This is a genomic window from Amycolatopsis sp. NPDC059235 (assembly GCF_042754125.1).
Lineage (GTDB): Bacteria > Actinomycetota > Actinomycetes > Mycobacteriales > Pseudonocardiaceae > Amycolatopsis > Amycolatopsis albidoflava.
Genome location: NZ_JBHZAG010000081.1, coordinates 1 through 43,685 on the forward strand (window position 1 = coordinate 1; position 43,685 = coordinate 43,685).

General features: G+C 68.8%; 45 protein-coding genes. 27 read left to right on the top strand and 18 right to left on the bottom strand.

The window, feature by feature from the left end; genetic code table 11:
• The first annotated feature begins 564 nt into the window (after positions 1-564).
• The 3 genes from ACFXI3_RS36690 to ACFXI3_RS36700 all read left to right on the top strand — a co-directional run bounded on the left by ACFXI3_RS36690 (position 565) and on the right by ACFXI3_RS36700 (position 3,410).
• Complete coding sequence (locus tag ACFXI3_RS36690) at positions 565-2,097, top strand: trypsin-like peptidase domain-containing protein (RefSeq protein WP_344288618.1); 1,533 nt, start codon at positions 565-567, stop codon at positions 2,095-2,097.
• A gap of 200 nt (positions 2,098-2,297) precedes the next feature.
• On the top strand, positions 2,298-2,726 hold the full coding sequence (tatB, locus tag ACFXI3_RS36695; protein WP_344288616.1) for a Sec-independent protein translocase protein TatB: 429 nt from the start codon (positions 2,298-2,300) through the stop codon (positions 2,724-2,726).
• A gap of 180 nt (positions 2,727-2,906) precedes the next feature.
• The gene (locus ACFXI3_RS36700) at positions 2,907-3,410 is read left to right on the top strand and encodes a hypothetical protein (protein WP_378405890.1); all 504 of its coding nucleotides are present in this window, start codon (positions 2,907-2,909) and stop codon (positions 3,408-3,410) included.
• A gap of 58 nt (positions 3,411-3,468) precedes the next feature.
• On the opposite strand, the gene ACFXI3_RS36705 is transcribed toward ACFXI3_RS36700, so the two are convergent.
• The 4 genes from ACFXI3_RS36705 to ACFXI3_RS36720 are packed head-to-tail and all read right to left on the bottom strand — an operon-like array spanning position 3,469 to position 7,403.
• Positions 3,469-4,614: an Mrp/NBP35 family ATP-binding protein gene (locus tag ACFXI3_RS36705; protein WP_378405892.1), complete on the bottom strand. Its 1,146-nt coding sequence runs from the start codon at positions 4,612-4,614 to the stop codon at positions 3,469-3,471.
• Between the two features lie 25 nt (positions 4,615-4,639).
• The gene (locus ACFXI3_RS36710; RefSeq protein ID WP_344288610.1) at positions 4,640-5,137 is read right to left on the bottom strand and encodes a DUF1003 domain-containing protein; all 498 of its coding nucleotides are present in this window, start codon (positions 5,135-5,137) and stop codon (positions 4,640-4,642) included.
• On the bottom strand, positions 5,130-6,440 hold the full coding sequence (locus ACFXI3_RS36715) for a magnesium transporter MgtE N-terminal domain-containing protein (protein ID WP_344288608.1): 1,311 nt from the start codon (positions 6,438-6,440) through the stop codon (positions 5,130-5,132). The genes ACFXI3_RS36710 and ACFXI3_RS36715 overlap by 8 nt, the downstream gene beginning before the upstream one ends.
• Positions 6,441-6,497: 57 nt before the next feature.
• Complete coding sequence (locus ACFXI3_RS36720) at positions 6,498-7,403, bottom strand: aminoglycoside phosphotransferase family protein (RefSeq protein ID WP_378405894.1); 906 nt, start codon at positions 7,401-7,403, stop codon at positions 6,498-6,500.
• 95 nt (positions 7,404-7,498) lie between these two features.
• Between ACFXI3_RS36720 and ACFXI3_RS36725 the strand changes: the two genes are divergently transcribed.
• Positions 7,499-8,395 carry a slipin family protein gene (locus ACFXI3_RS36725; RefSeq protein ID WP_378405896.1) on the top strand — a complete coding sequence of 299 codons (897 nt, stop codon included), beginning with the start codon at positions 7,499-7,501 and terminating at the stop codon, positions 8,393-8,395.
• Here ACFXI3_RS36725 and ACFXI3_RS36730 read toward each other — a convergent pair.
• Both ACFXI3_RS36730 and ACFXI3_RS36735 read right to left on the bottom strand, forming a co-directional pair.
• Positions 8,380-8,973: a DUF4190 domain-containing protein gene (locus tag ACFXI3_RS36730; RefSeq protein WP_378405898.1), complete on the bottom strand. Its 594-nt coding sequence runs from the start codon at positions 8,971-8,973 to the stop codon at positions 8,380-8,382. The genes ACFXI3_RS36725 and ACFXI3_RS36730 overlap by 16 nt on opposite strands.
• 58 nt (positions 8,974-9,031) lie before the next feature.
• On the bottom strand, positions 9,032-9,376 hold the full coding sequence (locus tag ACFXI3_RS36735; RefSeq protein ID WP_378405900.1) for a DUF4190 domain-containing protein: 345 nt from the start codon (positions 9,374-9,376) through the stop codon (positions 9,032-9,034).
• Between the two features lie 169 nt (positions 9,377-9,545).
• On the opposite strand from ACFXI3_RS36735, the gene ACFXI3_RS36740 reads away from it, so the two are divergent.
• The 6 genes from ACFXI3_RS36740 (at position 9,546) to ACFXI3_RS36765 (ending at position 15,875) form a co-directional block, all read left to right on the top strand.
• Entirely contained in the window at positions 9,546-10,736 is a 1,191-nt protein-coding gene (locus ACFXI3_RS36740) for an acyl-CoA dehydrogenase family protein (RefSeq protein WP_378405902.1), read from the top strand.
• A gap of 78 nt (positions 10,737-10,814) precedes the next feature.
• Positions 10,815-11,342, top strand: coding sequence for a general stress protein (locus ACFXI3_RS36745; RefSeq protein ID WP_344288909.1), 528 nt, complete (start codon positions 10,815-10,817; stop codon positions 11,340-11,342).
• Positions 11,343-11,590: 248 nt separating this feature from the next.
• Entirely contained in the window at positions 11,591-12,910 is a 1,320-nt protein-coding gene (locus ACFXI3_RS36750) for an ABC transporter substrate-binding protein (RefSeq protein WP_344288598.1), read from the top strand.
• On the top strand, positions 12,907-13,854 hold the full coding sequence (locus ACFXI3_RS36755; RefSeq protein ID WP_370940263.1) for a carbohydrate ABC transporter permease: 948 nt from the start codon (positions 12,907-12,909) through the stop codon (positions 13,852-13,854). The genes ACFXI3_RS36750 and ACFXI3_RS36755 overlap by 4 nt, the downstream gene beginning before the upstream one ends.
• The gene (locus ACFXI3_RS36760) at positions 13,854-14,696 is read left to right on the top strand and encodes a carbohydrate ABC transporter permease (protein WP_344288595.1); all 843 of its coding nucleotides are present in this window, start codon (positions 13,854-13,856) and stop codon (positions 14,694-14,696) included. Before ACFXI3_RS36755 ends, ACFXI3_RS36760 begins: the two co-directional genes overlap by 1 nt.
• Positions 14,697-14,699: 3 nt before the next feature.
• Complete coding sequence (locus ACFXI3_RS36765; RefSeq protein WP_344288593.1) at positions 14,700-15,875, top strand: sn-glycerol-3-phosphate ABC transporter ATP-binding protein UgpC; 1,176 nt, start codon at positions 14,700-14,702, stop codon at positions 15,873-15,875.
• Between the two features lie 65 nt (positions 15,876-15,940).
• On the opposite strand, the gene ACFXI3_RS36770 is transcribed toward ACFXI3_RS36765, so the two are convergent.
• Entirely contained in the window at positions 15,941-16,852 is a 912-nt protein-coding gene (locus ACFXI3_RS36770) for a hypothetical protein (RefSeq protein ID WP_378405905.1), read from the bottom strand.
• Between the two features lie 701 nt (positions 16,853-17,553).
• Here ACFXI3_RS36770 and ACFXI3_RS36775 point away from each other — a divergent pair.
• Positions 17,554-17,748: a PspC domain-containing protein gene (locus ACFXI3_RS36775; protein ID WP_344288589.1), complete on the top strand. Its 195-nt coding sequence runs from the start codon at positions 17,554-17,556 to the stop codon at positions 17,746-17,748.
• A 133-nt stretch (positions 17,749-17,881) separates the two neighbouring features.
• On the opposite strand, the gene ACFXI3_RS36780 is transcribed toward ACFXI3_RS36775, so the two are convergent.
• From ACFXI3_RS36780 to corA, 4 genes are all read right to left on the bottom strand, one after another.
• Positions 17,882-18,229, bottom strand: coding sequence for a ClpX C4-type zinc finger protein (locus ACFXI3_RS36780; RefSeq protein WP_378405907.1), 348 nt, complete (start codon positions 18,227-18,229; stop codon positions 17,882-17,884).
• A 53-nt stretch (positions 18,230-18,282) separates the two neighbouring features.
• A complete protein-coding gene (locus tag ACFXI3_RS36785) occupies positions 18,283-19,122 on the bottom strand; it encodes a chromosome partitioning protein ParB (RefSeq protein WP_344288587.1) in 840 nt (279 codons plus the stop codon).
• Positions 19,119-19,772 (bottom strand): metallophosphoesterase, encoded by a 654-nt coding sequence (locus tag ACFXI3_RS36790; protein ID WP_378405909.1) that lies wholly within the window; start codon positions 19,770-19,772, stop codon positions 19,119-19,121. The genes ACFXI3_RS36785 and ACFXI3_RS36790 overlap by 4 nt, the downstream gene beginning before the upstream one ends.
• Positions 19,773-19,967: 195 nt before the next feature.
• Positions 19,968-21,056, bottom strand: coding sequence for a magnesium/cobalt transporter CorA (corA, locus tag ACFXI3_RS36795; protein ID WP_378405911.1), 1,089 nt, complete (start codon positions 21,054-21,056; stop codon positions 19,968-19,970).
• Between the two features lie 327 nt (positions 21,057-21,383).
• Here corA and ACFXI3_RS36800 point away from each other — a divergent pair, with 327 nt between their 5' ends.
• Both ACFXI3_RS36800 and ACFXI3_RS36805 read left to right on the top strand, forming a co-directional pair.
• Positions 21,384-21,887 carry a MaoC family dehydratase gene (locus ACFXI3_RS36800; protein WP_037815874.1) on the top strand — a complete coding sequence of 168 codons (504 nt, stop codon included), beginning with the start codon at positions 21,384-21,386 and terminating at the stop codon, positions 21,885-21,887.
• 32 nt (positions 21,888-21,919) lie between these two features.
• On the top strand, positions 21,920-23,032 hold the full coding sequence (locus ACFXI3_RS36805; RefSeq protein WP_378405931.1) for a DUF2332 domain-containing protein: 1,113 nt from the start codon (positions 21,920-21,922) through the stop codon (positions 23,030-23,032).
• A 281-nt stretch (positions 23,033-23,313) separates the two neighbouring features.
• Here ACFXI3_RS36805 and ACFXI3_RS36810 read toward each other — a convergent pair whose 3' ends face one another.
• Positions 23,314-23,715: an NUDIX hydrolase gene (locus tag ACFXI3_RS36810; RefSeq protein WP_344288579.1), complete on the bottom strand. Its 402-nt coding sequence runs from the start codon at positions 23,713-23,715 to the stop codon at positions 23,314-23,316.
• A 167-nt stretch (positions 23,716-23,882) separates the two neighbouring features.
• On the opposite strand from ACFXI3_RS36810, the gene ACFXI3_RS36815 reads away from it, so the two are divergent.
• The 6 genes from ACFXI3_RS36815 to ACFXI3_RS36840 all read left to right on the top strand — a co-directional run bounded on the left by ACFXI3_RS36815 (position 23,883) and on the right by ACFXI3_RS36840 (position 28,372).
• Entirely contained in the window at positions 23,883-24,068 is a 186-nt protein-coding gene (locus ACFXI3_RS36815; protein WP_037815868.1) for a hypothetical protein, read from the top strand.
• 22 nt (positions 24,069-24,090) lie between these two features.
• Positions 24,091-24,651, top strand: coding sequence for a PH domain-containing protein (locus ACFXI3_RS36820; protein WP_009072960.1), 561 nt, complete (start codon positions 24,091-24,093; stop codon positions 24,649-24,651).
• Positions 24,652-24,716: 65 nt separating this feature from the next.
• Positions 24,717-25,580, top strand: a complete 864-nt coding sequence (locus tag ACFXI3_RS36825) for a PHP domain-containing protein (protein ID WP_378405914.1) — start codon at positions 24,717-24,719, stop codon at positions 25,578-25,580.
• Position 25,581: 1 nt separating this feature from the next.
• A complete protein-coding gene (locus ACFXI3_RS36830) occupies positions 25,582-26,211 on the top strand; it encodes a MarC family protein (RefSeq protein WP_344288575.1) in 630 nt (209 codons plus the stop codon).
• Positions 26,212-26,282: 71 nt separating this feature from the next.
• The gene (locus tag ACFXI3_RS36835) at positions 26,283-27,131 is read left to right on the top strand and encodes a RecB family exonuclease (protein ID WP_378405933.1); all 849 of its coding nucleotides are present in this window, start codon (positions 26,283-26,285) and stop codon (positions 27,129-27,131) included.
• Positions 27,132-28,147: 1,016 nt separating this feature from the next.
• Positions 28,148-28,372, top strand: a complete 225-nt coding sequence (locus ACFXI3_RS36840) for a hypothetical protein (RefSeq protein ID WP_378405916.1) — start codon at positions 28,148-28,150, stop codon at positions 28,370-28,372.
• Positions 28,373-28,377: 5 nt separating this feature from the next.
• On the opposite strand, the gene ACFXI3_RS36845 is transcribed toward ACFXI3_RS36840, so the two are convergent.
• Both ACFXI3_RS36845 and ACFXI3_RS36850 read right to left on the bottom strand, forming a co-directional pair.
• Positions 28,378-29,697: a hypothetical protein gene (locus ACFXI3_RS36845; RefSeq protein WP_378405935.1), complete on the bottom strand. Its 1,320-nt coding sequence runs from the start codon at positions 29,695-29,697 to the stop codon at positions 28,378-28,380.
• Between the two features lie 753 nt (positions 29,698-30,450).
• Positions 30,451-32,082, bottom strand: coding sequence for a DEAD/DEAH box helicase (locus ACFXI3_RS36850; RefSeq protein WP_378405936.1), 1,632 nt, complete (start codon positions 32,080-32,082; stop codon positions 30,451-30,453).
• 566 nt (positions 32,083-32,648) lie between these two features.
• Here ACFXI3_RS36850 and ACFXI3_RS36855 point away from each other — a divergent pair.
• Positions 32,649-33,284 (top strand): ferritin-like fold-containing protein, encoded by a 636-nt coding sequence (locus ACFXI3_RS36855; protein ID WP_344288901.1) that lies wholly within the window; start codon positions 32,649-32,651, stop codon positions 33,282-33,284.
• Positions 33,285-33,387: 103 nt separating this feature from the next.
• Positions 33,388-33,618 carry a DUF3107 domain-containing protein gene (locus tag ACFXI3_RS36860; RefSeq protein WP_009072973.1) on the top strand — a complete coding sequence of 77 codons (231 nt, stop codon included), beginning with the start codon at positions 33,388-33,390 and terminating at the stop codon, positions 33,616-33,618.
• A gap of 86 nt (positions 33,619-33,704) precedes the next feature.
• Here the strand turns inward: ACFXI3_RS36860 and ACFXI3_RS36865 are convergent, their stop codons facing one another.
• Together ACFXI3_RS36865 and ACFXI3_RS36870 are read right to left on the bottom strand one after the other, a co-directional pair.
• Positions 33,705-34,025, bottom strand: coding sequence for a DUF4873 domain-containing protein (locus ACFXI3_RS36865; protein ID WP_344288573.1), 321 nt, complete (start codon positions 34,023-34,025; stop codon positions 33,705-33,707).
• A 14-nt stretch (positions 34,026-34,039) separates the two neighbouring features.
• On the bottom strand, positions 34,040-34,840 hold the full coding sequence (locus ACFXI3_RS36870; protein ID WP_378405918.1) for a TetR/AcrR family transcriptional regulator: 801 nt from the start codon (positions 34,838-34,840) through the stop codon (positions 34,040-34,042).
• 102 nt (positions 34,841-34,942) lie between these two features.
• On the opposite strand from ACFXI3_RS36870, the gene ACFXI3_RS36875 reads away from it, so the two are divergent.
• The 3 genes from ACFXI3_RS36875 to ACFXI3_RS36885 all read left to right on the top strand — a co-directional run bounded on the left by ACFXI3_RS36875 (position 34,943) and on the right by ACFXI3_RS36885 (position 38,494).
• On the top strand, positions 34,943-35,851 hold the full coding sequence (locus ACFXI3_RS36875; protein WP_067586114.1) for a diiron oxygenase: 909 nt from the start codon (positions 34,943-34,945) through the stop codon (positions 35,849-35,851).
• Positions 35,848-36,750, top strand: a complete 903-nt coding sequence (locus ACFXI3_RS36880) for an alpha/beta fold hydrolase (RefSeq protein ID WP_378405920.1) — start codon at positions 35,848-35,850, stop codon at positions 36,748-36,750. The genes ACFXI3_RS36875 and ACFXI3_RS36880 overlap by 4 nt, the downstream gene beginning before the upstream one ends.
• A gap of 163 nt (positions 36,751-36,913) precedes the next feature.
• Complete coding sequence (locus ACFXI3_RS36885; RefSeq protein ID WP_378405922.1) at positions 36,914-38,494, top strand: ATP-binding protein; 1,581 nt, start codon at positions 36,914-36,916, stop codon at positions 38,492-38,494.
• Position 38,495: 1 nt separating this feature from the next.
• Here ACFXI3_RS36885 and ACFXI3_RS36890 read toward each other — a convergent pair whose 3' ends face one another.
• Together ACFXI3_RS36890 and ACFXI3_RS36895 are read right to left on the bottom strand one after the other, a co-directional pair.
• A complete protein-coding gene (locus ACFXI3_RS36890) occupies positions 38,496-39,173 on the bottom strand; it encodes an alpha/beta fold hydrolase (RefSeq protein WP_378405924.1) in 678 nt (225 codons plus the stop codon).
• Positions 39,174-39,177: 4 nt separating this feature from the next.
• The gene (locus tag ACFXI3_RS36895; RefSeq protein ID WP_067585865.1) at positions 39,178-39,801 is read right to left on the bottom strand and encodes a TetR/AcrR family transcriptional regulator; all 624 of its coding nucleotides are present in this window, start codon (positions 39,799-39,801) and stop codon (positions 39,178-39,180) included.
• Between the two features lie 108 nt (positions 39,802-39,909).
• Between ACFXI3_RS36895 and ACFXI3_RS36900 the strand changes: the two genes are divergently transcribed.
• The 3 genes from ACFXI3_RS36900 to moeZ all read left to right on the top strand — a co-directional run bounded on the left by ACFXI3_RS36900 (position 39,910) and on the right by moeZ (position 43,438).
• Positions 39,910-40,896, top strand: a complete 987-nt coding sequence (locus ACFXI3_RS36900) for an alpha/beta hydrolase (protein ID WP_378405926.1) — start codon at positions 39,910-39,912, stop codon at positions 40,894-40,896.
• Between the two features lie 80 nt (positions 40,897-40,976).
• Positions 40,977-42,158 carry a DUF3152 domain-containing protein gene (locus ACFXI3_RS36905; protein WP_378405928.1) on the top strand — a complete coding sequence of 394 codons (1,182 nt, stop codon included), beginning with the start codon at positions 40,977-40,979 and terminating at the stop codon, positions 42,156-42,158.
• Between the two features lie 98 nt (positions 42,159-42,256).
• Positions 42,257-43,438, top strand: coding sequence for an adenylyltransferase/sulfurtransferase MoeZ (gene moeZ / locus ACFXI3_RS36910; protein WP_378405930.1), 1,182 nt, complete (start codon positions 42,257-42,259; stop codon positions 43,436-43,438).
• The last annotated feature ends 247 nt before the right edge of the window (positions 43,439-43,685 follow it).

The following is a 43,685-nucleotide window of genomic DNA, read 5'->3' on the forward strand; positions in this document are numbered from 1 at the left end:
GGTGTCTTTTCCTCGGCTTAAATTACCATTTCACTCCCACCCCCGCGCCGTGTTTTTGGCTTCGTATCGGGGTGCGGGGGGTGTGGCTGCCTTGACGGGTGGGTGCATCGGCTGCGGTTGGTGAGTGGCCGGGGCTTGCGCCCCCAATGTGGCATTGGGTGCATGTGGCGCACCGAACGTGGCGTTGGGTGCATGCGACGCACCGAATGCCGCATTGGGTGCGTGGGGCGAGCCGAGTGTGGCATTGGGTGCGTGGGGCGAGCCGAATGTGGCGTTGGGTGCGTGGGATGCACCCAATGTGGCATTGGGGCGCATGGCGGCGGCGGGTGAGCGAGCGGGTGGGCTGTGAAGAAGGGGTCTCTCGCGGACTGCGGCGGGCGTGAGGGGAACCCTGAGGGACTCTGAGTCCGTGAGGGTTCCCCTCACGGAAGTTCGGCAGGGTGGGGGGCGGGAGTGCGTGCGCGAGGAGGAGCAGGCAACAGCCATTTCACTGCGGTCTGGGCAGACTCTCCCTAGGCTTGGGTATCGTCCACCAAGCCTTACTGAACCGCTTCCCGGGGAATGATGACCGACCAGCCGAACGCTCATTCTGACCAGTCTGGTGCCGTGGGAACGGACCGGCTGGGTCCTCGGCCGCTTGAGCGGCCTGCGGTGGATCAGCAGCAGGCGGCTGTCTTCGGGCGTCCGCACGGGGTTGAGGGGGCCTTCGACAAGCTTTACACCCCGCCGCCCAACGGGAATGGGCAGCAGAAGCTCAGTCTCGCGCCGCCGACGCCCGAGTCTCTCGCGGAGGCGTTCAGCAGGCCTGCGGGGGCTGAGGGTGTGCGGTTGCAGCGGCCGCTTGAGGCTTCCGGGGAGAACGGCGCCGCGGAAGATCCGTTGTGGACTGATACCAGCGATCCTTGGCGGGATCCGGCGGCTGGGGCCGTGCTGGCCGGGCCCGCGGTGGTCCCGGAGGAGGACGAGGGCGAGAAGCCGAAGCTGCCCAGCGGTGCGCAGTTGAGCTTGCCTGAGGTGTTGTTCGGGCGGCGGGTGCAGCCGAAGGCGTTGGCGTTGCTCGGCGTGGTCGCGTTGGTGATCGGCGCGGTGGGCGGGCTGGTCGGCTGGTGGGTCGCGGACACCGGGTCCTCGCTGACCGGCAGTGCCACGATTTCCGAGGCGGAGGCGGCCAAGGAGCGGCCTCCGGGGTCGCTCGCGGACATCGCGCGGCGGGTGGCGCCTGCGGTGGTTTCGCTTGAGGTGGTCAAGCCCGGGGCGGACAGCGGCGAGCAGGGTTCCGGCGTGGTGATCGACCCGCAGGGATACATCCTCACCAACGAGCACGTGGTCGCGACCGCGGTCGGCGACGCGGCCACGAAGGTCACCGCGGTGTTCAACGACGGGACTCGCACCGAGGCCAAGGTCGTGGGCGCGGATCAGAAAACCGACCTCGCCGTGGTGAAGGTCAACGTGTCGAACCCGGTCGTGATGCAGGTCGGCAAGTCCTCCGATCTGCAGGTCGGGGACGCGGTGATCGCGGTCGGGTCGCCGCTGGCGCTGCAGAACTCGATCACCTCCGGCATCGTCAGCGCGCTCGACCGGCCGGTCACCGCGGGCGGCGACAACGGGGCGGCTCCGGTCACCTACTCCGCCATCCAGACCGACGCCGCGATCAACCACGGCAACTCGGGCGGGGCGCTCGTCGACTCGAGGGGCGCGCTGGTCGGGATCAACTCCGCGATCCGCTCGTCCAGCTCCGACGGCGGCAGCATCGGCATCGGGTTCGCCATTCCCAGCGACTACGCCATCAAGATCGCCAAGGCGCTGATCAAGGACGGCAAGGTCAAGCACGCCGACATCGGGATCAACTCGGCGTCGACGGTCGCCGGTTCGTCGACGATGGGCGCGCAGGTGCGCAACGTCGCCCCGGGCGGGCCGGCCGCGGGCGCGGGGATCAAGGAAGGCGACGTGATCACCAAGATCGGCGACCACGTCGTGCGCGACTCCGCCGAGATGACCGTCGCGGTGCGCAGCCACGACCCCGGCCAGGTCGTTCCGGTGCAGCTGGCCCGCGACGGCGCGCTGCTCGTGGTGGACGTCACGCTCGGGTCGGACTGACACCCGTTCTTACTAATCCGGCCAAAAGTAGGCCGACCCCCCGCGCGGCACGTGACCGTCGCCGCGAAGCCATTCGGCCGTGGCTGTGGTCGGGTTAGTAACGATCGGCACAGTAGCTGCCGTGCGACGTTCGGGCCTGCCGGGACGCGAAACGGCCCGGGTAGTCTTGGGCGGGGCAGCACCGAGCGGAGGTTTCACGGGTGTTCGACAGTGTCGGCTGGGGCGAGATCCTCGTGCTCATCATCGCGGGGCTTTTCATCCTCGGACCCGAACGGCTGCCCGAAGCGGCGGCCTGGATGGCGAAGAGCGTCCGCAAGGCCCGCGACTTCGCGACCGGCGCGCGCGAGCAGCTGCGCGAGGAGATGGGCCCGGAGTTCGACCAGCTGCGCAAACCCCTCGAAGATCTGCGCGGCCTGCGCAATCTCGACCCGAAGCGGGTTGTCACGCAGCATTTGTTCGACGGGGACTCGGATCCGCTGGGGTTGAACGGGTTCAAGAACGAGCTGAACGGCAACGGGAACGGGAACGGGTCGAGCGGGGCTCCGACGATCAAGCCGCAGACCGCGTTGCCGCAGCCGGAGCCGTTGAAGCCCGGCGAGCGTCCGCCGGTGGATCCGGACGCCACCTGATCCTCGTGCGCGGCGATCCCGGTGAGAGAACCGTGCTCGCCACTCACGACCGGCGCGCTGGAGGCCGCTCGGTACGCGGCAATCCCGGTGCGAAACCGACTGGCCAAGCCGACGCGCGACGCGCTGATCAGGCTGGGTAGCCTCAGGGCATCAGCTCAACCGACCCTGGAGGTTCCCGATATGTCACGCCGTGCGGCTGCGCTGGCCGGAACGATCGCTGCGGCCGCCTTCGCCGTCGCCGGGTGCAGTGCCGACGACGAGCCCAGCACCAAAGCGCCCGCCACCTACACCTCGGTGCCCGCCCCGGCGATGCCGTCCGGATCGGTGGCTCCGTCGAGTGCCCCGGCGAGCGAGAACGGCAGTGCCACCGGTGAGCAGCCGAACGTCAAGCGCGGCGCGCAGACCGGCGAGGCGGGCGTCGACGTGCTGGTCACCGTCGCCTACCAGGGCGGGAAGGTCACGCCGCCGGCCGGGGTCGTCGACGTCAAGGTCGGCAACAAGGTGAAGATCAAGGTGACGTCCGACCAGTCGCAGAACATCGACGTCCAGGACCTGCCGGACAAGTCGGCCGACGTGTCCGCGAAGAAGCCCGAGGACATCGACTGGACGGTGACGAAGCCGGGCGACACCAAGGTGACGCTCCGCGAGTCCGGTGCCCTCCTGGTGACGGTGCACGCCTCCTAAGCACAACAAAAGAGGCGTGCACCCGAGAAAGGGTGCACGCCTCTTTCGCTGTCCAAAATCAGCGACCGGCAGGGCTCACGTTCAGCATCATCCCGGCCAAACCACGCGCCCGGACCGACAGCTGCTTCGCCGCGTCCTTCAGCACCAGCGACGCCGGGGAATCCGGATCGGACAGCACGATGGGGGTGCCCTCGTCGCCCTGTTCGCGCAGGCGCGGGTCCAGCGGGACCTGGCCCAGCAGCGGCACCGTCGAGCCCACCGACTTCGACAGCGAATCCGCCACCGTCTGGCCGCCGCCCGCGCCGAAGACCTCGATGCGTTCGCCGGTCGGGGTTTCCAGCCACGACATGTTCTCGATCACGCCCGCCACGCGCTGCCGCGTCTGCATCGCGATCGCGCCCGCGCGCTCGGCCACCTCGGCGGCGGCCTGCTGCGGCGTGGTCACCACGAGGATTTCCGCGTTCGGGATCAGCTGCGCCACCGAAATCGCGATGTCGCCGGTGCCCGGCGGCAGGTCCAGCAGCAGGATGTCCAGGTCGCCCCAGAACACGTCGGCCAGGAACTGCTGCAGCGCGCGGTGCAGCATCGGGCCGCGCCACACGACCGGGGTGTTGCCCGGCGTGAACATGCCGATCGAGATCACCTTCACGCCGTGCGCCTGCGGCGGCATGATCATCGTGTCGACCTTGGTCGGCTTCTCCCGCGCGCCCAGCATGCGCGGCACCGAGTGGCCGTAGATGTCCGCGTCCACCACGCCGACCGACAGCCCGCGCTCGGCCATCGCCACGGCCAGGTTCACCGTCACCGACGACTTGCCGACGCCGCCCTTGCCGGACGCCACGCAGTAGACCCGCGTCATCGAACCCGGCTGCGCGAACGGGATCACCGGCTCCGCCGCGTCGCCGCGCAGCGATTTGCGCAGCTCAGTGCGCTGCTCGTCGCTCATCACGTCCAGCTCGACCCGCACGTCGGCGACGCCGGGGAGCTTCGAGACGGCCTTCTTCGTGTCCGCGGTCAGCGTCGCCTTCAGCGGACAGCCCGCCACCGTGAGGTAAATCCCGACGTCGACCACCCCGTCGTCGCCGACCGCCACGTCCTTGACCATGCCGAGGTCGGTGATCGGTTTCTTGATTTCCGGGTCGTACACGTCCTTCAGCGCGGTGCGGACGTCGTCGACGCTGGGGAGCTGCTGTGTACCAGTCACGCTTCCATCGTACGTACTGCCCAGTTCAGCTTTGCTTGGCCTTGCGCGGCTTGGAGTCCACGTCGAGATCGTCGCGGAGCCGGTCGAGCTCGCCGCGCAGGTAGTCGCGGGTCGCGACCTCGCCGACCGCCAGCCGCAGCGCCGCCAGTTCGCGGGCGAGGTACTCGGTGTCCGCCTTGGTCTGCGCGGCGCGCGTGCGGTCCTCCTCCAGCGACACGCGGTCCCGGTCGTCCTGGCGGTTCTGCGCGAGCAGGATCAGCGGCGCGGCGTACGCGGCCTGCGTCGAGAACGCCAGGTTGAGCAGGATGAACGGGTACGGGTCCCACTGCATCGACACCGCGACCAGGTTCAGCACGATCCAGACGACCACGATGAGCGTCTGCCAGAACAGGTACTTCCCGGTGCCGAGGAACCGCGCGATCCGCTCGGTGAACCGGCCGAAGGTGTCCGGGTCGATGTTCAGCCGCAGCCGGGCCTGGCCGCGCGGCTGGTCGAGCCTGCGGCCGGAACCGAGTTCAGGCACGTTCGGCCTCCTCTAGATCGGCGCCGTCGGCGCCATCAGTGACGTCGTGCAGTCCGGTTTCGCGCCAGTCGTCGGGCAGCAGGTGGTCGAGCACGTCGTCGACGGTGACGGCGCCGAGCAGGTGGTCTTCGGCGTCGACGACCGGGCCGCACGCCAGGTTGTACGCCGCGAAATACCGGGTGACCTCGGACAGCGTCGCCTCCGGGCGCAGCGCGGTGAGGTCGGTGTCCACCGCGCTCGCCACCAGCTCCGCGGGCGGTTCGCGCAGCAGCCGCTGGAAATGCACGACGCCGACGAACCGGCCGGTCGGCGTTTCGGTCGGCGGACGGCACACGAACACCATGCTGGCGAGCGCGGCGGGGAGTTCGGCGTTGCGGATGTGTGCCAGCGCCTCGGCGATCGTCGCGTCCGGCGTCAGCACCACCGGCTCCGGCGTCATCAGACCGCCCGCGGTGTCCGACGAATACGCCAGCAACCGTTTGACCGGCGCGGATTCCTCCGGCTCCATCAGTTCCAGCAGCCGGCTCTGCTCGGCGGGCGCGAGTTCGGCGAGCAGGTCGGCGGCGTCGTCCGGGTTCATCGCCTCGAGGATGTCCGCGGCGCGTTCCTCGGCGAGGTAGGCCAGCAGTTCCTTCTGGTCGTCCTCGGGAAGTTCCTCGATGACGTCCGCGAGCCGCTCGTCGTCCATCGCGTCGGCGACCTCGTGGCGGCGCTTGATCGGCAGGTCGCGCAGGGTCGCGGCGACGTCGACCGCGCGCATCGTGTCGAACAGCATCAGCAGCTGGCCCGCGCCTTGGGGCTGTCCGGCCAGGTCGGTGAGCCCGAGGCCGGCGACCTCGTTCCACGGCAGCACCTGCATCGCGGCGCGCCGGCGGCCCAGCGCCAGCCGGGTCGAGCGCTCGCGGACGGCGAGCTTCGCCAGCACCCAGTCCCGCGTGCGGGTCGGCTCCATCGCCGCGTCGACCACCGTCACCCGCGTTTCCGCGCCGGTGAGCGTCGCGTGCGCGTCGAGAAGCTGCCCGCACACCAGGACCTCGTTGGGCCGCTGGTGGAAATGCCGCATGTTGACCGAACCAGTGGCGAGCGTCACGGCGTTCGGTTCGATCGAGGTGACCCGCAGCATGGGGACGAACACCCGCCGCCGGGTCGCCAGCTCCACGACCATGCCGAGGATCCGCGGCGGCTGCTGGTCGAGCCGCAGGCCAGCGACGACGTCGCGGACCTTGCCGATCGATTCCCCGTCGGGCCCGAATACCGGCAGACCGGCGAGCTGTGCTGCGTAAACCCGGTTTGTGCCTGCCATGGCGCCGACACTATCGGCTGCCGTCGGCGAGCGCTCGTGCCGCGACTCGGCGAATTCTCAGCTAAGCAGCGCCCATCGGGTCAGCGCGGGCAGCTCCTGCGCGGACGGGCCGTCGTCGTCCTCGGCCAAACCGCCGAAATCGACCAGATCCTGGGCGTGCCACAGCCGGTTCTGCACCGCCCGGACGAGCGTCCACGCCTTGGCGCGGTCGCGGTCCAGACCGCTCGCGGCGAGCTTCGAGTCCAGTGTGGATTCGCTGAACCGGTTCCACAGCAACGAAAGCGCGCCGTATTCGAGGTCGCCGGCGAGCGGCTTCGGGTCGATCACCAGCCACGGTTCGCGGGTGCCGGACAGCACGTTCTCGTAATGCAGGTCCTCGTTCACCAGCGCGTTGCCTGATTCCGGGCCGAGATCGCGGCAGACCGCCAGCGCGGCGTCCAGTTCGCGGCGGGGGAGCGGTTCGCCCAGTTCCCGCCAGGACTTGGGCAGTTCTTCGAGCAGTTCCTCGGCGATGCCGGACAGCGTGCGGGTCAGTTCGGCGGGCGCGGGCACGGCGAGCCGCCGGGCCAGTTCGCTCATGATCTCGACGGCGGGCAGCAGCGGTTCGTCATCCAGCGTCCGGCTGTCGTCGAGCCGCTCCAGCAGCATCGCGCCGTCCTCGGGCACGGACTCGTGCAGCAGCACCGATCCTCGACCGGCCCATGTGGACAGTGCGAGCGGTTCGTGGCGCGATTCCTCTTCCACCCAGCCGAGTTTGAGCACCACCCGGGAGCCGTCCGCGCGCCGGGCGGGCTGGACCACGCCGACGTAGCCGTGCCGGGCGGTGTCCTCGAACTCCAGCTCCCACTTCCGGGCGTACCGCTGCGCGAGCGAGGGCAGCGACGCGAGCCACGGGACGGCTTCCGGGCCGAGCACCTTGGGGGCGCGTTCAGCGAAGGCGGGCGGGATTTCCAAAACGGTCACAACGCCCATCCTGGTCGGCCGCGCAAGCCGTTTCCGGGGTCGTCTTCCGCGCGTACAGTGGGTGGACAAAGGGTTTGGCGAACCCGGGAGCTGCCATGATCGTCGAGATTGTCAGCGCGGTGGTCGTCGCGGGCGGGGTGTGGCTCGCTTCCGCGGTGCGCGTGGTGAAGCAGTACGAACGCGGGCTGGTGTTCCGTTTCGGCCGGGTGCGCTCGGAGGTCCGCGACCCCGGGCTCGCGCTGCTGCTGCCGATCGCCGACCGCATGCAGAAGGTGAACATGCAGGTCGTGACGCTGCCGGTGCCCGCACAAGACGGCATCACCCGCGACAACGTCACGGTCCGGGTGGACGCGGTCGTGTACTTCAAGGTGGTCGACCCGGTGCTGGCGGCGGTCCACGTGCAGGACTACCGGTCGGCGATCGGTCAGGTCGCGCAGACGTCGCTGCGGTCCATCATCGGCAAGAGCGACCTCGACGACCTGCTGTCGAACCGCGAACGGCTCAACGAGGGCCTCGAGTTGATGATCGACAGCCCGGCGCTGGACTGGGGCATCCACATCGACCGGGTGGAGATCAAGGACGTCGCGCTGCCGGAGTCGATGAAGCGCTCGATGTCGCGCCAGGCCGAGGCCGAACGCGAACGCCGCGCCAGGGTGATCTCCGCGGACGGCGAACTGCAGGCCTCGCACAAGCTCGCCCAGGCCGCCGCGACGATGGCGGACACCCCGGCGGCGCTGCAGTTGCGGCTGCTGGAGACGGTGGTGCAGGTGTCGGCGGAGAAGAACTCGACGCTGGTGCTGCCGTTCCCGGTGGAACTGCTGCGGTTCCTGGACGCGCGGACCGATCCTCCGGCGAAACCGGCCGCGAAACCCCCGGAGCCGCGGACGTCGGCGGAGTCAGTGGAGTCTCCGGAGCCGGTCAGCAACGGGCAGGTCGCCCCACCCGAGCCCGAGGTCGAGGCGAGCGACGTGCCGGATCAGCGGTCGAGGTAGCCGTTCATGCCGAGGACCACCAGCGTCACGAAGAAGCCGACCCACAGCGCGACCGCGACGTAGCCGAGCACGACGGCTGAGAGCGCCATGGTGCGTCCGCCCGCTTCGTTGCGGCTGGCCTTGGACAGCGCGACGTGCCCCATCGCGAGCCCGGGGACCGCGAGAACGCAGGTCGCCAGGCCGAGCAGCGAGCACACCAGCGCGCCGGTCGCGAGGCCGGTGTCGGTGTTGTTCGCGTACGGCTGGTAGGGCGCGCCGTACGGCGGCGGAGCCGGGAAGGCGTGGTACGCGGGCGGCGGCGCGAACGGATCCGGTTGCGGCGCAACGGGATACGGCGACGCGGGCGGTGGTGCCGCGGGAGCCGGTTGGTCGCCGGGCAGCTGCGCGACCGGGCCGGGGTCGGGCGCGGTCCAGCCTGGCGGGGGAACCAGCGGGTCGGCCTCCGAAGTGGACGGGACGGCGTCCGCCGGGGCCTCGTACGGCGTGGGGTCGGCGGTGGCCGGCGGCTCGTACGGAGCGGGGTCCGCGGTCGGCGGCGGTTCGTACGACGCCGGTTCGCGGTCGGACGGAGTGGTCATCGGGGCTCCCTCGAGGTGCCGGGTTCGAAGGACGACGCTACCGGGAATCGCGGCGGCATCAGCCGAAAACTCCGGACTGGACCAGCGCGTGCACGACCAGCGGGAGCACGATGCTCCAGACGATCAGCGCGGCATAGCCGATCACGAACCCGGCGACCGCCAGCGCGCCGCCGGTGCCGCGGCCGCGCCGGGCCCGGTAGAACGCGATGTGCCCCATCACGATCCCGGCGATGGCCATCGGCGCGCACACCACGAACCCGGCGATCGAGCACACCAGCGAGCCGAGTGCGAGCCCCGCGCCCGGCTGCGGGCCTCGCGGGGGATAGGGCTGGTGCTCGTACGACGGGTGCGTGTAGCCGTCGCGGCCGGCGGGCTCGTCCCGGTCGTCGCTGGCCTCGCTCATCGGGATCCTTTTCGCGGTTTCGGGTGGATCAGCACCTTATCCGCACCTTAACGGGGGAAACCGGGGCCCGGCGTGAGCACCCTCATAGCCGCTCGGGCGCGAACCAGTCATACTCCCCGGTAACCCCAGCGCCGGGAGCCGGCGTCGCCCGCAGTGAGGAGCTGAGCTCATGGCCCGTCTCGCCCGGACCGCCGGCCTGACCGATGTGCAGCAGGAGATTCTGTCCACGGTGCGGTCGTTCGTGGACAAGGAGATCATCCCGCACGCGCAGGCGCTGGAGCACGCCGACGAGTACCCGGCGGAGATCGTCGAGGGCATGAAGGAGATGGGCCTGTTCGGGCTCACCATCCCCGAGGAGTACGGCGGCCTCGGCGAATCGCTGCTCACCTACGCGCTGGTGGTCGAGGAGATCGCGCGCGGCTGGATGAGCGTGTCCGGCGTGATCAACACGCACTTCATCGTGGCGCACATGATCAAGCAGCATGGGACGCCGGAGCAGAAGCAGCACTTCCTGCCCCGGATGGCGACCGGCGAGGTCCGCGGCTCGTTCTCGATGTCGGAGCCGGACCTTGGCTCGGACGTCGCGGCGATCAAGACCCGCGCCAAGCGCGAGGGCGACGACTACGTCATCGACGGCGCGAAGATGTGGCTGACCAACGGCGGTTCCTCGAACCTGATCGCGCTGCTGGTGAAGACCGACGAGGGCGCGGAGAAGGCGCATCAGAACCTCACGACGTTCCTGGTCGAGAAGCCGTCCGGGTTCGGCGAGGTGCTTCCGGGGCTGACGATCCCGGGCAAGATCGACAAAATGGGATACAAGGGCGTCGACACCACCGAAGCGGTGTTCGACGGCTTCAAGATCGGTGCCGACAAGGTCCTGGGCGAGGCTCCGGGCAAGGGCTTCTCGTACATGATGGACGGTGTCGAGGTCGGCCGCGTGAACGTCGCGGCGCGCGCCTGCGGGATCGCGATCCGGTCGTTCGAGCTGGCGATCGCTTACGCCCAGCAGCGCACCACCTTCGGCAAGCCGATCGCGCAGCACCAGGCGATCGCGTTCAAGCTCGCGGAGATGGCGACCAAGGTCGAGGCCGCGCACCTGATGATGGTCAACGCGGCCCGGCTGAAGGATTCCGGCGCCCGCAACGACGTCGAGGCCGGGATGGCGAAGCTGATCGCCAGCGAGTACTGCGCCGAGGTGACCCAGGAAGCGTTCCGGATCCACGGCGGTTACGGCTACTCCAAGGAATACGAGATCGAGCGGCTCATGCGCGAGGCCCCGTTCCTGCTGATCGGCGAGGGCACCAGCGAAATCCAGAAAACCATCATCAGCCGCGGCCTGCTGCGGGACTACAAAGCCTGACCCGCGTCTCGCCGGAGTTCGCGCGCTCCGCCGGTTCTTGACAAGATAGAGCCCTCGGACCGGACGAGTGCGCAGGTGATGATGGTGAGCAGTCCCTTTGGTGGCGGCCAGGGCGCGGCCGGGCTTCCGCGGCTCCCGACCCCGCCCACCGGCTGGCCGATCGGGTCGTACACGACCTACGGCGAGGCGCAGCAGGCGGTCGATTTCCTGGCGGAAAGCGAGTTCGCGGTCACCGACGTGACGATCGTCGGCGTCGACCTGATGCTGGTCGAACGCGTCATCGGACGGCTGTCGTGGGGCCGGGTGCTCGCCGCGGGCGCGATGTCGGGCGCGTGGTTCGGCCTGTTCGCCGGGCTGCTGCTGGGGATGTTCGTCAACCAGGGCGGGTTCACCCTGCAGCTGCTGACCGGGCTGGTGCTCGGTGTCCTGTCCGGCCTGGCTTTCTCGGCGATCGGGTACCGCACCTCGCGCGGGCGCAGGGATTTCTCGTCGGCGAGCCAGCTCGTCGCCGGCCGGTACGACGTGCTGTGCCAGCCGCGCAGCGCGGAGCAGGGCCGCGAGTTGCTCGCCAAGCTGGCGTTGCGCCCGCCGCCCGCCACGGCGTAAATACCCACGGGACTTTTTCACCCGTCTTTCCGATGGTTCGCGCGCACCTGGCTGAATCGTTACCGACCCTGCTTGCGACGGGTGATCCCCGGGCATAGGTTGTCCGACACCGGTTGGCCGGTCGTGTCCTCCAGCGCGGCCTGCCGGCAACTGGCACGTCGGGGTGCTGGCTCGGGTCCGCCTCGTCGCGGCGTGCTGTCTGGGGGCGGTGTCGAAAGGCACCGTGTGCACACGGCGAGGAGGCTTGGATGGGGAAGAAACGGCCCAGCGGAAAGAAACGAGGACCTACCCGCGCGGGGGCACTGCTCGCCGCGGGCATGCTGACCAGCGGCCTGGCGGCAGGCTGCGGAACGGCTTCCGGGACGACGATCAACGTCTACTACTCCCCGGAGGACCATTTCCAGACGGTCGTCGACAACTGCAACAAGGCCGCCGCCGGGCGGTACCGGATCGTCTACAACAAGCTGCAGCGCGGTTCGGACGACCAGCGGATCCAGATGGCTCGCCGGCTCGCCGCGGGCGACACGTCGATGGACGTGCTCGGCCTCGACGTCACCTGGGTCTCGGAGTTCGCCGAGGCGGGCTGGGTCGACGAGTGGACCGGGCAGAACAAGACGGCCGCGTCCGAGGGCGTGCTGCAGGGCCCGCTGGAAACCGCGACGTACCAAGGAAAACTCTACGCCGCGCCGAAGAACACCAACGTGCAATTGCTCTGGTACGACGACCGCATCACCCCGACCCCGCCGAAGACGTGGGACGAGATGATGCAGATGTCGCAGCAGCTCAAGAGCCAGCACAAACCGTATTCCGTCGTGTTCACCGGCGCGCAGTACGAGGGCCTGGTGGTCATCTACAACACGCTGGTCGAATCGCTCGGCGGGCACATCCTGTCCGACGACGGGAAATCCGTCGTGATGGACGAGGGCGCGGTGCAGGCGCTGGAACTGCTGAAGAAGGTCACGTCGTCGGGGATCACCGACCCGTCGCTGACGAACCAGAAGGAGGACGACGTCCGGCGGACGTTCCAGAGCGGCGGCGCCGCGTTCGAGCTGAACTGGCCGTTCGTTTACGCCTCCTACGCCGAGGAAAAGCCGCAGGACCTGTCGCACTTCAAGTGGGCGGTGTATCCGCAGGCGAAGGCGGGCATTCCGTCGAAGAGCACGATCGGCGGGTTCGACCTCGCGGTGAGCTCCTACTCGCAGCACAAGCCCGAGGCGTACGAAGCGGCGTTGTGCTTGCGCAGCAAGGAAAACCAGAAGGTGTCCGCGATCAACGACGGGGTGCCGCCGACGATCGAGTCGGTGTACCACGACGACGTGCCGGTGGACCCGGGCAAGCCGGTGTCGGCGGACAACCCGAACATGGCCCAGAAGTACCCGATGCGCGACGCCATTCTGTCGGCGCTGAAAACCGCCGCGGTCCGGCCGCTCACTCCGGTGTACCAGAACCTGTCCACGGTGATGTCGAAAATCATCTCCCCGCCGTCGGCGATCGATCCGCAGGCGACCGCGCAGAAAATGCGGGAACAGCTCGATGACGCGCTCCAGTCGAAGGGAGTGATCCCGTGACCGTCCAGGATCCCGCCGCCACCACGCAAGAAGCGGCGCACCGCAAGGGAAAGCCGGCGCTTTCCGAGGGCAAGAAGGCGGAACGGCGGCTCGGGCTCTGGCTGTGCGCGCCCGCCTTCATCGTGATGATCGCGGTGACCGGATACCCGATCATCTACTCGGTCTGGCTTTCGCTGCAGCGTTACGACCTGCGATTCCCGTCGCAGCACGAGTTCATCGGCTTCTCCAATTACGCCGCGGTGCTCACCAATTCCTACTGGTGGACCGCGTTCGGCACCACGATGTTCCTCACCGTCGTATCGGTGGCGATCGAATTCGTGCTCGGCATGGGGCTCGCGCTGATCATGCACCGCACACTCGTCGGCCGGGGACTGGTGCGCACCGTCGCGCTGATCCCGTACGGCATCGTGACCGTGGTGGCCGCGTTCTCGTGGTATTTCGCGTGGACGCCCAAAACCGGGTACTTGGCCAATGCGCTGGGCGAGGGCGTCGCGCCGCTGACTGACCAGTGGCCGTCGCTGTTCATCATCATTCTCGCCGAGGTGTGGAAGACGACGCCGTTCATGGCGCTGCTGCTGATGGCCGGGCTGGCGCTGGTGCCCGACGACCTGCTGAAGGCCGCGGCGATGGACGGCGCGACCGCGTGGCAGCGGTTCACCAAGGTGATGCTGCCGGTGATGAAACCGGCGATCCTCGTCGCGCTGTTGTTCCGCACGCTCGACGCGTTCCGCATTTTCGACAACATTTACGTGCTCACCGGCGGCGCGCAGGACACCGGATCGGTGTCCATGCAGACCTACGACAACCTGGTCAAGGGGCTCAACCTCGGGATCGGCTCCACCATGGCGGTGCTGATCTTCATCACGGTGGCGATCATCGCGTTCCTCTTCATCAAGGTCTTCGGCACCGCCGCGCCCGGCACGGACGACGGGGGGAAGCGCTGATGGCTATCGGAGGTGCGGCCACGACGGGCCGCAAAGTCGGCTGGGGCCTGCTGGACATCCTGGTGCTGGTGTTCGCGATCGTCCCGGTGCTGTGGGTGCTTTCGCTGTCGTTCAAGACGAAAGCGACGCTCACCGACGGCAATTTCATCCCGGTGGAATGGACGCTCAAGAACTACGCGGACATTTTCCAGACCACGGAGTTCCTGCGCGCGCTGGTGAACTCGATCGGCATCGCGGTGATCTCCACGGTGATCGCCGTGGTGCTGGGCACGATGGCGGCGTACGCGATCGCCCGGCTGGATTTCCCCGGGAAACAGCTGCTGGTGGGGCTTTCCCTGCTGATCGCGATGTTCCCGCAGGTCTCGCTGGTCACCCCGCTGTTCAACATCGAACGCGGGCTCGGGCTGTTCGACACCTGGCCGGGGCTGATCCTGCCCTACATCACGTTCGCGCTGCCGCTGTCGATCTACACGCTGTCCGCGTTCTTCCGGGAAATCCCGTGGGAGCTGGAAAAGGCGGCGAAAATGGACGGCGCGACGCCGGCCCAGGCATTCCGGAAGGTGATCGCGCCGCTGGCCGCGCCGGGCGTGTTCACCACGGCGATCCTGGTGTTCATCCTCTGCTGGAACGACTTCCTGTTCGCCATCTCGCTGACGTCCACCGAGGCGTCGCGCACGGTGCCGGCCGCGTTGTCGTTCTTCACCGGGTCTTCGCAGTTCGAGGACCCGACCGGCCAGGTGTGCGCGGCCGCGGTCGTGATCACGGTGCCGATCATCCTGTTCGTGTTGTTCTTCCAGCGTCGCATCGTGGCGGGGCTGACGTCCGGTGCGGTGAAGGGCTGACCCATGGCTGAGATCGTTCTCGACAAAGTTTCCAAGCGTTATCCCGACGGCGCGCTCGCGGTGTCCGAAGTGGACATCACGATCGCCGACGGCGAGTTCATCATCCTGGTCGGCCCGTCCGGCTGCGGGAAGTCGACCACGCTCAACATGGTCGCCGGGCTGGAGGACATCTCCTCGGGCGAACTGCGCATCGACGGCAAGCGGGTCAACGAGAAGGCTCCGAAGGACCGGGACATCGCGATGGTGTTCCAGTCGTACGCGCTGTACCCGCACATGAGCGTGCGGGAGAACATGGCGTTCCCGCTGCGGCTGGCCAAAGTGGACGACAAGATCGTCCGGTCCAAAGTGGAGGAAGCGGCGACGATCCTCGACCTGACCCAGCATCTGGACCGCAAACCGGCCAACCTGTCCGGCGGGCAGCGGCAGCGGGTGGCGATGGGCAGGGCGATCGTCCGCAACCCGAAGGCGTTCCTGATGGACGAGCCACTGTCCAACTTGGACGCCAAGCTCCGCGGCCAGATGCGGACGTCGGTGTCGAAAATCCAGAAGCAGCTGGGCACGACCACGCTGTACGTCACGCACGACCAGACCGAGGCGATGACCCTCGGCGACCGCGTCGTGGTGCTGCGGGCCGGGTACGTGCAGCAGATCGGTTCGCCGCAGTTCCTTTACGACAACCCGGCGAACCTGTTCGTGGCCGGGTTCATCGGCTCGCCGTCGATGAACTTCGTCCCCGCGACGCTCGAAGACGGCCAGCTGCGCAGTTCGCTGGGCACCACCCCGCTCACCGACCGGATCCGCCGGATGGCCGAGGCAGCGAACGCCCCGCGCGAGGTGATCATGGGCATCCGCCCGGAGCACTTCGAGGACGCCGCCCTGGCCGAACCGGGCCGGGAGGGCGCGACGTTCACCGCGCACGTGGACGTCCTGGAGTCGATGGGTTCGGAGAAGTTCGCGCACTTCACCGTGGACGGCGGCGTCGCCAGCTCGGCCGACCTGGCGGAACTGGCCGCGGACAGCGGTTCGGCCGACGTCCCCGGCGCGGAATCGCTGATCGTGGCCCGGCTGTCGGCGGAATCGGCCGCCGCGGAGAACCAGGACCTGCAGATCTCGTTCGACGCGGACAAGGTGAAGCTCTTCGACCCGTCCAACGGCCGAAACCTCACCTACTCCGACTGAGCTGACCGGTCCGTGAAGGGCTCCTTGAGGGAATCAGATTCCTTCAAGGAGCCCTTCACGGACGTTTAGGGGATTCGCGAGAAGACCGTCGCGGCAGCGGTGCGCGCGGCCGGACAAGCCGCGTCCCCGCCCGCACCGCTGGTGTCGACCACGCTTACGGTCGCCTGCTCCGCGCGTCCCGGGGTAGCAGGGGAGGGCTGCACCGTCCGGACCCGGCAGAACGCCCCGTCGGCGGCCACGCGGGCCATCCGGTTGCCGAGCGTTTCCGACGGCCCCGCCGGAGCCTGCCGCACCACCGCGAACTCCAGGCTCACCTTGTCGAGAATGCAGGAATGCCCGGCGATCCCCGCCGTCGCGTCGCCGCCCTGCGCGCCGGACCCGCTGAGAATCGCGCAGGAATCCACCCGGCCCCAGGACCGATCCGGCAACTGCGGATGCCGCACCCGATTGCCGGTCACCGCGTCGAGCACCCCGCCGACAACGTCGTCCGCCGCGGCGCACCGCTCCTCGGCACTGCCGCGATCGTCTCGGTCGGTGATGGAAACGGCCAGCCGAACCCCGTCGGCGAACGTGATCGCCCGCCCGCACGTCCGGTCGGGCACGAAACCGGCCTGCTGCACGGAAACGCCGTCTGGCACCTTGCCCGCGTAGTCGTAAGCCTTGATGGTGGGATCGCGATCAGCCGCGAGCGGCCCGACACTGACGGTCCTCGGTCGCCCGGCCTGGACGAAGTCCGCCTGGCAAGCGGTGAACGAGGAATCGGGCGTGTCCGCGGTGGCGTTCTTGAGCCGCTTCGGGTCGAGGAGACTGCAGTAATCGAGCGTGGCGAAGTCCCCGAGCGCCGCGATCGCGCTGAGCGGCACCGGCGTGGACTGCGACTGCGCCTGCTCCGCCGGGGCAGACTCCGCGGAACATCCGACACACGCGGCGAGAAGCACCGAACAGCCGACCGCGAGGACTCCGAGTGGGTTACGCACGGGGTGCAGTATCACCGTGAGTGGCGAAAAATCCAGCCCCCGCCGGGAAATCCCACACTTCGCTGTGTCATCACCGCTGGTGGGGGAGGTTCTGGGTGGGCAAACGGGGGAGCGGGTTTCGGCGGACAGGCTCGGTGGTCTGGCTCGTGGGTTGTTGGCGGGGCTCGGGTGGGGTGGGTGCGTGGGGTGGTTGGCGGGCATTCGGTTGACCGGCGGGTTGGCGGCGGGCGCCTAGGTCGGTCTGGCGAGTGGGTTGTCGGCGGGACTCGGGTGATGCGGGTTCGTGGGGTTGTTGGCAGGCATTCGGTCGGCGGGTGGGTTGCCAGCGGGCACCTGGGCCGATCCGGCGAGTGGTTGCACCTGCCGCTCGGTGGCGAGTGACCGGGCTGCGGTCGGCCGACCGGGCGATACGCGGATTCCACGCCGCGCGGCTTTGCCCGGGCGGCGTCCGCCGCGCCCCAATGTGGCATTGGGTGCATCTGACGCACCCAATGCGGCGTTGGGGCGCGGCGGACGCGCCCGACCCGCCCTCGATTCCTGCCCCAAGAAGTGCGCTGAGCTGCGAGTTCCCACCCCGACCCCGATTCCTCCCCACTCCCGGACCCCATCCCCTTAGGGGTCCGGATCGTCCCGCGGAGCGATGTGCCCCGGCCCCGCACGTGGTGACATAGAGGTACGAACCCAAACGGGAGGGGAACACGATGACCGCACCTGTCACTCACCGGCTGAGCCGGCCGCGGGAGGGGCGCATGATCGGCGGCGTCTGCGCTGGGCTGGCCCGTCGCTTCGGGACCACGCCGGGCAAGATCCGGGTGCTCGCGCTGGTCTCGTGCCTGCTGCCGGGGCCGCAGTTCATCGGATACCTGATCCTGTGGGCCATCATCCCCAGCGACTGACCCGCTGGGCGCGCCGTCTGAGGGGGCGGCCGCACGCGACGACTGATCGGCCCAGATCGGGCCGCCGCAAAGCCCGCAAAAGCCATTGAGATCGATCGGCCCTCTTCCGCCACCAAACGGGAGGGGGCCAGTCTCATTTCCGCTCGGCGGAAAACCGCTCCCACGCCGATTGCCGCGTCACGCCGAGCGCCTCGCCGATCCTCGCCCACGCCACTCCGCGCGTGCGCAGCAAATCCACCTGCTCCTGGATCCGCGCGTCCGTCTGCGCGCTGACCTTCGCCATCCGCGGGATGCTCTCCAGGATTTCCTCATCCGTTTTCCGCTCCCACAGCGTCACCTCGGGCGTCCCGGGCTCGTGTTCCCCGGCCAGGATCTGGCCGCACAGTCCGACACAGCCGTCGCAGATGTAGACGCCGGAGCCGGCGATCAGTTTGGCCACCTCGTCGGCTGGTTTCAGGCAGAACGAGCAGTACGAAGACATCACAACCTCCCAGTGTCAGGGATAGCCTGACACGTCAGGGTCAGCCTGACAAGTCACTGCTGGGCGCGCAGCGTTTCGATGACCTCCTCGTCCCAGCGGTGCGTCCGGATCAGCCGGTACCGCTCGCAGGCGACCCACAGGTACGCCTCGGCCTCGGTGCGGTCGCCGATCAGGTCGGCTTGCCGCAACATCGCCACCACCGGTGTGAATTCCTCGTCGAACCAGCGTTGCGCAACGGTCGCGCGGTCGGTGAACCTGCCTTCGTCTTGCATGAGCCGGAAACCCCACGCCTCGACGTGTTCGCCGAGTTGCGCGTAGTTCCACGGATCCGTCACCAGCACCGAAGCGCGGGCATGGCCGGACAGCGGCACTCGTTCCAGGAACAGCCGCCGGTAGTCCTTCACGATCAGGTCGCCGCGATACCGGATGCCGCTCGGGTTCAGCTTGGTGCGCACGGCGATCACCGAAGCTTCTATTGTGGACAGTCCCTGCGCCAGCGCGACCGAAACCCGGTGGTGGCCATCGATAATGAAGTGCAGTTCGCCGATCCGGTACACCTCGATCGGCGGGATCGCCTCGCCTCGGCGGGCGGCCAGCGCGAGCCGCTCCCAGCGTTGCCGGACGCGGGCGGACGTCGGGCGGAAGCGGCGGTCGAAGTCGCGGCTTCGGTCGACGGTGCCGACGATCGAGTCCAAAGTGATCACTCGCGTCCCGATCCGCGCTTCGCTGACGTAACCGAGTGCCTGCACCACTTCGTGGAACGGCAGCATGATGTTGACGTCGTCGGGTTCCCGGCGCAGCCACGTGGAAAGCCGCGACAGCACCTGCCGCCGCCGGGCTCGCAGGAAGTCGTTTTCGGCGTCGGCACGCGGGAAACCGGTCGGTCGGGTCATCGCGGGAACTCCATCACCTGATAGCCCACCACATTGCGGATCCGGGTGCGGCCGGCCACGCGGTCGGGCACCGGTTCGCCGTGCGGGTGGATGTGTCCGTGCAGCAGCCACTGCGGCCGCAGGGTTTCGATCGTGCGGTGCAGACAGGAGAAACCTTGGTGCGGCGGATCTTCGCGGTCGCCGAGATTCCGCGGCGGCGAATGCGTCAGCAGAATGTCGATTCCGTTGCCGTCCCGCCATTTCCGCCACCGGAAACGCCGTTCCAGCCGCCGGGCCCGGCGCGCCTGCTGGCGTTGCGTCCATTGATTCGGGCCGTCGCGGTAGCGGATCGAACCGCCGAGCCCGGCGATGCGCAGCCCGGCGACGTCGACGATCCGGCCGTCGGCGTTGATTCCGCCTGCGGGGCCGGGCCATTCGGTCGGGAAACCGTCCTTCATGGACAGTCCGCCGTAACGGGTGAAGCCGCTCAGGTCCGGATCGTGATTGCCCGGAACGAACACGCACGGCACGTCGAGCATGCCGGCGAGGTGCTCGAGATAAGCGAACGGCAGATCGCCGGCGGCCACGACGAGGTCGACCCGCAGCGAGCGGACCGCCGGGGTCCACAGCCGCTCGTCGGCCTCGTCGGCCACCACCAGCGCTTTCGGCATGCGCCAAGGTTACGGCGCACGCGGCGTCACTTCATGCCGTGCGCGAACCCGGGGTTGAGCGCGATCATCGCGACGATGCCGACGATCCACATGAGGCAGAGGGCCAGAGCCCAGAACTTGAGGTTGGACAGCAACCGGGACATGACGAGACAAACCTCCTGCTACCGGGGGAAGAAAGGGGGACCGCGAGGGCGGCTACAGCCAGCCGTTCTTCCGGAATATTCGGTACAGCAGCAGACAGATCGCGAGAATGATCGTGACCACGATCGGATAGCCGAACTGCCAATGCAGTTCGGGCATGTAGTCGAAGTTCATGCCGTAGATGCCCGCGACCATCGTGGGCACCGTGATGATCGCCGCCCACGCGGTGATCTTGCGCATGTCGGTGTTCTGCTGCAGCGAGATCTTCGCGACCGTCGCGTCGACCAGGGTGCTGAGCAGTTCGTCGAACGCCGCGACGCGTTCGGACACCGTCGCGAGGTGGTCGGCGACGTCGCGGAAATACGAGCGGACCTCGTCCGGCACCAGCCGCGTGTAGCCCTCGGCGAGCCGCGACACCGGCGTGGCGAGCGGGACCACCGCGCGCCGCAGTTCGAGCACTTCCCGCTTCATCAGGTAGATCTGCTCGGCGCTCACCGACGAACGCGGCGCGAACACCTGCGCCTCGATCTCGTCGATGTCCGCCTCGATCCGGCTGGTGACCTCCAGGTAGTGGTCGACCACGTGGTCGGCGATCGCGTGCACGACCGCCGCCGCGCCGAGGGCGAGCCGCTCCGGGTCGTCGTCGAGGTCGCGGCGCAGCCGGGCGAGGCCGGAGTGGTTGCCGTGCCGGACGGTGATCACGAAATCGCGGCCGAGGAACACCATCAGCTCGCCGGTTTCCACGATCTCGTTCGCCGTGGTCGGCGACTGGTGCTCGACGTAACGGACTGTCTTCAGCACCAGGAACAGCGTGTCGTCGTAGCGCTCCAGCTTCGGCCGCTGATGCGCCTCCAGCGCGTCCTCGACGGCCAGCTCGTGCAGCCCGAAGGTCTCCGCGATGCCCTGGATCTGGTCGGCATCGGGCTCGTGCAAGCCGATCCAGACGAACCCCGCGTGCCGCTTGCGCACCTCGCGGATCGCCTCCGCGTGCGTCCAGCGCCCGGGCAGCCGCTTGCCGTCGACATACACCGCGCAATCGACGACGTAGGCCGACAGCGGCACCGGGATCGGCCGCTCGAGGCTGGCCTTGGCCCGGCTGTTGCCGCGGCCGCGAAGGCCGCCTAGCGAGGGAATGGCAGGCATGGGTTCTCCTGGGCAGACGTTCGTGGAACACGAAGACGACGGCCAGGCGGACTGGGTCCGTCCGGCGGCACCGTGAGTTCCCGGACGCGGGCCTACCAGGAAGGAAGAAGGCCGACCGGCGAGGCGGGAACGCACGTACTACTAGGGAGCGGACTATCACCACTGCTCATGGGCGGTTCCTCACCTCCTTTCGGCCGGGGCACGCCAGGGCGTGCGAAGTGGCAGGGGTCGCGTTGACGCGCGATCACCGATGGTCGAGGGTACTCCTCACCACGGATACGTGTCGCACCTGGTTCGGCAGGTGTTACCCGGACAGGAGGCGCATGCGTGCAATTCGGCCGGTATTACGAGGAGTTCGAGGTCGGCGCGGTCTACAAGCACTGGCCCGGCAAGACCGTCACCGAATACGACGACCATCTGTTCTGCCTGATCACGATGAACCACCACCCGCTGCACCTGGACGCGCACTACGCGGGCGAGACGACCGATTTCGGCAAGAATGTCGTGGTCGGCAACTACATCTACTCGCTGCTGCTCGGCATGTCGGTGCCCGACGTGTCCGGGAAAGCCATCGCGAACCTCGAGGTCGAATCGCTCAAGCACGTGAAGCCGACGTTCCACGGCGACACGATCTACGGCGAGACCGAGGTGCTCGACAAGACCCCGTCGAAGTCCAAGGACGACCGGGGAGTGGTGTACGTCGAGACGCGAGGGTACAAACAGGACGGCACCATCGTGTGCATATTCCGGCGCAAAGTGATGGTGCCGAAACGGTCCTACGGCGACACCCGCGGCGGCGAACAGCCCGGCCGCCCGACGCCGCACGAGTGATCGATCCGCCGCGAAGAGGAGCACGGGTGGCCATCGCCCTGGAGAAGATCAAGCAGACGCTGCGCAGGTTCGCCGAAACGGAGGCGCGCGGGGTTTCGCCGCTGTACGACCACCTCGCCACGCACGCGGCCGAGGACGACGACGTCGCCGCGCTCCTGACTGACGCTCGCGGCGGCGAAGCGCGCGGGACGTTGCTGTTCGCCGCCGCGCACCGGCTGGTGCAGGCGGACCCGATCCATCCGCTGTCGCGGTACTACCCGTCGGTCGGCGGTTTCGACGGCGTCGACAGCGAGACGTGGCCGTTGTTCCGCTCGTTCCTGCTGGAGCGCGCGGACCAGGCCCGCGAGATCATCTCGACCCGCTACACGCAGACGAACGAGGTGCGCCGCGCCGCGCTGCTGTACCCGGCGGTCGCTGCGGCGGCGAAGGAAGCGGGCGGCAAGATCGCGCTGCTCGAGGTCGGCTGCAGCGCGGGATTGCTGCTGGGGCTCGACCGGTTCGGCTACCGCTATCAATGCGACGGCGGCGAGCAGCTCACGGCTGGCCCGGCTAAGGCCGCGGTCGGGCTGCACTGCGCGATTGACGTCGCGGCTGGTGCGAAGTTGCCCAAGCTGCCCAAGAAGGTCGCTGTCGCGGCTCGAGTGGGCCTGGACCGGGCTCCGGTGGACCTCTCGGACGAGGACGAGCTGGCGTGGCTGGAGGCGTGCGTCTGGGCCGATCAGGTCGACCGGATCCGGCTGCTGCGGACGGCTGCCGCGGAACAGCGGAAGCACACGCCGGAGCTGATCGCCGGGGACGCGGTGGACGACCTGGCTTCGGCGGCCGCGCGGTTGCCGGCGGAACTGCCGCTGGTGGTGCTGACGAGCCACGCGCTGGCGTACGTCTGGGACCGGCGGGCGGACTTCGTGGCCGAACTGGGACGGCTGTCCTCGACCCGGCCGGTGTGGTGGGTCAGCCAGGAGTTCTACAAGGCCGGGCTGGAAACGGTCTTGCCCGGACGCGACGACCTCTCCTCGGGCGACTCGGCTGAGAGCGAGCCCGCGATGGCGGTGCTGGGCCTGACGACCTGGATCGACGGGAAACCCGAGGCCCGCGCGCTGGCCCGGACGGCGCCGCACGGCCAGCGGATGACCTGGCTGCCCTGAGCTGTCTTGTGAGTGGCGATCGCGGTTCTCATCGGGATCGCCACTCACGACGGCCCCCGGCACCCTGCGTAACCTGTGTCACATTCACCCCATCAGTCACAGTGCTCCGCGGTGGCCGGGATGCCCGAACCGATGCGCGTCCGGCGATATCGAATAAGCGTTCCGCGCATTTTCCGTGCTCATCGCGGATGCTTGAACGCCTGCGAAACTTTCCGACAACTCCGCAATCCGTTCCGAATCGCGGACGCGGCGCGGGGCAATGCGTAAATAACCGCTCTGAGTTACGCGGTCGGCACCTGATTCCAGTCACGCAGGGTTATCAGGAGCTGGTCCACCAGGTGGCCCGCTTCGTCTAAATTGACCAGTTCGGCCGAGTTGACCCACTGTGCGTCGGAGGCGTCGTCGCCCGCGGTGAGGATTCCGCCGGTCCACGTGCATTCGTAGTCGTGGATGTCGTAGGCGCCGCGGACGACGGACCCGGCCAATGTGTGCGGTCTCACGTCCAGTCCGGTCTCTTCGCGAAGCTCCCGGACCACCGCTTCGTGGTCCGTTTCGCCCGGTTCCACGCGCCCGCCGGGCAGCGACCACTGGCCTTTCCCTGGATCGTTCGCGCGCCGGATGAGCAGGAGTCTGCCCTGGTCGTCGAACACAATGCCGCCGACGCAGCGTTCGAGATGAGCCATCCCGCGAACGTAGCCGACCCCGGCCGCACCCCCTAGCGTCCGGGAACCTGTACACGGAGAGTAGCCGTACGGTACACTTCGAGCGCCTGGCTGACCCATGCGCGGGACTTTCCTCCCGCGTGAGTGGTCAGTGCGGTACAACGTAGAAAGTCAGTTTTCCGGGTGTCATGGAAGAGACGGGATTGATCGCTGTGAACGCGAAGAAGCTTGCGGGACTCGTGGGTATCGCGTTGGTGCTGTTCTTCGTGATCGCTCAGCCGGGCCATGCTGCTGGTCTTGTCAGCAACATTGTGGACTTCCTCCGCAGCTCGGCCGAATCGGTGATCACGTTCGTCAGCAACATCTTCCACTGACGACAGGGGATACCCTCGGACTATGTTCGCGCCACGCGACCCTGACGAGTACCTCCTCGACACTGAGCGGCGGGTCATCCGGATCCGCCGCCACTGGGCGGTGCTCCTCTGGGACACGTTCGAGGCGGCCGCGCTGCTGATCGTGTGCGTGCTGGTGTCGTATCTGCTGCCGCCCTCGATGTGGGTGGTGCAGAACATCCTCTGGTACGTCGCGCTGGCGGTGGTGCTGCGGTTCGCCTACGTGATCATCGAATGGTGGGTCGAACGGCTGGTCGTCACCGACAAACGGTTCGTGATGACCACCGGCGTCTTCACCACCAAGGTGCTGATGATGCCGATCAGCAAGGTCACCGACCTCACCTACCAGCGTTCGGCCTGGGGCCGGATGCTCGGCTACGGCACGATGGTCGTCGAGTCGGCGGGCCAGATCCAGGCGCTGAACCGGATCGACTACCTGCCGCGGCCCGAGGAGTTCTACGACACGATCTCCGAGCTCGTGTTCGGCGACAAGCAGAAGCAGGCCGAACGGTTCTCGATGATCAAGGCACAGCGCGCGGCGCGGGGCAAGAAGCCGGTCGGCTGACCCCGGGCGCGTCGGCACTGGTCCCGGCGCCGAGGTGACGCAGCGCATCGTCGAGAATAGGTCCGATGCGCATCGACCTGCACGCCCACTCCACGGCCTCCGACGGTACCGACAGCCCTGCCGAGCTCGTCGGCGCCGCTGCGCGTGCCGGTCTCGACGTCGTCGCGATCACCGACCACGACACCACCGCGGGCTGGGAACCGGCCGCCGCGGCCCTGCCCGCCGGGATGACGCTCGTGCCGGGCGCCGAGCTGTCGACGGTCTCGATCGACCCGGACACCGGCTACGAGATCAGCGTGCACCTGCTCGCGTATCTCTTCGACCCGACCGCGCCCGCGATCGTCGCGGAGCAGACGCGGCTGCGCGTCGAACGGCGCACCCGGTTGCGGCGGATGGCCGAGCGCATGGCCGCCGACGGCCTCCCGGTCGACGCCGACGAGATCCTGAGCCTGCTGCCCGCGGACTCGCCCGCGGGACGGCCGCATCTCGCGCAGGCGCTCGTCCGCGCGGGTCTGGTCAGCTCCGTCGACGAGGCTTTCGCCGACTACCTGCACAGCCGCCGCGGCTACTACGTCGCGCGCCGCGACACTCCGGTCGAGGAAGCGATTGACATGGTCAGCGCGGCCGGCGGGGTTACCGTGATCGCGCACCCCTTCGCCTTCAGCCGCGGCGCGACGATCAGCGAGGACACCCTCCGCGATCTGACGGCTCGCGGACTGACCGGCGTCGAGGTCAACCATCCCAACCACGATCCGGCGACCCGGGCGCGCACCCGCGAGCTGGCCGACGAGCTGGGCCTGATCCGCACCGGGTCCAGCGACTACCACGGCACGAACAAGACCATCGGGCTCGGCCAGGAGACGACCGAACCGGACCAGCTGGAGGAATTGGTGGGGCGGGCGACCGGCTTCCAAGTGGTGAAGGGCTGAGATGGCCGTCTCGGATTTCTTCGACGCGAAGCTCTTCATGAGCGCGACGATCACCCTCGTCGTGATCATGGACCCACCCGGCACGGTGCCGGTGTTCCTGAGCCTGGTCGGCCGCAAACCGATGGCCACGCGGGTGAAAGCGGCCCGGCAGGCGGTACTGGTGTCGCTGCTGGTCATCTCGCTGTTCGCGGTGGCCGGGCAGGCGATCCTGGCGTACTTGGGGATTGGGATTCCCGCGCTTCAGGGTGCCGGTGGCCTGCTGCTGTTGCTGATCGCGTTGCAGCTGCTCATGGGCAATGCGGGGAGTAATGAGCCCGAGGCGGCTGAGGACGTCAACGTCGCCCTCGTTCCCCTTGGCACGCCGCTGCTGGCCGGTCCTGGCGCGATCGCGGCGACCATCGTGTTCGTCCGCCAGGCCGACGGTCATCTTGGCGCGTACATCGCGCTCGCGCTGGCGATCGTGACCGTGCATTTCGTGCTGTACACCTGCATGCGGTTCTCCGGCGTGGTCATCCGGCTGATCAAGGAAAGCGGCATCACGCTCCTGGCGAAGATCGCCGGCCTGCTGCTCGCCGCGATCGCGGTGGAGCTGGTCGCGAATTCGGTGCAGGGCTTCATCGCGGGCGGCTAGCCCACGCCGGAAAGTGTCGGTGGGGGTGCGTAGCGTGGGCGTCGATGGAAGGGGGCGGCGTGAAAGAACAGATGGGGTTCGACTTCGGCGTCGAGCAACCGCAACGGCTCACCAAGGTGTCGCCGGCACGGCTGAGCACTTTTGACGATTGCCCGCGCCGGTACCGGCTGGCTTATCTCGACCGGCCGACGCCGCAGCGCACCGGGCCGTGGGCGCACAGCACGCTGGGCGCGGTGGTGCACAACGCGTTGCGGGCGCTTTTCGACCTGCCAGTGGCGAAACGAACGCCGCAGCGCGGGATCGCGCTGGTGTCCGAGCATTGGAAGGACGCCGGTTTCGCCGACGACGACCAGGCCGCGCGCTACCGAGCGCGAGCGAAGGGCTGGGTCGCGGAGTACGTGGAGGACAACGACGTCAGCGACGATCCGGTGGGATTGGAACGCTGGGTCTCCGCGCCGGTCAGCACCACGGGCGGCCGCCCGACGATGATCATCGAGGGCAGGGCCGACCGCATCGACCAGCGCGGCGGCGAACTGGTGATCGTGGACTACAAAACCGGCCGCCGCGCGCCGGACGAACACGAGGCGAGGGCTTCGCAGGCGTTGGCGATGTACGCCGTAGCCTCGACGCGCACTTTGCGCATGCCGTGCACGAAGGTCGAGTTGCACCATTTGCCGTCCGGCACGATCGCCGCGGCGGAACACACCCCGGAAACCCTGAAGCGGCACCTGGAACGCGCCGAGGAGACCGCCGGGGATTTGCGGTTGGCAGCAGATACCCTTGAGGCAGGCGGTGACGGAGACACGTTGTTCCCCGCCCGCCCCGACCGCCGCTGCGCATGGTGCGACTTCCGCCCGAGCTGCGTGGCGGGACAGCAGACCGCTCCTGCCGCGCAACCGTGGGATTTGCTTGCGCCGTAGGGGATTTCCCGAGACGTGGATGGGACCCGAGGATCGTGGCGTCACCGGAGATCGAGAAAGCGGGCCGGCGTGAGTCTGGGACCGGTTCTGAGTCTGGCGCAGGTGCTGGTGCAGGTGCTGGTGCCGGCCCGGCCGGGGCTCGTGCCGGTGGCGAGGCGAGTGGTGCTAGCCGGAGTCGCGGCGCCGCGGTTGACAGGCTGGGGGTTCGCGGGATAGCGAGGAAGGATTTTGCCGCTGTGGCAACGGATCTTGCCCCCGGACACGGCGGGGTTCGTGACGGACGCCGTGCCGAGGACGCCAGCGCTCATGCGGGGAACGACCGCGCGGACAGCGATGGCGCGGGCGACGCGACGTTGAACGATGGCGGTGCCGATGTACACGGTGGCGCGACAGCGGATGCCAGCGTTCATGCGGGACGAGGCCGTGCGGGCAGCGACCGCGCGGGCGCGCGCGACGCAACGTTGAACGGCGGCGGTGCATCGCACGGCCATGCGGTCGAGGACCGTGCAGGAGCTGATTCGGCGGCGGAGAAGCGCACGGCAGCGGCGTCACGGAGTTCGGCGCGGGATGACAACGCCGCGGAAGGTTACGCGGCTGGGGTTATCCATGACTCAGCGTCGGCTAACGGCGCTGACGTAGGCGGCGCTGGTGCGGTTATGCATGAGTCGACGTCGGCTGACGGCACTGAGGCGAGTGGCGCGGCTGCGGTTATCCATGACTCGGCACCGGCTAACGGCGCTGACGTAGGCGGCGCTGGTGCGGTTATGCGTGACTCAACGTCGGCCAACGGCACCGAGGCGAGTGGTGCGGCCGAGGTTATCCATGACTCGACGTCGACCAACGACACCGACGTAAGACCCGCGGCTGCGCTTAGCCACGAAACAACCGAGAAACACAGCACAACCAGCGGCGATGAAGCGCCAGTCGAAGCGGCACCCGCGCACCCCGGGCCCTCCGCGAGGCCGAAGGCTCGCGGGCGGTGGTGGCGAGGGTTCACCGGATCCGTCGCAGCGGGGATGGCGGTCCTGGCCATCGGGGTGCTGGTAGTCGGCGGGTTGTGCCTAGTGAACGGAGCGTCCGGACCCGGCGTGCTCAAGCTGGTCGGACATCCCCTCGCCGCAGTGATTGCGCTTGCGCTGCAACGAATCGCCGACCGTCGGGTCGGGAAAGTGGCGGCGGTGGCGGGGGTTGGCGTAGTGGCCGTCGCGGCGGCGGCGTTCTGCGTGTTGTGGTGGTTCTGAGGCGGTCAGTGCAGGGCGGCGACAGTCGGGCCGCGTTGTTCCAGCAGTACTGGGCCCAGTGCAGTGAGGCGGATCGGGCCCGCGTAGGCGCCGCGGTCGACGCCGACTGTGCGTAGCGTTGCGCCGTTCGTTTCGTTCAGTACGGCCAGGCCGCCGCGGATCGGGACTACCAACTGGGTCGCGAAGGTGATTCCCGGGCCGAGCGTGCCGTCCAGGGTCCAGCGGGGCGAAAGGTCGTCTCGGGACAGCGCGACGGTTTTTGAGCCGGTGTACCAGTAAATCCCGGCCGCGGTACGGGTCGTCGCTTCGGTGCCGCCGGCCGGGTCGTTCGCTACGTCCGAGGCGGGGAGATCCATGGGGTAGGCGGCTTTTTGCGAACCGTCCGCGCCGTAGACGACGTACAGCTTCTGATCCGGCAGCAGGACACCGGTGAGGTCGCCCGACATCGCGATCACTCGGGCCCGCTTGCCGGCCAGCAGGGCGGTGTAGGTGACCTTCGGTTCGTCCTCGTGCTCGGCGGTCGCCTTGTAAATCGTCAGGCGATCCGTGCGGTCGCCTGGGCAGCGTTCGATGACGCCGATTTTGTCGGCGGCCATTGCTACAGTTCCGTAAGTGCAGTTGGGGCGCGGTTGCTTGTTCGCATTTTGCAGGAACGGGACTTTGCCGTACTCCATGCTCTTCACGAGATCGTCGCGCCACGTGTCGAGGAGATGTTTGCCGGTGGTCGTGACGTGGCTGCCGTCGCTGACCAGGCGCGTGCCCAGTTCGGCGTCGCCGTTGCGCTGGGCGGTGATGCGGCCGGTGGCGGGGTCGAGCTGAGTGACCTCGCTGCAGCCCATTGCCTTGTGGTACACGGCGTTCACCCGGCCCCAGGCGGCGTCCACAGTGCACAGTTGCAGGTTTTCGCGGGTGTAGTGCCAGCGGACCTGCCCGGTGAGCGGATCGCGTCCGGCGACCTCGCTGCCGTCCGCGGTGGTGACGGTGTCGGACTGTCCGATCGGGATGGGCGTCGCCGAGCTCGGGGCCTGCCACAGCTGCGTCATCGACCCGGGGACGGCCGTCGGCGGCGAGGGGAGGGCGTGCGGCGGATCGGCCAGGGCGCGGCTGGTGTGCAGGTTGTCGCTGGTGCCGGCGACGATCGCGGCGACCACCGCGACCACGACGACGATCGCCCCCGCGATCACCCGGTCCCGGCCCCGGTTCCACGGCGAGCGGCGGGCTTTCCCCGGCGGCGCAACGGGATCCGCGGCGGATCGGCGGGGGAGGAGGTTCTCGGAACCGTAGGCGGGGGTGCTGGTGACCCCGGCGTCGGTGACGCGCGCGATCGTGCCGGTTTGTTCCTCGGGGGTGACCGGCGGGATCGCCGCATGGGCAGCTGCGTGCCGGGGAGCCGACGCGGTCGGTTCGGCAGAAGCCTGTTCGGTGGCTGGCGCGACGGGGTCTGCGGCCTGCGAGCCGGGCGCAGCTGACGCGGAGGTGTTTCCGGCAGAGTCGCCGGAGACTGGCGCGGCGGAGCTTGCAGCGGCGTCGGCTGGCGTGACTGGGTCCGTTGCGTGGGAGCCGGGAACGGCTGGGGCAGCGGGGCCGGCCGAGGCTGGCGTGGTGGAGCTTGCAGCGGCCTCGGTTGGTTCGCCGGAGGCCTTTTCGGTGCCTGGCGTGACAGGATCCGCTGCGTGGGAGCCGGGAACGGCTGGGGCAGCGGGTTCGGCCGAGGCTGACGCGGCGGAGCCTGCAGCGGCCTCGGCCGGTTCGGAGGAGGCTGCGTCAGAGCGGCTACCCGAGGCTGCCGAGGCCGGATTGGCACCCGGTGAAGTCAGTTCCGCGGAAGCCTTCTCGCCCGTGCCGCTGGAAGCCTGCAGACCGGTGTCCCCAGCCGACGGAGCAGCAGAGGCCGACTCGTCCGAACCCGCCCCAGCACCCGAACCAGCATCCTCATCCGAGACGTGCGCCCCGGCCGGAAGGTCCGGCCGGGGGCGTTCGTCGGGATTCGCGGGAGTGCCCGCTACGTTCGATCCAGGTTCGGGGGGCGTTTCGCCGTTCCCGTGGTCGTTCACGTAACTGACTCCCCGGTGTGTCGCTCAGTCTGCCGACGCAGGTGTATCAGATGCGGACGGACGACGGCGACGGCGGCGGCGTGCCGGGCGGTCTCCGGTTTCGCCGGAGTCGGACGTCGTCGCGGGGGTGGCGTTGCCGGTGGACGTCGCCGGGCCGGTCGCGTCCGCTCCCGAGCGGGTGCGGCGGCGCGGGGTCCGGGGGCGGTCTTCCTGCTGGTCCGAACCCGACGAACTCGACGAACCCGACGAGGCGGGTGCGGCGGCGTCCGCGGCTTCGATAGCCGCGGCCGAGCGGGCGCCACCGCGGGTCCGCTTGCGCGGGGCACGGTTGCGCTTGCGCGGAGCCTCTTCCTCCGAAGCAGAAGGCGAAGCAGGCCCGGAAGACCCGCGACGGCCTCGGCGCTTGCCGCCCAGGTCCTCTTCCTTCTCCGCGGACAGGCCGGCTCGCGTGCGCTTCGACAGCGGCAAACGGCCCTTCGTGCCCTCGGGGATGCCCAGGTCGCTGAACAGGTGCGGCGACGACGAGTACGTCTCCACCGGCTCCGCCAGGTCCAGGCTCAGCGTGTCCGAGATCAGCTTCCAGCGCGCTTCCTCGTCCCAGTCGACAAGAGTGACCGCGACGCCCGTGCGGCCCGCGCGGCCGGTCCGGCCGATGCGGTGCACGTAGGTCTTCTCGTCCTCGGGGCACTGGTAGTTGATCACGTGCGTGACGTCGTCGATGTCGATGCCTCGCGCCGCGACGTCCGTCGCCACCAGGACGTCCACCTTGCCCGAGCGGAACGCGCGCAGCGCCTGCTCACGCGCGCCCTGGCCGAGGTCGCCGTGCACCGCGGCCGCGGCGAAACCGCGTTCGACCAGGTCGTCGGCCACCTTCTGGGCGGTGCGCTTGGTGCGGCTGAAGATCATCGTGAGCCCGCGGCCCTCGGCCTGCAGCGCCCGCGCGATCAGCTCCGTCTTGTCCATCGAGTGCGCCCGGTAGACGAACTGCGAGGTGCGCTCGTGGATCGCGCCGGCGTCGTTCTCCTCGGCCCGGATGTGCGTGGGCTGGTTCAGGAACGTGCGCGCGAGCGTGATGATCGGGCCCGGCATCGTGGCGGAGAACAGCATGGTCTGCCGCTCGTCCGGGACCATCCGGAGGATCCGCTCGATGTCCGGCAGGAAGCCGAGGTCCAGCATCTCGTCGGCCTCGTCGAGGACGAGCCCGCGGATCTTGCCGAGCACCAGATGCTGCTGTTCGGCGAGGTCCAGGAGCCGGCCGGGCGTGCCGATGACGACGTCGACGCCCTTGCGCAGCGCCTCGATCTGCGGCTCGTACGGCCGTCCGCCGTAAATCGCCAGCGTGCGGATGCCGAGGTGCTTCCCGGCGCCCTTCAGGTCGTTCGCGACCTGGATGCACAGCTCGCGCGTGGGCACCACGACCAGCACCTGCGGGGTGCCGTCGCCGGGCACCTCGACGCGGTGCAGCAGCGGGACGCCGAAGCCCAGCGTCTTGCCCATGCCGGTGCGGGCCTGGCCGATGAGGTCGTCGCCCGCCATCGCGAGCGGCAGGGTCAGCGCCTGGATGGCGAAGGTGCGCTCGATGCCGGCTTCGCCGAGCGCTTTGACAATTTCGGGTTTCACACCGAACGACGCGAACGTCGGCGACTCCTCGGTCACCGGGGCACCGGCCTGCAGCGGGTGCGACGTGTCCAGCGCGGCCGGTCCGTTTTCGCTGTGCTCGAGGGCGACAGCGGCGGTGGCCTGCGCGGTTTCGGTCTGTTCGGTTGTGGACTGTTCTGCGGTCAGGGTGATCGCCTCTCTCGTGACCAGCGCGCACAGGCCGGTTGTCACTCGACACTCGACCGGGGGCCTGACTCGCACCTGCGGCCTCGTCTGCTGGAGGCCAGTGGTGCCGGAGCCGCCCTCCCGGGAATGCCGCTAGGAGGCGTGCACGCACACTTGCGGTGAACTCCGGTCGCTCTGGTGGCGCCAGCCGTTCGCCTGGTTCCCGCCGCTCCCGGGACCGCTGGGAAAAACGCGGTCCGGCGCGGCGAAGCTCTGTTTATCCGTCCGCAGTGTACCTGGTCAGCTGTTTTCCGGGGAATACCGGGAGCGGCGGCGCGGCGTGGGATCGGTCTCTTCGCGGCGCGGGCCTGCGGTTCGGCGATACCCTCGTCGCCGTGACCGACCCCGCTGAAGCCAGGCCTGCAGAAACCCCAGCGCCCGCCTCTTCTTCATCTGCGATCAGCGAAGGCGTCGTCGACCTGCTCGGCGTGATCGCCTACCTGGAGCTGTCCGCGTTCGACCGGATGGCCGAGGACGCCCGCAGCGCGCCGACGCTCGCCGGCCGCGCCGCGCTCGCCTCGATGGCCGCCGCCGAGATCGGGCACCTCGATCTGCTGACGAAGCATCTGGCCGCGAACGGCGTCGCGGTCGAGGACGCGATGGCGCCGTTCGTGTCGCAAGTGGACGCGTGGCACGGCTCCACCCGGCCAAAGTCGTGGCTGGAATCGCTGGTCAAGGCGTACGTCGGGGACGGGCTCGCGGCCGATCTCTACCGCGAGATCGCGAGCTGGCTCGACCCGGAGACCAAAGACCTGGTGCTGACCGTGCTCGCCGACACCGGGCATTCGGCGTTCGCCGAGCGCGAAGTCGCGGCCGGGATCAAGGCCGATCCGAAGGCCCGCGACAAGCTCGCGCTGTGGGGGCGGCGGCTGCTCGGCGAGGCGCTCACCCAGGCGCAATACGTGGTGGCCGAGCGCGATGGCCTGGCCGAACTGATCGTCGCGGGCTCCGGCGATCTCGCGGGAATCGGCGCGCTGTTCCGCCGGTTGCAGCAAGGGCACACCAAGCGCATGCAGGCGCTGGGGCTGGGCTGAGCGAGTGGTCGCGAATCACCTGCTGGTCGCACGCCACCGGGGCGGCCCGCTTCGGTTAGCCTTGCCGGGCGTAGTCACAACGAGTTTTCAGCGGAGGTCCCACGTGGAGGTCAAGATCGGCATCAAGGACACGCCGCGCGAGCTGGTGGTGTCCAGTGGCCAGACTCCCGAAGAGGTGGAGAAGCTGGTCGCCGAGGCCCTGACGGCCGGTGACGGGCTCTTCCGCCTCAACGACGAGAAGGGCCGCAAGTACCTGGTCCCGTCCGACCGCATCGCGTACGTCGAGATCGCCCCGTCCGACGTCCGCAAGGTCGGCTTCGGCGTCGGCGACTGAGCCAGCCGGGCTTCAACGGTCCGTGAAGGGCCCCTTGAGGGAATCAGATTCCCTCAAGGGGCCCTTCACGGCTTTTCGGGGACTGGTCAGGCGGTGGCTTCCTCGACCTCGGCCAGCGTCTTCGGGACCGCGAACGGCGGCGTGGACGTGCCGGTGAGCCGGTAGCGGCCCCACGGGTCCGGATCGGACAGCTCGCCCTCGGCGGTGTGCTCGCCGATCCGCACCTCGCACGCCTTCTTGCGCCCGCCGACCGTCTCGGCCAGCTTCGGGTCCGCGGCGACGCGGCCGTACCAGTGGTAATACCCGTCGATCGGCTGGAAATAGCCGCGCAGATCGACGTCCGCGGTGATCTCCGTGCCGTCGACGACCAGGGTCGCCGCGCCCGTGTAACCGTCTTCGTCGCTCATCCGGGGTCCTCTCGTCAGCCTGCGTCGGTGTCGGCGGCGTCTGCGGTGTCGTTCTCGGTGCGTCCGAGCTGGACGACCTTGTTCTCCTCGAGCGGCAGGTTCGGGTCGATCACCACGCCCTGCTGGCGGGTGAGCCCGTCGATCGCCGCCCAGATGATCTGGGTGAGGTACTCGACCACCGAATCGCGGCCCATCGAGCGCCGGTCCAGCCACCATTCGCCGGTGCTCTGGACCATGCCGACGATCCCGTGCGCCCACGGTTCGGCCGCGCCGGAGTCCATGTTGAACATCCGCATGTAGTCGCCGAGCAGCGCGGTCAGCGCGGTCGCGATGACCTCCTTGTCCTCCGCGACGACGTCCGAATCGGTGGTTTTGCCCGGCAGTCCGCCGTGTGCCAGCAAGCGGTACAGGTTCGGGTGTTCCTCGATGACGCCGAAGAACGAGTCGAGCGCCATCCGGATCCGCGGCACCGGCGCGAGTTCCGCGTTGATCGCCGGGATCAGCCGTTCGAAAAGGATCTCCGTGCCGCGCTGGCCGAGTGCGACGTACAGGTCGGCCTTGTCCTCGAAATGCCGGTACAGCACGGGTTTCGTGACGCCGGCTTCCGCGGCGACGTCCTCCATGCCGAGGTCTGGACCGTGCGCGTCGAGCGCGCGCAGAGCCGCTTCGACGAACTCCGCGCGGCGGGCGATCCGGTGCTTGCGCCAGCGATCGCGGCGGGCGTCACCAGTACTGCCGCTGCTCGGTTCGGTGTCGGCTGCCTGCTTGCCGGACTGCTTGCTGGAGCGCTTGACACGTTCGATCACGAAGGTCATGCTACCAGAGGTAACTGTTACCGCAGGTTACATGTTCTGCGGCGACAGGCGGGACGCGGCTTCTCGATTCAACGGCGAGTCAGGCGCTGGAAGGGGCTGATGATGACGCGGACGCTCAAGGTGACCGACCGGGAGGCGACGGCACAGCGGTTGCTGAAGTCGGCGGCGAACAAGTTCTACGACCCGGACGTCGACATCGACTGGGACGCGCCGCTGGTCGAGGGCAAGCGGTACATCCTGCCGGAGCGCTCGTCGCTTTACGGCACTCCGCTGTGGGACCGGCTGAGCCCGGAGCAGCGGATCGAGCTGGGCAAACACGAGATGGCCAGCATCGCGACCACCGGGCTGTGGTTCGAAATCCTCTTGATGCAGATGCTGCTCAAGGAGGTCTACGAACAGGACCCGACGACGGCGCACGCGCAGTTCGCGCTCACCGAGATCGCCGACGAATGCCGGCACTCCACGATGTTCGCGAGGATGTCCGCGCGGATCGGCTGCCCGACCTACGGTCCGGTGCCGGTGCTGCGGCAGTTCGCGAAGCTGATGCCGACCATTTCCTACGGCCCGGCGCGCTACGGCGCGATCCTGGTCGCCGAGGAGGTGCTCGACCGGCTGCAGCGCGAGCAGATGAACGACGAGGAGATCCAGCCGCTGGTCCGGATGGTGAACCGGATCCACGTGCTGGAGGAGGCGCGGCACGTCACTTTCGCGCGGGAGGAAGTCACTCGCGGGATGGCGAAGCTGGGTCGCGCGGAGGTCGCCTACCAGCAGTTCAGCATCGCGTTGATCTCGTACTTCGTGACGCGGGCGTTCATCAACCCGAACGTCTACAAGGCGGTCGGGATCCGGCCGCGCGAGGGCGTCGAGACGGCGTTGAACAACCCGCACTGGCGCGCGACTATCGCGTGGGCGGGGGAGAAGATCATGCCGTTCCTGCAGGAGTCCGGTCTGGTCGGGTTGCCTGGGAAACCGTTCTGGCGCAAGTCCTTTCTGTTGCCGGAGGGCAAATGACTACCGTTGAGCGGCTCCGCAATCCGGCGCGGGAGCATCGGTTTGTGACCAGCGATGGCTGTGCGCTGCACGTCGAACCGAGCGGCCCTGCGGATGCTGCGGTGACGCTGGTGCTGGTGCACGGCTGGACGCAGGACCACCGCACGTGGGACGGCGTCATGGACCACCTCGGCCCTGGCGTCCGGACGCTGCGCTACGACCTGCGCGGGCACGGCGGTTCCGCGCCCGCGACCAAGGAAACCGGGACGATTCCGCGGCTGGCCGACGATTTGGCCGAGCTGATCACCGCTCGCGTGCCGTCGGGTCCGCTGGTGCTCGCCGGGCATTCGATGGGCGGCATGACCATCATGGCGCTGGCCGAGCGACATCCCGAACTGGTCCGCGACCGGGTGGTCGGGACGGCGTTCGTGGCGACGTCGTCGGGGCAGATGGACCGGATCACGTTGGGGCTGCCCGGAATGGCGGGCCAGTTCTCCGCGCGGTTCGAGCGCCGGCTGGCGAAAGCGTTGTCGCACCGCAAGGGCGAGCGGCTGCCGTTGAGCCCGGCGATGGTGCGTTCGGGCGCGCGGTTCCTCGTTTTCGGCGATCACCCGCGCCGCGCGGACCTTCGGCTCGTGGCGGATCAGCTGTTGTGTGCGCATCCGGCGAGCCTCGGTGCGTTCCAGGACGCGATTTCGACGCATGACTGCCGGGTCGCGCTGGCGACTCTGCGGGGCACCCCGTCCGTAGTGCTGGCGGGAGAGAAAGACCGGCTTTGCCCGCTTCCGCACGCGAAAGTGATCGCGGACGAGCTGCCGGATGCGGAGTTTGTCCGGTTCCCCGGGGCTGGCCACATGCTGCCGCAGGAGCGGGCGGGCGAGGTCGCGACGCGAATCGGGGCGTTGCTGCGCGTCTCGTGAGTGTTTATGCCGGTTAGAACCGGCATAAACACTCACGAGAGCCACACATTCGTAACCGTGCGCGTTCGCCTCTTTCGCGCTCGTACCTGACTGTCGGCTGTTCCCGGCCGCCCGGCGATGTCACGCTGGGTGGCTGGGATGTCGCCGACAGAACAGGACGGGCATGGGCCAGCCGCTGAGCGCGCACGTCAACCGGAGCCTGATGGCTATTTCCCGGCGGGCGGAGAGCGTGGACCGGCATACGCTGGCCAAAACCTTCGTGGTGGCCGGTTCGTTCTCGGCGATGCTGCATTCCGCGGACCATCAAATCCTGTACGGCCGCCGCGGCACCGGCAAGACGCACGCCCTGCTGTACCTGGCCGATCTGGTCGAAGAGACCCACGATGTCGCGGTATACCTGGATTTGCGCACGGTCGGTTCCACCAGCGGCCTGTACGCGAATCAGCAGCTGCCGGTGCCGCTGCGGGGTACTCAGCTGCTGGTCGACACGCTGGAAGCGGTGCACGAACAGCTGCTGACCACGGCGATCGAGACCAGGGTCGCCGACCAGGAAGACCTGCTGCAAGGCCTGGACGAGCTGACCGAGGCGGCGACGACGGTCGAGGTCGTCGGCAATGTCGAGCGGGAGACGACCGTCGGCGGTGCCACGGAGAAGTCGACTGGTGCGGGCGCTTCCGCGTCCTGGGGGCCGGGCGGTCCGCGCGGTCAGGTGACGTTGTCGGGCAGCAGCCGTCATTCGGTTACGGCGTCGGATCGGTTGCGGCGCACCGGGATCGAGCATCATCAGGTCATCTTCGGGCCGCTCAGCCGGGCGCTGGCGCGGATCACGGCCGCGTTGGCGCCGGCGCGGCTGTGGCTGCTGTTGGACGAGTGGAGTTCGATTCCCCTTGAGCTGCAACCGTTGCTGGCGGATCTGCTGCGCCGCAGCGTGCTCCCGACTCGCGGGGCGACGGTCAAGATCGCAGCGATGGAACGCCGGTCCCGGTTCCGTGAACCGGGCTGCGAAGGCGATTACGTCGGCATCGAGGTCGGCGCGGACGCGGCCTCCGCGGTCAGCTTCGACGACGTGCTCCTCTTCGACCACGGCCGAAGCCAGTCGAGGCAGTTTTTCGCCGAGCTCTTCCTCAATCACGTCCGACCGCGGATGCCGGTGACCGACGATCCCGCGGAATTCGTGGCCACCGCGTTCAGCCGCACCGCTTTTCCCGAACTCGTGCGCGCGGCCGAAGGCGTGCCCCGGGACGCGATCAACATCGCCGCGTTGGCCGCGCAGCACGCGAACACGGCGACCATCGGCATCCGGCATGTCCGGCAGGCCGCGCAAGATTGGTACCTGCGCGACAAATACGCCGCCATCGCCGGGAACGAACCGGCGTTGACACTGCTCCGCTGGCTCGTCGACGAGGTGGTGGGCCGTCGGCGTTCCCGCACTTTCCTGCTCGAACACACTGGTGGCGCGCAGGATTCGGCGATGCGCGATCTGTACGACGCCCGGCTCGTGCACCTGGTGCGGCGCGGCATCGTCAGCCGGAAGCGGCCGGGAACGCTCTACGACGGGTTCGCCATCGACTACGGCTGTTACGTCGCTTTGTTGTCCGACGGAGAACAACCGTCCCGGCGAAGCAAATCCGACGCCTGGCTGACCGATCCGTGCGGTGCGCTGCCGGATCATCTCGAGCAGTTGCTGGTGGAACTGCCCGGAGCGGCCAGATCGGTGCCACGGCAGCGAAAACCGCGCGAGTGAGCTAGCGGAGCCGTTCGAGGGCGGCGACGGTGGCCGGGACGTCTTCCCAGATCGGGGAGTGCCCGGTTTCGACGGTGACGAGTTCGCTGTCCGGCAGGTGGTCGACAAGGTGCTGGGCGTCGGCGAGAGTGCGGGCCCGGTCGTGGATTCCGTGCAGCACCGTGACCGGGCAGCGGATCGACGCCAGCCGCGGCGTGAGGTCCAGATCCCGTTGGCTCGTCAGGACTTCCAGCGCGGCTTCGGCCGGGACCCGGGCGGCGTAGCCGAGCAGTTCAGCGCGCAGGTCCGGCGGCAACGGCACGGCGAAGGACCGGTCGAGCACGCCCGCGCGCAGGTCAGGACCCCAGGCGGAGGCGATCGCGGCGAGGATCCGGTCGACGTCGCCGTGGCCGCGCATGTGCGCGCCGGTGTTCGCGAGGAGCAGCCCGGACACCAGATCCGGCCGGGTGGCCGCGACGACCGTCGCGATGCAGCCGCCGGTCGAGTGCCCGATCAGCGTGACCGGGCCGCCGTCGTGCTGCTCGATCCGGGAAGCGATCCGCGCCGCGATGTCCTCGATCCGCCACGGACCTGGCGCGGTCATCCAGTCGACCGCGTCCAGTTCGTCGGACAGGGCGGCCGCCAGCGGTGCGTAGATTCGCGGGCTGCAGAGCGTGCCCGGCACCGCCACGGCGGGCACGGGCTCAGTTGTCCTTGAGCGGGAACCCGCCGCCGATGCCGCGCCACGCGAGGTTCGCGGTGAGCGCCACGGCGTCCTCGCGGCTCATCGACTGGTTGTGCTGCAGCCAGTAGCGCGCGCTGACCTGGCTCATCCCGACCAGGCCGACGGCCAGCAGGCGGGCCTTCTCCTCGTCGAGACCGGCGTCGGAGGTGATCGTCTCGGTGATGGCCTCGACGCTGGCCGAGGTCGCGCGGTCCACCGCCTCCTGCACGGCGGGCTCGCCGCGCAGGTCGGACTCGAAGACCATGCGGAACGCGCCGGCGTCGTTGTTCACGAAGTCGAAGAACGCGCCGACCGTGGCCGGGACGCGCTGGCGGTTGTCGCTGGTGGAGTTCAGCGCGCCCTGCACGCGGCCGACGAGGTCGTCGACGTGGCTTTCCAGCAGCGCGATGTACAGGTCGAGCTTGCCGGGGAAGTGCTGGTAGAGCACCGGCTTGCTGACGCCGGCCTCCTCGGCGATCTCGTCCATCGCCGCCGCGTGGTAGCCGTGCTCGGCGAAGACGCGCTGCGCGGCCGTCAGCAACTGGGCCCGGCGCTCGGTCCTCGGCAACCGGACGCCTCGTTGCAGTCGCGCCATCTCCGTCATTCTTCCTCCGTCCGCAGCCTTCGCCGGGCGGGTTCACCACCGCGTGAAGTGAACCTGACATTACTCGTGGGTACGCCCGAAATGCCAAGGGTCAGGCATCCTGGACTCGTGACGACCACGACCTCCCGCCCCACGGCCGCGGCGGCGGTCCGCCCGCCGGTGACCCAGGTGCCATTGTCGACTACGCCCCTTCCGCCGCTCGACGGGGCGCTGCCTGCCTGGCCGGGAACGGTCGAGGACGGCCTGCACATCCGGCACACGCCCGGCCCGGACGGCACGCCCGCGGTGTACGTGCACGGGCTCGGCGGATCGTCCACGAACTGGACCGACCTCGCCGCGCTGCTCGCCCCGACCGCTCCCGGACAGGCCGTTGACCTGCCCGGATTCGGCTATTCGGAACCGGCGGAAGGATTCGCGTACGGCCTCGACGACCACGCCGAGGTCATCGCGAGCCGGCTGGAGCAGATCGGAAAGCCGGTCCACTTGCTCGGCAACTCGATGGGCGGCGCGATCGCGCTGCTGCTCGCGGCGCGGCGCCCGGAGCTGGTGAGAACTCTCACCCTGATCTCCCCGGCGATGCCGGACCGCCGCCCGGACCCGCGCCGGCTGTCGGATCCGCTGATGGCGCTGGCCTACCTCCCGGTGGTCGGCGCCCGGGTGCGCCGCCGGATGGCCGGGATGACCGCCCGCGAACGCGCCGCGCAGGTCATCAAGCTGTGCTTCCACGATCCGTCGCGCTTCCCGGACGCCCGGCTGGACGAACTGGTCGAGGAGCACGCCGCGCGCGCCGGCTTCCCGTGGGCGCTGGCCGCGATGGAGCGGAGCACGTTCGGCATCTTCCGGCGCTGGACCGCGCTCGGCTCCGCGTCGCTGTGGTCGGTCGCCAAACAGGTCGAGGCGCCGACGCTGGTGGTCTGGGGACTCCACGACCGGGTGATCTCGGTCAAGCGCGCGCTGCGGACCGCGCAGACGATTCCGCACGCCCGGATGCTGGTGCTCCCGCGCACCGGACACGTTGCGCAGATGGAACGTCCGCAGGTGGTCGCGCGGGCCGTGCTCGGTCTGTGGGAGGGCGCGGACCGGGGCTCCTGGTAGCTCGAACGGGGGACCGCGGATCGCCGGGGAGCCCGCCAGTCGCTGCCGGGAACGTCGCCGCCGTGTGGCACCCTGGATCGGTGGACCGGCTGAAGCAGGACGCGCGAGCGAAAGACCGGCGGGGCCCGACCGCCGGGTCGGCCCGGCGTTCAGGGTCTTCGGTGTCATCCGGGTCTTCCGGTTCGAGCGATCCGGAGTCCGACTCTCCGCGCGTCGGCCAGTACCGGCCCGCGCGCAAGCCCGCCCAGCGCGTGGGCGAGGACCGATACCGGCCAGGCGGACGGCGGACCAGCGCGGAGCCGCTCGCGGCCGCCTGGAAACCCAAGGACGACGCCGAGAAGCGCCCGGCTCCGAAGAAGAAGCAGCGGTCGCCGTTCGGCCGGTTCGTGAAGACTTACGGCTGGCGCGTGTACGCGCTGCCGATCCTGGCCGTGATCACCGTGCTGGTCGCGGTCAACACCGCCACCGGCCCGTCCGACGCGGGTACGGCGGGCAGCAGCGGCGAGGTCGCGTCCGGCGATTCCTCCTCGGGCTCGATCGACGGTGGCGGCGGCATCCCGGAGAACCCCGCGCAGCCGGTGAACCTCAACGTGCCCACCGCTGACCTGCCCAACGGCGGCAATTTCACCCAGGCAGGCAAGGGCACCTGGCACGTCGTGCAGGGGTCCGGCGACGTCGTGGGCAAGTCCGGGAAGCTCTACACCTACACCGTCGAGGTCGAGGACGGCATCGATCCGGCGAGCTACGCCGGAGACGACGGCTTCGGCACCGCGGTGCAGGGCATTTTGTCCGATCCGCGCAGCTGGACGTGGAACGGCGAGATCCGGTTGCAGCGGGTCGACGCGAGCTACCCGAACCCGAGTTTCCGGGTGAGCCTCACCACGCCGGAGACGACGCACCGGGCGGACGCGTGCGGGTTCCAGATCAAATTCGAGGCCTCGTGTTACCGGCGCACCATGGGCCGGGTGCTGATCAACCTGTCCCGCTGGGTGCGCGGCGCGAAGGTCTACGGCTCGGACATGACGGGGTACCGGCAGTACGCCATCAACCACGAGGTCGGGCACGCGCTGGGCAACAACCACGTGGGCTGCCCGGGAAACGACCAGCCCGCGCCGGTGATGATGCAGCAGTCGTTCGGCGTCGCCGACGACTACGTCGCGATGCTCAACAACATCCCCGGCGGCGACCGGGGCAAGGTCGCCGCGGACCATCACGTGTGCAAGCCGAACGCGTGGCCGAACCCGACCCCGCCGGGCCAGTAACAGAGTCTCACCATCTGGGAGCGGGGAAGTCCCTCTTGCCAGCGCGCGTTGGGGATACTGGGATCGACTACGCGACCCGCGCGAGTATGGAGGACCCGATGTCAGACACGGCACTGCCGCCGCTCGTCGAGCCGGCAGCCGAGCTCACCAAGGAAGAGGTGGCCCGGTACAGCCGTCACCTGATCATCCCGGACGTCGGGGTGGTCGGGCAGAAGCGGTTGAAGAACGCGAAGGTCCTGGTCATCGGTGCGGGCGGCCTCGGAAGCCCGGCGCTGCTGTACCTGGCGGCCGCCGGCGTGGGCACGCTCGGCATCATCGACTTCGACGTCGTCGACGAATCCAACCTGCAGCGCCAGGTGATCCACGGCCAGTCCGACGTCGGCAAGCTCAAGGCCGCGTCGGCGCAGGAGTCGATCGCCGAGATCAACCCGCTGGTCAAGGTGCACCTGCACACGGAGCGTCTCGAATCGGCGAACGCGCTGGAGATCTTCGAGCAGTACGACCTGATCCTCGACGGCACCGACAACTTCGCCACCCGCTACCTGGTCAACGACGCAGCGGTGCTGCTCGGCAAGCCGTACGTGTGGGGTTCGATCTTCCGGTTCGAAGGCCAGGTGAGCGTCTTCTGGGAAGACGCCCCGAACGGCAAGGGTCTCAACTACCGGGATCTCTACCCCGAGCCGCCGCCCCCCGGCATGGTCCCGTCGTGCGCCGAAGGCGGCGTGCTGGGCGTGCTGTGCGCGTCGATCGGCTCGATCATGGTGACCGAGGCGATCAAGCTCATCACCGGCATCGGAGAGCCCCTGCTCGGGCGCTTGATCTCCTATGACGCGCTGGAGATGAAGTACCGCGAGGTCAAGATCCGCAAGGACCCGGAGACCCCGAAGATCACCGAACTGATCGACTACGAGGCCTTCTGCGGCGTCGTGTCGGACGAGGCCGCCTCGGCCGCCTCCGGCAGCACCCTGACCCCCGCGGAACTCAAGGCCAAGTTCGACGCAGGCGAGGACTTCGCCCTGATCGACGTCCGCGAGCCGCACGAGTACGAGATCGTGAACATCAAGGGCGCCACGCTGATCCCGAAGGACCGCATCCTTTCCGGCGAAGCCTTGGCGGAACTGCCGCAGGACAAGCCCATCGTCCTGCACTGCAAGTCCGGCGCCCGCTCGGCAGAGGCCCTGGCCGCCCTGCACGCAGCCGGTTTCAAGGACGCCACCCACCTAGGCGGCGGCGTCCTGGCCTGGGCAAGGCAGATCGACCCAAGCCTGCCAGCCTACTGAGCAAAGACGAGTCCGTGAAGGGCTCCTTGAGGGAATCTAATTCCCTCAAGGAGCCCTTCACGGCTTTCGAGCGCGCGACGATTGTCCGTGAGGGCCACCTTCACGAACTCTGAATCCCTCAGGGTTCCCCTCACGACCAACGAACCGCAGCCGACGCACCCCACCGCTGGAGCCACCCACCCCGCCCCCAACCCCGATACGAAGCCTCCTCTGCGGTTCGGGGGTGCTTGTCAAGGCATCTTTCCCG

Coding starts and splice junctions, on each gene's coding strand:
- ACFXI3_RS36870 (WP_378405918.1), bottom strand. CDS start 34,840: ATGACCTTCGTGATCGAACGTGTCAAGCGCTCCAGCAAGCAGTCCGGC.
- ACFXI3_RS36760 (WP_344288595.1), top strand. CDS start 13,854: ATGGCTATCGGAGGTGCGGCCACGACGGGCCGCAAAGTCGGCTGGGGC.
- ACFXI3_RS36740 (WP_378405902.1), top strand. CDS start 9,546: ATGGCCCGTCTCGCCCGGACCGCCGGCCTGACCGATGTGCAGCAGGAG.
- ACFXI3_RS36790 (WP_378405909.1), bottom strand. CDS start 19,772: ATGCCGAAAGCGCTGGTGGTGGCCGACGAGGCCGACGAGCGGCTGTGG.
- ACFXI3_RS36750 (WP_344288598.1), top strand. CDS start 11,591: ATGGGGAAGAAACGGCCCAGCGGAAAGAAACGAGGACCTACCCGCGCG.
- moeZ (WP_378405930.1), top strand. CDS start 42,257: ATGTCAGACACGGCACTGCCGCCGCTCGTCGAGCCGGCAGCCGAGCTC.
- ACFXI3_RS36765 (WP_344288593.1), top strand. CDS start 14,700: ATGGCTGAGATCGTTCTCGACAAAGTTTCCAAGCGTTATCCCGACGGC.
- ACFXI3_RS36880 (WP_378405920.1), top strand. CDS start 35,848: ATGACTACCGTTGAGCGGCTCCGCAATCCGGCGCGGGAGCATCGGTTT.
- ACFXI3_RS36780 (WP_378405907.1), bottom strand. CDS start 18,229: ATGTCTTCGTACTGCTCGTTCTGCCTGAAACCAGCCGACGAGGTGGCC.
- ACFXI3_RS36825 (WP_378405914.1), top strand. CDS start 24,717: ATGCGCATCGACCTGCACGCCCACTCCACGGCCTCCGACGGTACCGAC.
- ACFXI3_RS36815 (WP_037815868.1), top strand. CDS start 23,883: ATGGAAGAGACGGGATTGATCGCTGTGAACGCGAAGAAGCTTGCGGGA.
- ACFXI3_RS36730 (WP_378405898.1), bottom strand. CDS start 8,973: ATGACCACTCCGTCCGACCGCGAACCGGCGTCGTACGAACCGCCGCCG.
- ACFXI3_RS36885 (WP_378405922.1), top strand. CDS start 36,914: ATGGGCCAGCCGCTGAGCGCGCACGTCAACCGGAGCCTGATGGCTATT.
- ACFXI3_RS36745 (WP_344288909.1), top strand. CDS start 10,815: ATGATGGTGAGCAGTCCCTTTGGTGGCGGCCAGGGCGCGGCCGGGCTT.
- ACFXI3_RS36810 (WP_344288579.1), bottom strand. CDS start 23,715: ATGGCTCATCTCGAACGCTGCGTCGGCGGCATTGTGTTCGACGACCAG.
- ACFXI3_RS36840 (WP_378405916.1), top strand. CDS start 28,148: ATGGCGGTCCTGGCCATCGGGGTGCTGGTAGTCGGCGGGTTGTGCCTA.
- ACFXI3_RS36690 (WP_344288618.1), top strand. CDS start 565: ATGACCGACCAGCCGAACGCTCATTCTGACCAGTCTGGTGCCGTGGGA.
- ACFXI3_RS36700 (WP_378405890.1), top strand. CDS start 2,907: ATGTCACGCCGTGCGGCTGCGCTGGCCGGAACGATCGCTGCGGCCGCC.
- ACFXI3_RS36785 (WP_344288587.1), bottom strand. CDS start 19,122: ATGACCCGACCGACCGGTTTCCCGCGTGCCGACGCCGAAAACGACTTC.
- ACFXI3_RS36895 (WP_067585865.1), bottom strand. CDS start 39,801: ATGACGGAGATGGCGCGACTGCAACGAGGCGTCCGGTTGCCGAGGACC.
- ACFXI3_RS36865 (WP_344288573.1), bottom strand. CDS start 34,025: ATGAGCGACGAAGACGGTTACACGGGCGCGGCGACCCTGGTCGTCGAC.
- ACFXI3_RS36735 (WP_378405900.1), bottom strand. CDS start 9,376: ATGAGCGAGGCCAGCGACGACCGGGACGAGCCCGCCGGCCGCGACGGC.
- ACFXI3_RS36725 (WP_378405896.1), top strand. CDS start 7,499: ATGATCGTCGAGATTGTCAGCGCGGTGGTCGTCGCGGGCGGGGTGTGG.
- ACFXI3_RS36835 (WP_378405933.1), top strand. CDS start 26,283: ATGGGGTTCGACTTCGGCGTCGAGCAACCGCAACGGCTCACCAAGGTG.
- ACFXI3_RS36830 (WP_344288575.1), top strand. CDS start 25,582: ATGGCCGTCTCGGATTTCTTCGACGCGAAGCTCTTCATGAGCGCGACG.
- ACFXI3_RS36820 (WP_009072960.1), top strand. CDS start 24,091: ATGTTCGCGCCACGCGACCCTGACGAGTACCTCCTCGACACTGAGCGG.
- ACFXI3_RS36715 (WP_344288608.1), bottom strand. CDS start 6,440: ATGGCAGGCACAAACCGGGTTTACGCAGCACAGCTCGCCGGTCTGCCG.
- ACFXI3_RS36775 (WP_344288589.1), top strand. CDS start 17,554: ATGACCGCACCTGTCACTCACCGGCTGAGCCGGCCGCGGGAGGGGCGC.
- corA (WP_378405911.1), bottom strand. CDS start 21,056: ATGCCTGCCATTCCCTCGCTAGGCGGCCTTCGCGGCCGCGGCAACAGC.
- ACFXI3_RS36875 (WP_067586114.1), top strand. CDS start 34,943: ATGACGCGGACGCTCAAGGTGACCGACCGGGAGGCGACGGCACAGCGG.